Raw genomic sequence first — 57,671 nt, forward strand, 5'->3', positions numbered from 1 at the left:
TCCAGCACCACCTGGTTCGTCTCCGGGTCGAAGCCGTCCAGCGCGACGGTGGCCTGGTTGGCCGCGCCGCACGTGTAGCCATCCGCGTTGGAGCCCTGACAGCCGGACGCGCCCAGGTGGAAGTAGTACGTCGCGTTCTGCTGCGAGCGGATGTCCAGCTTCACGAACTTGTAGCCGCCCTGCCAGCTCCACCACATGTCACGCACGTCCAGGGGCGCGGGCTCCACCTCCACGTCCAGGTGGTTTCTGTCCGGGGGCAGGCCCACCTTGAACTCCAGGCCCGTGTAGTCGTCGTGCTCGGGCGCCGTGCCCGTCACCTCGCGGTGCGTCCCGGGGCTGCCCGTGCGGCAGGTGCCGGTGCCGTCCTCGAAGTCCAGGAGCGCGATGGCGTCACGCTGCCACTCGCCGTCCTGCGCGAGCTTCAGCGCGTGGCGCTCGCCGTTGGCGCGGAGGAGGGTGACGTCGCGCACGTACATGCGGAAGTCCAGCAGCTCGATGACGCCGCGCGACGTGCCGATGTCGGTGAAGCTGGTGGTGCACGACAGCGCCTCCTGCCGGACCTGCGGGCTGAAGCGCACGGTGTACGCCTTGGACTCGACGTCATCGTCTCCGCCGCAGCCCTGGGCGGCGAGCAGCAGGGCGGGCAGCAGGGCTCGCGACAGGGGCTTCCAGACGGCGTTCATCGAGATGACCTCCGGGACGGTGACTCAGCGATGAGGCATGGGTACCAGCAAGGGGACACCCGCCGGCTGTGGCATGTTGTCGCGGCGGGAATGCCCGCCGTCGGGCGGAAGCCCCGGGGTCGCTAACGCCGCCGGAATCCGGACATATCGCCAGTCCCCCGCCAGACGTGCCCTCGGGTCCCCCCCGTCATCCCGGCGCACACGTCCGCCCGCCTGGTCAGGAACCAGGGGCAGTCGACTCACCGAGGAGGGGGACCCGGGCTTCGGAGACTTCGGGGGAAGTCCCTCGCGAAGACCTGGGCGTGCTGAATGGGGGAAGGCTCGACTCGCGCGTCTGGGACGGACGCTCGGGGTGCTGCTTCATCGGGAAGGGGGAGGACACCCGGGGTTGGGCCTCACGCTTCCGCGCGGCGCGGGGAGCCGCGAGTCATGGGCGGGTCGCCAGGAAGCTCACTGGCAGGTGCCGCAGTCCGCCTTGCAGCTGTCCGGCGTCACGCCCGTGCCGCACTTCTCGGAGACCTGGCAGACGCCGTCGCCGCAGCGGTAGATGTCCTGGGGACGGATGCGGGTGACGAGCGGCTTGTACTCGACGCCGTTGTACGTGCAGCGCGAGTAGTGCGTGCGCGTCGCGTCCAGCTGACAGTGGTCCAGGCAGGAGCCCACGTGCTGGATGGTGGGCGCGCACGCCGCGTCGCCGCTCCACGACGACAGGCCGCAGGTGCGCACCGTGCTCTGGTCATAGGCCAGGTAGTTGGCGTCGTTCGCCGCGAAGAGGCCCCCGCCGTTGAACAGGTTGCCAAAGAAGCACGCCTCCTTCTGGCTGTACGTCTGGACCTCCTCCGTCGTGGTGGGGATGCTCACGTTCGTCGCGCCGCGCCCCTGCACGGAGATGTTCACGTGCACACCGAACTTGTTCGCGTGCGCCGCCAGGCACGCGGACACCACCTGCTGCTCCGCCACCGACGCGGGCTGGTTCGTGGTGGACCAGGTCGGCGCCAGCCCCAGTGAGCCGGGCCACGAGTACGTCGTTCCGTTATGGGTGTACGTCAGGGTCTGGGAGGACGACAGAGCGCAGCGGGCCACGTAGCGCATCAGCTGGTCGCCCGCCGCCGGGTTCGAGCTGAACCATGTATTGAACAACCCGTTCGTCGACAGCCCGTTGGTGGAGAGCCCGTTCGTCGACAAGCCATTGGTGGACAGGCCGTTCGTCGACAGCCCGTTGGTGGAGAGCCCGTTCGTCGACAAGCCGTTCGTCGACACCAGGCCGGCTTCGTGGGTATCCACCGACTCGCTCGGGTCGACCGGGCTCACGCCCTCCGGGCCACAGCCGACGGCGCCGGCGAGGAGCGCGGGCAGGGCCCACGCGCGGACGAGACGGGACGAGAAACCACGAGACTGGGAACGGATGAAGGACAAGCGCATGGGACAGGCTCCGCGTTGGGGGTCACCGCGGCACCTCCGCGGCTGAGACAACGGGTAGTCCCTGTCGCCGGAGGTGACAGGTGTCCTCACGTCCAATTCCTGGGAGGAAGTCCTTCGCCAGACAGCGTCAGCGTGAGACGGCTGACGCTTGCGCCGTGTATCGCCTCACGGTGGACGGTGATTCACGGGCCGTGACACACCGCGAGCCGTGCGTGAAACATCTACCGGCTCGCGCGTCGCGCGTCGCGCGGGAGCGTCACGGTGAAGGTGGTGCCGTCCAGCTCGGAGGAGCGCACGTCCACGCTGCCGCCATGCGCGTGGACGATTTCCCGGACGATGAAGAGGCCCAGGCCCAGCCCGCCGCGGCGCCGGCCCTTCTCTCGCGCGGCGCCCGCCTGACGGAACGGGTCGAACAGCGTCGCCAGCTGCGGCGCGGGGATGGGCGCCCCGGGGTTGTGGACCTCCACCACCTGCCGGGTCTCCAAATCCAGACATCGCAGCAGCACGGGGGCATCCTGGGCGCCGTGCTCCAGGGCATTACCCACCAGGTTGCTGAGCACCTGCGCCAGCCGGTCCGCGTCCCAGAGCCCGTCGGAGCGGCCGTCCACGTCGAAGGCGATGTAGCGGTCCGGATGCACCGCCGACAGCTCCTCCACCACCTGTCGACACACGTTGGACAGGTTGGCCGGCGCCACCTGCAAGGGGATGCCGCCGGACAGCCGCGCGCGCGTCAAATCGAGGATGTCCGAAATCATGGTGCCCATGCGCTCGGCGCTCGCCTCGATGCGCTGGGCCATCTGCTGTTGGGTGGAGCTCAGGGGCGCGCGCCGGCGCAGGGCGCGCGCGGACAGCGTTATCGCGTTGAGGGGGTTGCGCAAGTCGTGGCCGAGGATACCGATGAAGCGCTCGCGGAACTCCGCCTCCTCCGCCAGCCGCTCCAGCGTGCGCTTGCGCTCGGTGATGTCCATCATGGAGCCAATCATCCGCACCGGCCGCCCGGCCGCGTCGCGCGACAGCACGCCCCGGTCCAGGACGTGGACCCAGCCGCCGTCGTCCTTGCGGAAGCGGTACTCCGCCTGCCACGCGTCCTCGTCGGACGCGATGAAGTCGTGCAGGCCCCGGGACACCGACTCCCGCTCGTCGGGGTGCAGCCGCTGGGTCCACCACGCGAAGTCGTGGTCCGCCGCCTCCGGGCCGTAGCCGAACAGCTCCTCCTGGCCTCCGTCCCAGCGCACCCGGCCCGTCTCCAAATCACAATCCCACAACACGTCATGGGTGGCGCGCGCCGCCAGCCGGTAGCGCTCCTCCGCCTCACGCAGCACCGCCTCCGCCGCCTCGCGCTCGGTGCAGTCCGCCACCACCCCCACCATGCGGTGGGGCCGCTCCTCCTCGTGGAAGCTCTGGCCCACCGCCTCGTACCAGTGCGTGGAGCCGTCCTGGTGACGGCAGCGGAACTTGAGCGAGTACGCGCCGTCCATCGCCAGCGCCTGCTCGATGCCCCGCGCCACCCGGGGCCGGTCCTCCACCACGACGCAGGACAGGAAGGACGGCAGCGAGCCGCCCAGCGCGCCCGGCGACTGGCCGAAGAAGCCCGCCGCGTCCTGGGACCAGGTCACCGCGCGCCGCGCCTCGGTCCACTCCCACGCCACCATGCGCGCCTTGGACAAGGCCTGTCGCAGCAGTTCCTCGCGAGCCAGCGCGTCGCGCGCGGCCTCCAGCGCCGCCTCCGCCCGACGCCGCGCCTCGCGCTCGCGCTCCAGCGCGCCCTCCACCACCGCCGGGCCCCCCCCCTCCGGCTCCAGCAGCCACAGCACCAGCCCTTCCGCCTCCCTCACGCCCACCACCTGGAAGCGCCCGTGGAGCCCGTCGCGCGTCAGCCGCAGCGTCGCGGCCAGGGGCACACCGGACGACGCCGTGCGCACGCACGCCTCCAGGTCCACGCCGCCCAGCCCCTGCTGGGCCCAGCGCGAGACACACGAGGGCACGCCCCAGTCGCGCACCAGGTGCTCCGCGGCCGCGTTGAGCGACGCGCACTCGAAGTCGAGCACCTCTCCCGAGCTCCCCCGCACGGCCTCCAGGCGGATGCACGGTGCGGGACTTGCGGCATGGAGCGACCGTGCCAGGGCAGGCCCCGGCAGCGACGACAGGCTCACCATCGACTTCCCCCCGGCGAGCAGCACCCCTGGAGCCCACGTGCGGGGACCGGGGCGCGCACCGCGCGTTGGCAGAGAGTGCCATGTCCGAGGTGTCGCGAACTTGTCCTCGGGTACAGCCCTTCCCGCAGTGCTCACCCGTAAGCATTGCGCTGGCGAGAGACACTCCGCCCCGCGGCCCCGAACCCACCCGGGGCGCCGCGGCCCCCTACCGACCCGCGCCCCGAAGCAAAATGCACCCAGGGCGACACCCGCCACTGCCCCCCAGGGCAGGAAGGCGCCGCACCCACAGGGGCCAGGGCGCGACTCACCCGGTCAGCCGGGGCAGGCGGACCGTGAAGGTCGTCCCGTCGGACTGGGAGGACACCACGTCCACGCTGCCCCCATGCCCCCGGACGATGTCCCGGACGATGTAGAGCCCCAGGCCGATGCTGCGGCTGGACTGGCCCTCCTTGAGCGAGCCGCGCGTCATCGGCTCGAACAGCCGCGACAACAGCTCGTGCGGAATCGGGTCCCCGCCGTTGTAGACGCTGATGAGCGCGTGGCCCCCTTCCGCGAACGTGCGCAGCCGCACGGGCGCGCCCTGCGGGCTGTAGGCCAGCGCGTTGGAGAGCAGGTTCGTCAGCACCTGGGCGATGCGGTCCGGGTCCCACTCCCCGCGCACGTCCGACGCCACCTCCACGTCGACATGCCGCCCGGGGTGGGCCACCTGCACCTCGTCCAGCACCTGCGTCACCACGTCCTTCAGGTCCGTGGGCTGGCGGTGCAGGGCGATGCCGCCGCCCAGCCGCGCCTTGGTGAAGTCGAGCAGGTCGCGAATCATCCGCGCCGCGCGCTCGGAGGCCTGGCCGATGCGCTGCACCGTGCGCTTCTGGCTGTCGGACAGCTCGTTCTTCTTCTCCAGCAGCCCCACCGACATGGAGATGGCGGCCAGGGGGTTGCGCAAATCGTGGCTGACGATTCCCACCAGCTGCTGCTCGAACTCCGAGCGCCGCCGCAGCTCCTCGTGCACGCGGCGCTCCTCGGTGACGAGGCGCACCTGCTCCAGCGCCTGCGCGCACGCGTGCGCCAGCGCGGAGAAGAACGCCCGGTCCATCTCCGTGAACAGCCGCGCCCGCGCGAACGACAGGCCGATGACGCCCAGCGCCCGCCCCTTCACCAGCAGCGGCAGCGCGATGGCGGACTCGTGGATGCCGTGCGCGTTGAGGTGCGGGTAGCGCTCGGTCCACTCCTCCAGCGAGCCCAGCCAGATGGGCTTCTGCTCGCGCACCGCCTCCGTCAGGGGCACGCGCTGGGACAGGGGGATGCGCCGCCAGCGCGACAGCACCTGCTCCGGGTAGCCCACCGCGTCCACGATTTCGAGCGCCTCGCCGTCATCGCTCAAGAGATTGACCGCGCCCGCCTTGGCGCCCGCGGCCACCAGCCCCTGCTCGAACAGGGCCCGGCACACCTCCGCCACGGTGCTCGCCTCCGACAGCCGCGCGGTGAAGTCGCGCAGCCGGTCGATGTGCCCCGCGGCCCGGTGCGCCAGCTCCCGCGACTCCGCTTCCTTCTGACGCAAGAGCTCCGCCTGCGCCCGCACCTGGTGCTGCGCGCGGAACAGCTCCACGAAGACGGACACCTTGGAGCGCAGCACCTCCGGCGGGAAGGGCTTCTGCAGGAAGTCCACCGCGCCGGTGGAGTAGCCGGTGACGAGCTCCGTGTCGTCGCGGCCGTACGCGGTGAGGAAGATGATGGGCACGTTGCGCGTGCGCTCGCGCTGCTTGATGAGCGACGCGGTCTCGAAGCCGTTCATCCCCGTCATCCGCACGTCCAGCAGGATGACCGCGTAGTCCTCGCGCAACAGGAAGCGCAGCGCCTGCTCCCCCGAGCTCGCCTTCGTCAGGCGCACGCCGAGCGGCTCGAGGATGGCCTCCAGCGAGACCAGGTTGGCGGGGTTGTCGTCCACCACCAGCACGCCGGGCGCCTCGGCGCCCTGCAGCAGGGTGTTGTCGGAAGCACTGTCCTGCGGCGCGGGGAGGCTGGCCAGCCCCATCACGCCGCGCGGAGACGTCTCCCGCCGCGGCGGCCGTTCCGACATCGTCGTCGCAATCCCTTCGTGGAACATGGCGTCTTCACCTGATGTCGGGCGGTCCACCGTCGAGCCTGGGAGTGTCCATCCGTCCTGGGGGCAGGTCGGCTCCCTTCAACACGCTCCAGGCCCGAATCAAACCGTGCCCTCCCCCTCCTGGGGCAAGCCGCTCGCGGGGAGGGCCGGCAAGCGTGCGCTATCCATCAATCGTGGGGTTCAGTATCGCCCCTTCATCCCCAGGATGGGCAGGACGATGGGCAGCCCCACGGCTTTCTTGGACAGCGGCCGGCCGCCGCCCCCGTCGTACTCGAAGCTCACCGTCTCCTGACTGATGGTGACATTGAGCATGTCCAGGTAGGCCTCCAGGCTGAACGTCTCGTAGACCCAGGCCTTCGACAGGCGCATGTCGAAGCGGAAGAACGGCGGCAGCCGGTCCACCGCGTCCCGGTCCGCCTTCACCCACGACGGCCGGCCCGTGGCGTCGCGTCCCGGACGGTGCGTCTGGGTGCCCAGCGTCCCGTACTCGGGGCGGCCGGTGTTGAAGTGCAGCACCCCGCCCAGCGTGACGCTGTTGGAGAACTTGTAGCTGAGCACCAGGTTGAGCACGTGCGTCTGGTCGAACGCGAAGGGCAAATCCCCCGTCGCCTCGCCCATGACGTTGCCCTCGAAGTCGTACCGGTAGAAGCGCGTGCGGCGCAGGCTGCGCTGCAGCGTGTACGACAGCCAGCCGAACCAGTTGTCCCCCAGCGGGTGGCGGATGAGCAGCTCCAGGCCGTAGGCCACGCCGCTGCTCTGGAAGTCCGGGAAGTCGATGTCGCCCCGGTCGGGGATGCCGGGCTCCGGGTCCGGCAGCGGCGTCTCCTCGTCCGTCAGGCCCTCGTCGGAGAAGGGCGTCAGCTCAATCGTGCGCACCAGCGGGTTGACGTACGCGTCCACGCCCAGCTCCAGGCCCTTGAGCGCCTTCCACTCGGCGCCCAGCGACAGCTGCACGCCGCGCTGCAGGCCCAACAGCAGGCTGCCCACGTCCACCACGGGCAGGCTGATGAGGGACGTGGGCGGCTGGTGGAACAGGCCCGCGGAGCCCTTGAGCACCAGCGCGTCGTTGAACTGGTGGCGCACGGTGAGCCGGGGCTCCAGCACCGCGTGGTCGATGCCGGGCGACAGGTGGTAGCTGTCCACGCGCAGGCCCGGCACGAAGGACCACCGGGGCGAGGGCTGGTACACCAGCTCCGCCCACGCGCCCATGAACGTGGCCAGCGCCACGGGGGCCAGCTGCTCGGTCTGCTCGTCGGGCGTCAGCTCGTAGAAGTCGACGATGGCGCGCTTGTGGTCCACGTCCCCGCCCAGCCGCAGCGTCACGGCGGGGTCCAACGGCACGGTGTAGCCCGCGCGCGCGGCCCACGTGCCCTGGTCGATGTGGATGGCGGTGGCGTCGCTCGGCGGGTCGCTGCTGACGATGGCGAAGCGGTCCAGGCCCCACGTCACGCCCAGCTCCAGCTCTCCGCCCCCCAGCGGGTGGCGGTGGCGCAGGTCCATGCGGTGGAAGACGATGGACTGCATCGCCGTGTCGCCGAACTCATCCTGGGCCTCGGTGCCGAAGGTGTCCGACGAGCCGAACGCGAACAGCCGCAGCTTGCCCCGGCCCACGTCCTGCTCCACGCGCAGCTGGTAGTCCCAGAAGTCGAGCACCACCTTCTCGTTGAGCCGCCCCGGCGCGGGCGGGTCCTGCAGCTTGTTGGCCGCCAGCGCGATGAGCCACGGCGTATAGGAGTAGCGGCCCGCCACGCTGACGTTGGTGCCGGTGGACGGGAACGGCGTCTCCAGGAAGAAGCCCGCGTTGATGAGGTCCGCGTACGCGCTGCCGTGGACGCGGTCATCGCGCGGACGGCTCAGCCGGCCCTCGATGGCGCCGCCCAGCAGCCGCCCGTAGCGCGGCGGCGGCGAGCCCGGGAAGAAGTCGATGGTGTCGATGAAGTCCGGGTGGATGACGGCGGGGCCGAGGAACAGGTGGAACAGGATGGGGACGCGGATGCCGTCCAGGAAGTAGCCCGTGGCCGCGGGCTGGCTGCCGCGCACCACCGGGTAGGCCACGCCGGACAGCATGCTGCCCACGCCCGGCAGCAGCATGACGACGCGGAACGGGTCGCCCATGGTGCCGGGCACCTCGCGCAGCTCCGCGTCGTGCAGCGTCACGCGGCTGACCTCGGTGCGCTCGCGGTCCGCGCGCACCACCGTCTCGTACGGGTTGATGACCAGCGGCTCCAGCCCGTACACCACCTCCAGCGCCTCCTGCGCCTTGAGCACCTCGCGGAAGGTCCCCGCCTTGTGGCCTGGCGCGGACACGCGCACGCGGTGCTCCCCCGCGGGCCAGCGCGCCTGGAAGAACCCTTGCGCGTCCGTCTGCACCGGCGCGTCGGGGGCGGCCTCGGACACCAGCGTGGCGCCGACGACGGGGCGCCGGTTGCCCTTGGTGCGCACGCGCCCGCTCAGCGTGACGGGGGCCTGGGCCACGGCGTCGGGCGCGAGCACGGGCGCCTCGAAGCGGTACTCGAAGCCCAGCCGCACCGCCACCGGCTGGCCGTCCACGGTGGCGGGCGTGAAGCGCAGGCCGGGCGCGGCGTGCAGCGCGGCCCGGTCCAACAGCGGGTGGATGCCCTGGACCAGGGTGGCGGACTCCACCTCGCCGGACGCGTCGATGAGCAGCTCCAGCCGGACGACACCCGAGACGCGCTCGGCGGCGAGCTGGGGCGGATACGGCGCGGGGGCATCCTGGGCGAGCGTGGGCGGCAGGAAGACGGACCCCGCGTCGGAGGGCCCCGTGTCCACCGTCCAGCCCGCGTCCGTGCGCGAGAGGTCCACCTCGGCGGCCACGGGGGGCACGCCCGCGTCGGGGGTGGACGGGGCCTGGGCGCTCGCGCGGCCCACCGGCGCGCACAGCGCCAGCAGCCACACCGCCATGAGCACGCGCGGCCAGCGTCCTCGCCGCCGCCTTCCCCGAATCGAATCCGTCACGTCGCTTCTCGTGGGCCCCTCGAGACTCCATGAGGCCAGGGACCCGGCGGGGTGACAAGCGCCCAGGCCGCCGAGGCGTCACCCGGAGAGCACGGGCAATCGTCGCGCGCGCCCCGCGTCCGGTGCCGGACGGAGGGGACGTGGCACGTCCTGGGGTGAACAACGGGCCTGTCCTGGAGGGAGGGAGGACACCAGAGGGAGGGCTCACCAACTTCCCCGCACTCCGGAGCCCCGCGTCATGCGTTTTCGTCTGTCCCTGTCCTGGTGCCGGCGGGCCGTCATCGCCCCGTCGTCGTCCCCGTCTCCCCTCGTGTCCTCGGCCTCTCCGGTGGGCCGGGGCGTCGTCCTCGCCCGAGCGCGCGCCGCGCGGAGGCTCGCGAGATGATCGCCCCGCCTTCCCTCCGCATCCTGCGAGGTCGCCTGCTCCAGCTGCTGCTGGGCGTGTTGCTGGTGCTGGTGGCGCTGAGCTTCATGCCCGCCGCCTCGGCCGAGTCCACCGCGCGGGGCGCGCTCACCGCGGAGCAGACACGGGCTCCCCGTGAGACGCCCACGCACCCGGGGGAGTCCGTGCGCCCCGGAGCACCGCTCCCCGAGCGCTGCCCGGCCGACACGCTCTGCCTGCCGAGCCGCTGACGCTCAGCGCTGCGGCAGGATGGCGGCGGCCACCTGGTTGACGAGCTTGAGCTGTCCGCGGGACATGCGCCGCAGCGTGCGCAAGAGGCGCCGCATCTCCGGCAGGTGGTCCTTGTCCCGCGAGTCCTCCTCCCACAGCGCCGCCCCCACCGAGGCCGCCGTCACGAGCCCCAGCCCCACGTCCGCCGACAGCCGCAGCGCCAGGCAGAGCCGGAACAGCGTGGGCACGCTGGGCATCATCTTCCCGCGCTCCATCCGCCCGTAGACCTCCGCGGCGATGCCGATGCGCTCGGCCACGTCCGCCTGGGTCAGCCCCGCGCGCATCCGCGCCGAGCGGGCCTCCTCGCCCACGCTCACCGCCAGCCGCCGCTCCAGCTGCTGACGCGACTGACGGGCACGGTCGCTCGGTCGGCCCTTGCTGGACGCGCGGGACGACTTGCGAGGGGTGGAGGAACCTGCAGGGTGGGTCTTCACCGCGTCAACCTTGTGAGTTCGGACCGAGGCCCCGGCCTGCACCGCCTCAGGCCTCCCTCGGACGTGTGTCCGGACCGGCTTATAACCCACCACGTCATCAGGCGAAATACCGATACGCCGGGTAGTCCTCGGACCCGGGTCCAGCCCTCCCGCCACCCCTCCCACCCCGGCCTCGCGCGTCCACCGCCCTCCCCCCGCCGCCCCTCGGTGGGCCTCGCTCCATCCGACCTGGGACGTCCAGCGTCCACCGCTGGACTTCCCTGGCCATCCGGGACCGCCCTCCCAGGTCCTGGACATCCCTCGGAGCCCACCTCACACCTCCCATTCGCAAAACTGAAAATCAAGACTTCGGCCCCAAACTGTTCAAGGTCGGAAACAGGAACCACCCCGGGCAGGGGCTCCACCGTCAGCGGACGGATGGCGCGCGAAAGGAACGGGCGCTGGGAGCCGGCCGCGGTGGACGGGGCACGCACTACCCATGGGGTGACTTCCAGCCGGAGGACGAACATACTTTTCACGGTGCGCCCACGGGCCCATCGCCGTCGCAAGGAGAGCCGACCATGTCGCCCCCGTCGTCCGACGCCTCCATGCCTCCGGAAGTCCTGCTGCGCTCCGGCCGCGCGTCGTATGAGTTCGTGAGGTCCTTGGGGGCCGCGCACCATGGGGAGCTGCTGCTCGCCCGTCGTCGCTACGAGGCGGACTTCTGCGGCTACGCGGTCATCAAGCGCCCGCTGGGCGAGGACGCCGCGGCCATCCACCGGCTGCTGGAGGAGGGCCGGCTCACCGCGCTGCTGCACCACCCCAACGTCGTCTCCGTGCACCACCTCAAGGGCCCGGACGACACGCCGGTGCTCGTCTTCGAGCACACGCCCGGCCACCGGCTGGACGCGCTGCTGGAGGCGTCTTCCCGCTCGCACCTGCCCTTCTCGGAGGGCTTCGCGCTCTACGTCGCCGCCGAGATCGCCGAGGCGCTCCACCACGCCCACACCCTCACCGACGAGCACGGCCACCCGCTGCGCGTGGTCCACCGCGACGTGGCACCCCACAACATCCTCGTCACCGAGCACGGCGCGGTGAAGCTGCTCGACTTCGGCGCCGCCACCTGCGTGTTCTCCGGGGACGCCGCGCGCGCCGCGCCCCCCGTGAGCCTGGCCTACGCCGCGCCCGAGCACGTCGCGCGCCAGCCGCTGGACGGCCGCGCGGACCTGTTCGGCCTGGGGCTGGTGCTGCTGCAACTGCTCACCGGCCGCCACCTCTTCGAGGGCGCGGACCGCTTCGAGGCCGAGCGCCGCCACCGCCACGAGCGCGCGCTCACCCAGCCGCCGTCCGACGCCGGCGAGGCGCTGGAGGACGCCATGAAGAACGCGGTGGGCCTGGCCGCCGCCCGGGAGCTGCGCCGCCGCATCCGTGCCTACGGCCATGATGATTTGGAGGACGCGCTGCGCTCGGTGCCGGCGGCCTTCCAGCCGCTGCTGAGGGGCACGCTGGCGCCGGCGCGCGAGGAGCGCTTCTCCACGGGCGCGGAGCTGGCGCGGGCCCTGCGGCTGTACGCGCGCCGCGCGGGGCTGGTCTTCGGCCGGGCGGAGGCGCTCGCGGAGGTGACGGGCCTGCGCTACGCGGCGCTGCGCGTGCAGGCGGGCGAGTCCCCGGAGGAGGTGCTGGAGGACAGGCTGCTGCCGGAGGAGGACCCCGCGAGCTGAGCTTCGCTCACCTCCGAATCGCCCGATGTTCACGGGTGGACACCCGGGACGTCCACGCGAGGACGTCTCGACGCGCCGCGGCTGGCGGATGTCGGACGCCGGTACGAGGCTGAGTCTCCATGTGCACGCCCAGCCTCGTCCTCCTGGTGGAAGACCACGTCGACAGTCGGGAGCTCCTGGAGGAGTTCCTGACCCTGGAGGGCTTCGCCGTGGAGACGGCCGGCAACGGCCAGTCCGCGCTGGAGCGCCTGTCCCGGCTGCCCTGTCCGGACGCGGTGCTGCTGGACCTGATGATGCCGGTGATGAGCGGCTGGGAGCTGATGCGCCACGTGCGCGAGGATGACCGGCTCAAGCAGCTGCCCGTCGTCGTCGTCTCCGGCGCGGGCAACCACCAGGCCCTGCCCGAGGGCATCCAGGGCACCGTGCCCAAGCCGGTGGACCTCTCCGAGCTGCGCGCCACGCTGGCCCGCGTGGTGAGCACGCAGGGCTGAAGGAGGCCCCCGCCCTGCCTCAGGCCGGCGGCGCGCGCGGCAGCGTCACCCGGAACACCGTGCCAGTCTCTTGCGTGGACGTCACCTCGATGTGGCCCCCGTGGCCCTTCACCACCTGCTCGACGATGTAGAGCCCCAGGCCCAGGCCCCCGCTGTTGCCGCCTCCCTGGTGGCTGTGGCCCGCGCGGCGGAACGGGTCGAACAGGTGGGGCAGCGCGTCCGGGGAGATGGGCTCGCCCGGGTTGTGCACCTCCAGCACCACCGTGTCGCCCTGGTCCGTCAGCGTGAGGGTGACGGGCACATCCGCCGCGCTGTACTGGAGCGCGTTGCCGCCCAGGTTGCTCACCACCTGCAGCAGCCGGTCCGCGTCCCACTGCCCCTCGTAGCGCCCGCTGCCGCCCGCCACGCGCAGGGTGCGCTCCGGCCACGCGGCCTCCAGCTCCTCCACGCCCTGGCGCACCACGGCGCGCAAATCCCCCGCGGTGCGATGCACGGGGATGCCGCCACCCAGCCGGCCGCGCGTGAAGTCCAGGAGCTCCGAAATCATCCGCGTCATCCGCGCGCTGGAGCGGGCGATGCGCGTGACGAGCCGGCGCTCGCGCTCGGGCAGGGCCTCGCTGTGCAAGAGCTGCGTGGTGGACAGGTGGATGGCGTTGAGGGGGTTGCGCAGGTCGTGGCTGACGATGGCGATGAGCCGCTCGCCGAAGCGCGCCGCCTGCAGCGCGGCCTCCTGGGCGCGCCGGCGCTCGGTGACGTCCGTCAGCGTGGCCACGCCCGCGATGATGTCCCCGTCCCTGTCGCGGATGGGCGCGCTGGAGACGAGCACCGTCATCGAGCGGCCATCCTCGTGCCGCAGCATCCCCTCCTCGCCCTGCACCACCTCGCCCGTGCGCAGGCTGCGCGACAGGGGCCACTGCTCCGGCGCGTACGGGCGCCCGTCCAGGTGGCAGGCGCCGTAGTCCCCCGCGAAGGCGTCCACGCTGGACATGGGCTGGAACGGGCGGCCGGTGAGCGTGGAGACCTGCCGGTTGGCGAGCGCCAGCCGGCCGCTGGCCGCGTCCGCGATGACCACGCCCGCGGGGAGCTGCTCGAGCACCGCCGCCAGCCGCGCGCGCTCCGACTCGATGGTGGACAAGAGCCGCTGCCGGTCCGTCTCCACCGCGCGCCGCTGGGTGATGTCCATCACCGTGGCCACGCGCTGGGACACCTTGCCCGTCTCGTCGCGGAAGGCCGTCACGTGGGTGAAGGCGGGGAAGCGGCTGCCGTCCTTGCGCAGGTGCAGGGACTCGTACTCGTGCGAGGGCTTGGAGCGCGCCGCCGCCGCGTGACGCGGGAGCATGCCGCGCGCCTCCGGGGCGATGACCGTCTCCAACGGCTTGCCCACCAGCTCCTCGGGCGTGGCCCCGTGCATGCGCGCGAAGGCGGGGTTCACGTCCAGCAGCACGTCGTGCTCGCCGGCCACCACCACCACGCCCACGCCCAGGCGGAAGAAGACCTCCTCCCAGCGCTTGAGGCCCGCCTCGCTCTCGCGAAGCCGCCCCAGCGACACCTCCGCCTCCTCGTGGGCCTCGCGCTCGCGGGCGTGCGCCTGCGCCTGCGCGAGCAGCGCGGTGGCCCGGTTCGCCATCGCGCGGAACAACAACAAGTCCTCCTCGGACAGCTCGCTGGTGGCGCGGCTGCCCATCAGCGCCACGCCGATGAGCGCGTCGTCGAGCACCAGCGGCACGCCGTACAGCGCGCGCACGTCGGAGGTGCGCACCACGTCCGAGCGGGCGCGCACGTCACGGCTCGCGTCGTGCACCAGCAGGGGCTTGCGGGTGGCGGCGATGGTGCCGGCGAAGCCCTGGCCCACCGGGACGCGGCCCCCCACGTCCACGCCCTCACCCACGGCGCTCTCCACGCGCAGCAGGTCATCGCCCTCGCGCAGCAGCACCACGGCCACGTCCACCGCGACCACCGTCTCGCGCAGCACCTGGAGCAGCCGGGGCAGGAAGCCCGCCACGTCGGGGCTGCCCAGCGCCGCCGCGCTGATGCGGTCCAGCGCCTGGAGCGTGCGCTCGCGCGCGCGGGTGTAGCGGCTGACGGACGCGGCCACCGCCTCGTCCATGGCCTCGTGGAAGATGCGCTCCTCCTCCGGCCGCGGCGTGGCGCTCCCGCGCGAGGACCACAGGCGCAGCACACACGAGCGCAACAGCCGGTACTCCACCACCACCTGACGCAGGTCGAAGCCCTCGCCCAGCCGCTCCAGGGCGTGGTGGTCGCTGATGGCGCCCAGCCCCGAGGCCAGCTCCGGGCGGGGCTCGCGCATCATCAACGCGATGGTCTCCAGCAACCGGGGCAGGCCGTTGCGCAGCGCGGGGCCCGCCAGCGCCTGGGCGGCGGGGATGGAGCGCACCTCCACCTCCCAGGCCGACATGATGGCGTCGCGGTTCTTCAGCAGGAAGTCAGCCAGGGGGATGGGCAAGGGCGTGTCGGGGTGGGGTTCCGGGCACAGGGGGTGCCCCGGGTCTAGGTCACTCACAGAGCCCGGACAACCGCCGAGATGGCTTGCGCCATCCAGCCCACACTTCACGCCCTGTCTCTCACCCCCACGGGGAGGTGGGCGCGGTGACCTCCGTCAGCCGCAGCAGGCGGTGCTCCTGCTCCAGCAGGTAATGGACCCGGAAGCCCGAACCCAGGACCACCAGGCCCGCCTGTCCCGGAGACAGGGGACCTTCCAGCGGGAGCCCCGCGGCCAGCGCGGCCAGCTCCCCCTGGAGCTGCTGCCGGACCGGCGCGGAACACTCGCAGAGCGTACACAAGGCCTCGGGCATGAGCTGGAGTCGCAGTGCCATGGTCCATGTCAGGTTGACCACCTCGGCCCCCTGGAACAAGACGTGCCTGGGGTCCAAGGCACTCGTTCGTTTCCAACTTCCGCGAATCTGGATTCCCCGCGAGCCGCCGCGCGTCAGGTGCCAGGCTGTCCTCCAGCCAACGACGGGCTTCGGCGGCCGCGAGCGCGAAAAGGTGGCGCGCGCTAATGAGAACGGGTCTCCTCCCCCCCGTCCCTCATGTCTCACTCCGTACGCCATCTCCTCCTCGTCGAGGATGACCCTTCCTGGCGGAAGCGGCTGGCCGACGCCGCCCACGCGGAGGGCGTCGCCGTGACCCACGCCTCGGACGGGGTGGAGGCCCTGGACTGGCTGCGCACCCACCCGCGCGCCGGGCACCCCGACCTCATCCTGTTGGACCTGATGCTGCCCCGCATGGATGGCTGGGAGCTGTACGGGCAGCTGCGCATGGATGCGCGGTTGCGGCACCTGAACGTGCTGATGTTCTCCGAGGCGCTGCACGGCCAGGAGGTGCCGCTGGGCGGCGTGGTGGGCTACCTGCACAAGCCTCCCACGCCCGAGTCGATGATGGGCGCGGTGCGCTCGCGCCTGCGCTTCGCGGCGGCGCTCCCCTCGCGCGAGCCGGCCGGCGCGTACTCGCTGGAGCTGCGCGAGGACGTGTCCCTGCCGCTGCGCCTGTTGCCCGCGCCGGTGGGACACTCGGTCCGCATGCACCTCTTGCGCGCCGCGGAGCTGGTGGGCTCCGAGCTGCCCATGGCGTCCACGTGGCTGATGGCGCTGCCGGGCACACCTCCCGCGCTGCTCGTCTCCGTCGAGGGCGTGCGCGTGGTGCTGGACGTGGACGACGAGGCCCGCGTGCTGCGCGCCACCTCCGTCGATGTGCCGCCGGACCTGCTCACCCGCTCCTGAGCGTCCCTGTCGTCACGCGGCGACGACGTGGCGCACGGCGCCGTGCTCCAGGTCCAGGCACAGCACGCGGCCGTGCACGTCGTACACGAGCAGCGTCGAGCCTCCCAGCCGCACGCGCGGCGGCGTGTCTCCCTCGAAGGTGAGGGTGAGCCGGGCGCGCAGGACACCCCGGGCGTCGAGCAGTCGCGCGTCCCAGCCCTCCACGCAGCGCACCACCTCCGCGCGCCACGTCGAGGTGAGGACCTGGTGCACGGGCTCACCGAGCCCGGCCTCGGAGACCCACGGCGTGGCTTGTCGGGGGATGTTGGGCGGCAGCCACAGCCAGTCGACGCGGCGGAACAGCGGCCCTTCGTCGACCATGAGCACGGCCGCGCGGGCCTCGCCGTCCGGGGTGAGGGCGCAGGAGCGCAGCCCCAGCACCTCCTCCGCCGGTCCCGACACCAGCGGCCCACGCGCGCGCAGCGTGGGGCCGTTGCGCAGCTCGTACGTCCAGCGCTCCAGGTGGCTGGTGGCGAAGCTCAGCCACGCGTCGTCCGCGGCCAGGGAGCGCACGGTGCCGGGCACCTCCGCCACGCGCCACAGGGCCCGCGCGTCGGGGGCCCGGGCGTCCAGCATCATCACCGTGTGGCCGGACACGACGAACCAGCTCCCGCCGTCGTAGGTGGGCGCCCAGCTCTCCATGGCGAGGTCGCACCAGTGCGTGGCCGTGCGCGCCATCACGTCGACGCGGGACACGCGGTACAGCTCGCCCCGGGGCGCCAGGGCCAGCACGCGGTCCGCGTGAAGCGAGGCCACCAGCGAGAAGGCGGGGACATCCAGGTGCGCGAGCCTGCGGCCCTCGGCGTTGAGCAGCACCGCGCCCGCCTCCCCCAGCGCGAGCAGCACGCGGCCGCCAGCCAGGGCCACGGCGTCGTGGACGAAGTGGGTCCCCGCGTCGGCGAGCGAGGCGGACGCGACGACGGGAGGCTGCTTCGGGTCCGAGCCCCAGGCCGGGAGGCGCTGCGCGGGCAGCGTGGGCAGGTCCGCGCGCAGGGCGCCGTCGAGCAGCTCCTTGAGCAGTCGCTCGAGGAGGTCGACGGTGACGTGCGCGCGGCCCGCGGCGCGGTCCTTCAGCAGGGCGCGCACCGTGGGCTGGAGCAGCGTCGCGCGCATGGCGGAGACGGACTCCTGTGACAGGGCCTCGGCGAAGGCGAGCCGCTCCAGGCCGCCCTGGGGCGTCTCGTCATCCAGCAGGGCCGACACGCGAGCGCGCGTGGAGGACAGGCCATCCGGGAACGCGCAGGCCCAGCGGGCCAGCAGCCGCGAACCGGTGGGGCCCCCCACTTCGACGCCGCGCTCCAGCCACCCGCGCGCCAGCTCCCGCTTCTCCACCACGGGCCAGATGACCTGCACGGCCTGCGACCAGTTGCCCGCGTCGGCGTGGTCCTGGGCCCAGAGGAGCCTGAGCGCGCGGGCCTCCTCGGGGTGCGTGCGCTCCAGCCGGAGCACCGCGTCCGCGAAACAGCCACTGCGCCGGGCGATGGCCACCGCGCGTTGGGGGTCCTTCGCGAGGAACCACTGGCGCACGACGAGCCCGGGGCCCAGGGCGCGGCCCTCGGCGAGCTCCGCCGCGAGCTGGAAACGGCCGTGCTTCTCCAGGAAGGCGACGGCCTCCAGGTGCGCGCCGAGCAGCTCGGAGAGCACGAACACGGCCTCGTCGATGCGGCCCTCGCGCTCGAAGCGTTGGAAGGCCGCGCGGTAGCGTTGGCGCAGCGCCTCGTAGAGGTCCTCGCCGCCCGCGAAGGTGGTGGCGGGCCCCCGAGGCCCCAGCTGCAGCGTGAGCTTCTCGCGAGGCCCCGGCAGTCCGAGCGCCTCGCGGGTGTTCGCATCGGGGGCGCCTCCGCCCAGCGGCACGGCGTGGCGCAGGGCTTCTCTCAGGTCCCCGTCCTCGAACATCTCGAAGAGGCGGCGCAGGTACTCCGCCTTGCGACGCAGGAGCAGTTGGCTCAGCGGAGACTGGTGGATGAGCCATTGGGACAGGCGCGAGAACACACCCGGGCTCGGAGGAGCGGGACGCGGCCCCGGAGCCTGGGCGCGAGCGCCCGAAGGTTGCGCGTCCTCCACGGTGGAGAACAGGGACGACAACCATCGACCCAACCAGGACGGCTTTCCCGAGGTGAGCGCGCCGTCGCTCGTGGTGCCACCGCTCCCGAGCCATGCCGCGAACCGACCGAGCCAGCTTCCAGTGCTCCCACCAGAGGCCCGGGTCAGCGCCGCCGGCTCACGTGCCTGCGCGCCGTCAGCACCTCCGCCGAACGCGGCGCGAAGCCGACTCCACCACCCCGCCGAACCTTCACGCCTGGCGGCGGACGAGCTCGACCTCGAACCTGGACGAGCGCCCTCTCCTCGCCCGAAGGCCGCGCGCAGTCGCGACAACACCCCAGGACGCGTTCCTGAACCATCGCTCCCGCGCCGCGACAACCCACCAGGCCGCGCCTCATCCCCCGGTCCGAGGGCCGCGCGCAACCGCGACAGCAAGCCACCACGCGCCATCGCACCACCCCGTCCGAACGCCGCGCGCAGTCGCTCCCTCCACCCCACGGGCTTCACCGTGGCGGGCGCCTCCGCCACGCGCCCCTGCATGCGCGCCAGCACCTCCTTCGCCTCCGTCGACAGCTCGGGGACCGCGGAGCCGAAGAAGGCCCGGGTGAGCGGCGCCTTCGGCTCCACCACGGACACCACGGGGGCCGGTGGCGCACCCAGTCCCCGCGTGGGCACCGCCGTCCACGCCGACACGTCCAGCCACGAGGCCACATCCACCGGCAGCGCGCCCGTCACCGGATGCACACAGGCCCGGCCTCCTCGCACGAGCACGAGCGAACCCGGCCGCGCCTCCACCCGCTCCCACTCCGCGGACGACAGCGGCGCCGAGACGAGCACCCCTCGCTCCAGCGTGAGCGCGAGGCCCGGACTCGTCCCCGCGTCACAGCGACGCGCGACAGGCAGCCGCAGCAGGTACCCGTTGGCGACCCACAGCACGGAGGCCCCCGGCGCCCACAGCGACATCACCCGCCGACGCGCCTCGTCCTCCGAGAGCAGCACCGGGTCGAACCAGAACGCCACGGCGCTCACCGTGCCCCGATGCAGGTGCTGACGTGGCGAGGGAGAAGGACGCATCACATCCCTCCCGTCGTCGCGCGGTAGAGCACCCGCCCCATCGTCAGGTCCATCACCACCAGCTCTCCACTTCGCGTCAGCCACGCGAGCAGCGGCGCGGAGTGGCTGACCTCGGCGTGTGTCACCACATCCGACGCCTTCCTCAACACGGTCTCGCGCTTCTCCGTCAGCCACAGGAGCGTGCGCTGGTCCGCGGCCAGGACGAACAGTCCCACCTGGTGCTCCGCGACGTGACAGCCGCCCACGCCCACGACCCGCGCCCCTTCCGGCACGGTGATGTCCACCTGGTGGTCCGCGAGGAACATGCGCCACACATTCGATGCGTGTCGCGCCGCGAGCAGCCCCATGCCCTGGACCACCGGGACATCACTCGCCCAACCGAAACAGGCCTCGCCCTGCTTCACGTTCAGCACCACGTCCTCGGCGTCCCAGGTGCCCATGACGTGCAGCGACGTCCGGGGCGGAGGCGCGGGCGCATCCTCCTGCGGCGCGAGCACGAACACCGGCTTGCCGGCGTCCCCCGTCTGCCAGGGCTCACGCCTCAGTCGCTCCAGCCGCGAGCTGACGGGCACCTTCGCGCCGCCACGGATGTAGACGAGCTTGTTGCCCACCTCCACCATCGCCGTCACCGGGTAGTCGAGCGCCACCATCTCGATGCGCTGCTCGGCCTCGACGCGATACACGAGGAAGAGCCCGCCGGTGCGCGTCAGCAGCAGCACCATCTCGTGACGGCCCCGGTCCCTCCAGGAGAACAGGCGCCCCGGTCCCGGGGTCGCGGAGGGGAACGTGGGCGCATAGCCGGACGACCAGCCGCCGATGATTTCGGCCGACCCCACGCCCCGGTGGATGCGCGGCTGGGAGAGCGTGCCGTGGAGCACGTAGCGGTCCTCGCGCTCCATCAACGTGAGCAGCCCGCCATTCGGACGCCAGCCCGCGGCCAGCACCGTCTGGTTCGGCTTCACCTTGATGCGCCGGGGCTTGGGGAGGGTGGCCGTCGGCGAGGCGGGGATGGCCATCGCGGACACACTGCCATCCGCGTGGAACGTCACCAGCCGGCGGCCCTCCGCGGAGAAGTGGAACGACGTGGGCCGGTCCTCGGACAGGCGCACCACGGGCTTCGCGACGCGCGCCTGGAACGGGTCTCTCAGGAGCCGGACGCAGTCGTCCGCGGGCGGCAACTCCAACACCACCGAGCGCGCCTCACGCGACGCGGGGCGCACGTCCACCTGGAGCTTGCGCTCGCCAGGCTCCATCACCTCGCCCACCTCCACGCGAGACAACCCGCGTGCGCTCGGAAGCCGCGCCAGCCGGGCATCGCCCACGAGCCACGCATCTTCCGGAGTGGCCTCCAGCGCGAGCGCCTCACGCCACGCGGCGAGCTGCTCCTCCGTTGGCGGCGCGAGGTCCCTCGCGCCGAGCCAGGACAACACCAGCGACGACGTCACCTCGGAGTACGGGCGCTGCTTCGGAGGAGGCGCCTGGAGCACGCCCCACGTGAACGCCGCCCCCGCGGCCTCGGCGCGGCGGGCCATGACGATGAGCAGCGCCAGGTGCGCGATGCGCGGGTTGCCGAGCTGGTCCGGCCCCGCGTCCAGCAGCACCACCGTGCGACGCGCGCCCTGCGGCTGTCGGAACGAGGGCTTCAGGTACGACAGCTCTCCGAAGGCGGCGCGACGCACCAGCTCCTCGGGAGCCTCCAGCGCCCAGAGCCACTCACTGACGAGCAGTCGGTCGAACGAGCCGCGCCGGGACAGCCCGTCATATCCCTCGGGCTCACCGCCCTCCATGTTGGAGCGCGAGCGCATCCCACCCACGGCCGCCGCCAGTCGCGCGACATACGCGCCCACGTGGAGCGACAGGGGCTCGGGGAACAGCGACAGGGACTCGGCCCAGGGACTCAGGGAGGGAGGCAGCGCGCTCATGAAGCCCCGCCCTCCTCGTCCGCGAGCCACGCGGCGAGCGTGGCGCGGTGCACCGGCCGGGCCGACGCGACGGACAGCAACCACGGCCCCGAGGGCAACACGGCCCACGGCGTGCCACCGACCTCCACGCGCGAGAGCAGCGCCCGCTCCAGCACGGACACCAGCACCTCGGGAGCCAGCGCGCACGGCAGCAGCAGCGACGGCGCGGAGACGTCTCGCCCCAGGTACGTGACGCCATCCACCCACGGCAGGGACTCGGAGGCGCCCAGCAGCACGAGCACACCCCGTCCCGCGACACCACTCCACGTGGACAGCCGAGCGTCATCCGCCAGGAGCACGCGCCGGGCGAGCGCACGGGCCACGTCCCCCACGCCCACCACGGCCAGCGGCTCCAGCGGCTGCGCGCGCGGGCCCCACCGCACCGGCAGGGCACCCTGTGTCTCACTGCTCATGCCCGTGCTCCACCCTGCGCGCCGTCCGACGAGCAACGCCGAGCGCAAGCGTGCCGCACCCGCGAAGCGCCCCACGACTCACCACGCATGTCCGTGTTCCACCGCGCGCCGCCCGACGAGCAAGGCCGAGCTTGAGCCTGCCGCACCCGCGAAGCGCCCCACGACGCACCAAGCATATCCGTGCACCACCGCGCGCCGCCCGACGAGCAACGCCAAGCGCAAGCGTGCCGCACCCGCGAAGCGCCCCACGACTCACCACGCATGTCCGTGCACCACCGCGCGCCGCCCGACGAGCAACGCCAAGCGCAAGCGTGCCGCACCCGCGAAGCGCCCCACGACTCACCACGCATGTCCGTGCACCACCGCGCGCCATCCGACGAGCAGACTGTCGCACCCACGAAGTGCCCTGTCTCCCACCGCGCCTGCCGGTGTTCCACCACACGCCTCGCACCGGGCACTCCGAGCCGAAAGCCTGCCGCATCAGCGCGGCATCGTGCGCCCCACGGCGCCTGTCCGCGCTCCGCCGCACACCCGCTCATCGTCCGCTCCCGGCGAGCACCCGCGTCACGCCGCGCCTGTCCATGCTTCGACACACACGCCTCCCCACAGCCTGTCCTCGCCAGGGTCCGAGCACCGGGGCCAGAAGACCCCTCGGTGCGCCTCAGACCCCTTGCACCCGGGCCACCGTCTCGGAAGTCGCCGCCCCATTCACGGCGAGCGCCTCGGTGAGCCCCGCGCGCAGCACCTTCAGGTCATCGCTCAGCGACTCCGGAGCGAAGCTCGCGTCCATCTCCCGCGCCACGCCCTCCAGCTTCAGCCGCCAGACCGCGAGCGCCTCCGCCGAGTCCGACGCGGGCCGCTCCGCGAGCAGCGCCTGTCCCGCCTGCGCGAGCCGCTGCGCGCGCGCCCGGGGACCAGCACTCGCCTCCAGCGCCGCCGCCGCGAGCGCCGGGTTCTCCGACGAGGCCAGCACCTCTCGCAGCACATCGCGCGCGAGCGCCTGTCCCTCCTTCGTCGGCACCACGTACACCAGCGGCCACAAATCCGAGGCCGTGGGCACCAATCGCCCCGCGAGCACCCCAGCGGCCGCCACCAGCCGCTGCGCCTTCACCGCGCGCCGGTCCGACAACCCCAGCCCCGCCGCGCGCAGCGAGCGCAGCGCATGCGCCAGCTGCGGCCGGACGGCCGCGAGGTCCGCCTCCCGCGCCGCTCGCGAGAGCACATCGAGCGTCTCCAACGACACCCACCGCCCGCCCTCCGCGTCCCACGGCATCGCGCCGCCGGTGAGCAGGTCCTCCAGTCGCGGGTCCGGCACCGGCTCGACGAAGATGCGCGCCAGGAACCGGTCCGCGAACGCCGCGAGCGACTCGTCCTCCGGCAGCGCGTTCGCCGCGCCCACGCAGACGCGCAGCGGGCACTTCATCCGCGTGTGCCCCCGCCGGAACGTCCGCTCGTTGAGCAACCCCAACAGCGTGTTCAGGATGGCGGTGGAGCCGAGGAAGACCTCGTCGAGGAACGCGACGTCCGCCTCCGGCAGCATGCCCGTGGTCTGCGTCTCCACCAGCCCCTCGCGCAGCTTGCGCAGGTCCACCGGACCGAACAGCTCCGACGGCTCGGTGAAGCGGCCCAGCAGGTACTCGAAGTAGGAGCCGCCCAGCGCGCGAGCGGTGCGACGGACGGCCTCGCTCTTGGCGGTGCCGGGCGGCCCGATGACGAGCAGGTGCTCACCGGCGACGGCGGACAGCGCGATGAGCTCCACCATGGCCTCGCGCTCGACCAGCCCCCGACCCGCGTCGGAGAGGGCATCGCGGACGGCGCTGGCCGCGGCTTCGAAGGTGACGGACATGCACGAAAGCCTAACCGCCGGACTTGGCCGGCGCGAAGAGTCCCCGGACACCCTCCAGTCGACACACGCCTGCCTCGCGGTGCCGGGATTCCAGCGCGAGAGGAATGGCCAGGTCGCCCACCCAGGCCGACCGGGGGCGCCTTCGTGACGGGACGCCACCGGCCTTCATGACACGACACACCTCTTCATGCCCCGGCGTCAGGTCGGACATAGACTGCGTTCCATGAAAAAGATGTCGAAGTGGGTGGCGCTGGTGGGCGTGCTCGGTGTGGGCACGCAAGCGGTGGCGGATGGCTGGCATGGCTACGCGTCGCTGGGAGCGGGCATCACCCTGGACCACCTGAGCGACCTGCGCGCGAAGGGCCCCGCGCTGCACGGCTACCTGGGCGTGGAGTCGCCGCCGGGGCTGTCCATCGGCCTGCTCGCGGAGGTCTCCGAGACGTGGGGCAACGAGCTGCGGGACGCGGCCCGGCAGGACCGCCTGGAGCGGACGCAACTGGATTACAAGGCGGTGGGAATCGAGGCGCGGCTGCGCTTCTTCCGGGACAAGCCCATCAACCCGTGGGTGGGCGCCAGGCTGTCGAAGAGCTGGGGCAGCACCTTCGCGCCGGACGAGTTCGGCACCTTCCTGCGCAAGAACGTGGACACCACGAGCATGGCCTTCCGCGTGGGCGTGGATGGCTGGTTCAGCTCGCGCTGGGGCATCTCCGCCGCCACCGCGTTCCAGTTCTGCGACGTGAAGCTCACGCGCGAGTCGGTGAACGAGTGCGCCAAGCTCCTCCAGTCCGTGATTGTCGGTCCGGTGGTCCGCTTCTGAGCCTCACCTTCCATCGTGCGCACCCTCGGCCGGACGGTGTAGACCTCCACGTGTGAGCGAGAGCTGGGAGCAGCGCAGACGACGCGAGGCGCGGGAGATGGACGCCGCCATCCGGAGCACCTTCGCGCGCAGACAGTCCAACGCGGAGCTGCGCGCACAGCTGGAGGCGCTCGCGCAGCGGCCCTGGTTCCGGGAGTTCTCCTGGCTGTGGGGCCCGTCGCTGCACGTGCGGGACCGCGTGCTGTTCCGTCCGCTCATCCTGTCGTGGCTGAGGGTGGGCAACCTCACCGCGACCGGGAAGTGGGTGGACCCCTGGCAGGGCGAGAACGCCGCCGCGCTGGAGACGTGGCTCGCGGACGCGGACCGCCACGACGACGTGGAGGTCTTCCGTCGGCTGTACGAGTGGCGGCAGCAGGGCCTGGGCCTGAAGAAGGCCGAGGCCCGCTGGCGCGAGGACCTCACCCAGCGCTTCCGTGATGCCAGGACGCGGGCGGCCCGGCAGCTGGTGCTGACCAAGCTGGACGTGGAGACGGGGCGCCTCGACGAGGCGACGGCGCTCGCGCTGGATGACGTGGACGCGGAGCTGGCGCGGCCCTTCATCCGTCAACGCCTGCCCTTCGCGTGGGGTCCCGGGGTTCCCCAGGAGAAGCAGCACGCGATGTGGACCACGCTGCGGGAGCGGCTGCTCGCGCGCGGCGACACCGAGCTCGCCTGGGCCCTCTATCGCCGGCTCGTCACCGAGGACGCGTGGCGCGCGGACGTGTTCGCGCTCACGCAGTCGGTGAAGGACTCCCAGGCGCTGGTGCGCGCGCTGGAGGAGCACCACCCGGACGTCGCGCCGACGGGAGCGGCGGAGGTCTTCGTGGAGCTGGCGGAGAAGCGCGGGCGCGACGTGGTGCCCTACCTGCTCGCGCACCTGTCCACGGTCTTCCCGCGTTGGGCCGGCCTTCGCGCCAGAGCCAAGAACGCCAAGGGCCTGCCGGACCTGCTGGAGCTGTGCCGGGTGCGCGGCTGGGAGGACGTGTGGGGCGCGGCGCTGCGCACGTCGGCGACGGCGGAGACCTTCGACCAGGAGGTGCTCAAGCTGGTGCACGACGCGAAGGCGGACCCCACGGTGACGCGCGGGCGGCTGCTCCAGGTCGCGGGCACGGGCGGCGAGTGGAACCGGCCCGGCCTCGGCGTCACCCGCGTGCTGCCGCTGACGGACCCCACGGCGGTCATGCTGTACGCGCGCTTCCCGGAGCTGCTCCGCGGACCGTTCCGCATGCACGTGTCCTCCGGCTGGCGCTCGTCGTACCCGGAGCTGGTGGGGCGCGCGCTGGAGCGCCGGGACGAGGAGCTGCTGGACTTCCTCGCCAGCCGCGCGGCGACGCAGGCCCAGCCCACGCACGCGGGCAACAAGCGTCAGCGCGAGTGGGTTCGGGTCCTGGACGCGCTCGCCACGCACTACGAGGAGCTGCCGAAGGAGGACGGCGTCTTCGCGCGCCGCGCCGCCAACGTGCTCGGGGCGATACCGGCGTACGCCATCTGGGCGGACAAGACGCTCCTGTCGCAGAACCGGCTCGCGCGGCTGTTGCTCATGCGCTCGGATGACCTCTACCTCGCGGACCCGCGCGCGGTGAGGGACCTGCTGGAGTCGCCGCAGATTCACGTGCAGGCGCTCGCGTTCCGGCTGCTCGGTCGCGACGCCCCGCGCGCGCGTGAGCTCGCCGCGAGCAACACGGACGTGCTCCAGGCCGCGCTCCTGCGGCCCCTGCACCGTCGCACGCGGCTGATGGCCTTCGGCGCGCTGACCAACGCGGCGCTGCATGACGTGGACACGGCGCGAAGGCTGCGCGCCCGGATGCGCGACGCCTTCGCGCTGCCCGACCAGCGCTATCCCAAGGAGGAGCTGGTGGAGCTGCTGGCGAAGGTGCTCCGGCGCTGGCCCGAGCTGCGCGGCCCCGCCGAGACACCCCGCGTCTTCTCAGCGCCCACGAAGGAGACCTCGCCGTGACGACCTTTGGCCTGTCGTATGCGACGCCCTCCGTCTTCGAGTCCACGCGCGAGCGCTCACTGTTGGGCCTGTCAGTGGACCAGCACCGGCCGGTGCGCTTCCACGCGAGGGTGGCGAAGGACGTGCTGCCCTTGCGACTGGCGCTGCAGGCGCTGGGGCAGCTCATCTGGCACTCGGACGAGTGGACCTCGACGTGGTGGGGAGTGCTGGACCCCATCATCACCGTGCACCCGGACCGGGTCTTCTTCGAGGCGTTCAGCCAGGACCAGAGCGCGTACGGGATGGTCATCGTGGACCGCGAGTGCTTCGAGCCCGAGGGCGAGGTGGCCTGCGGCACGACGAACGTGGACTTCACCGCGTGGCTGTGGTCCGCGCTGGGGGAGCTGCGCACCAGCCGGGACACGCACCTGCGCGTGGGCGCCGAGGGCTTCGAGGTGCGCACGGAGCGCGCGGGCGGACGCTTCGAGCAGAAGGTGGAGGTGCCGGACGACTGGGTGCGAGGCTTCCTCCAGCTCCAGGGCGGCATGGCGATGCCGGGCACGAAGCTGACGGTGCGTCCGGTGGACCTGCTCGCCGCGGTGCGCTTCCTCACGTTCACCAAGGCGCGGGTGTCACCGAGAGCGCTGCGGTACGAGTTCACGCCGGACCAGGACGCGAGGCTGGTGCTGGAGCCCTGGGAGCAGGTGGTGCCGCTGCGAGGCGCGGTGCATGGCCACACGGAGCCGCGCACGGTGCGCACGTGGGGACGGCGTCGGCTGCGCTTGCTCGAGCCGCTGCTGCCGTACGCGGACTCGGTGGACGTGTACCTGAAGGGCCGCGCGCTGCCGCACTTCTACAGCGTGCACCTGGGGCCGCGCGTGCGCTTCGTGCTGGGGCTGTCCGGGTGGACGGCGAACCGGTGGACGGGCACGGCGGGGATGGACCTGCTCCTGGAGCCCGAGCGGGACGAGGCGCTGGCGGCACGCGTGCTCGGGCTCTTGCGCGAGCGCTTCCACGCGTCCACGGACGAGGTCGTTCAGGCCCTGGGCGCGGACAAGGCGCGAGTGGCGACAGCGCTGGCGGCGCAGTGCGCGGCGGGACGGGTGATGTTCGACGTCGAGGCGCGGCGCTGGCGTCACCGTGAGCTGTTCGCGACGCCGGTGGACCTGGGACGGATGTATCCGCCGGACCCGAGGCGCGAGGAGGCGGAGCGGTTGACGGCGGTGGGCCAGGTGGTCGTGACCAGCGAGGACGTGCGCGAGACGCGCAAGGTGCGCAAGCTGCCGACGCCCGAGGGCCACGTGCTGCGCGAGGTCGTGCATCGCGACTGGGTGGTGCACGGGAGCGTGGGTCCGCAGACCGCCGTGGAGCTGGTGCTGAACGACGAGGACCGGCTGCTGTTCGGCACGTGCAGGTGCGAGTTCTTCCGCGAGAACCTGATGAACCACGGGCCGTGCGCGCACCTGCTCGCGCTGCTGCGGGTGGCGAAGGCACGGCGCAAGGAGCGGGCGAGCTCGGCGGCGCCCTCGGAGGCCGCGCTGGAGGCGCTCCGACAGGCGGAGAGGCCCGAGGCCCGGAGCGACCAGGACGGCGAGGGCGAGACGCTTGACGAGGACGGCGGCGATGACGATAACCGGTGACGCTCACGGGAAGGGCTGGGGCTCACAGATGAGCCGTCGGTGCCGCGGTGTTTCGCCGCGGCGGTGTTTTGTCCCCACTTCTTCTCCAGGGTCCCTGCGTACGGAACGCAGGGAGCCCCGGGTCCAGCGCCTCGCAGGTCGTCCCCTGGCCCCTCCCGGAGCACCATGAGCTGGTTCGACTCGACGCTGGGTTGGTTCAAGGGGCTCTTCACCCCGAAGCCGGTGACGCGGGATGTCTCGCGGCTCGACGCCTCCACGCGCGACGCGAGCGGACGCGCGGCGGACGTGGTGCGGGAGACGGTGGCCACCTCGGGCCCGCTGAAGCCCGGACACCGGCGCGAAATCATCCGGGACGCGCGACTCCTGCCCAAGGGCAGGCGCGTCTACACCCCGGGCCGCAAGCCCCTGATGACCCGGGGTGAGGCGCGGCGCTTCTTCTCCACGACGTTCCGCACGCGCAACCGCGACGTGCGCGACCTGCTGACGGACGAGGCACAGCTGACGCGCTACGGGCTGCCGGTGTGGCGGACGGAGGAGGACGTGGCGGCGGCGCTGGAGCTCACCGTGGGCCAGCTCCGGCACTACGCGACACACCGGGTCCGGGAGCGGGTGGCGCACTACGTGACGTTCTCGGTGCCGAAGCGCTCGGGGGGCACGCGGCTGCTGCATGCGCCCAAGCGCAAGCTCAAGGCGGTGCAGCGTCGGCTCCTGACGTTGCTGGTGGCGAAGCTGCCTTGCAGCGAGCACGCGCACGGCTTCGTGTCGGGGCGCTCCATCAAGACGGGCGCGGCGCCGCACGTGGGGCGTCGGGTGGTGTTGAAGCTGGACGTGAAGGACTTCTTCCCGTCGGTCACGGTGGGGCGGGTGCGCGGGCTGCTGCTCGCGTTGGGGTATGGCTATCCGGTGGCGGCGACGCTGGCGGTGTTGATGACGGAGGCGGAGCGGCAGCCGGTGGAGGTGGAGGGGACGGTGTTCCACGTGCCGGTGGGGCCGCGCTCGTGCGTGCAGGGCGCGCCGACGAGCCCCGGGCTGTGCAACGCGGTGGTGATGCGCTTGGACCGGCGGCTCGCGGGGCTGGCGCGGAGGTATGGGGCGACGTACACGCGCTACGCGGATGACCTGACGTTCTCCGGGGATGACGTGGGGGCGATGGAGAAGGTGCGAGCGCTCGCCGCGAGGTACGTGAGGGACGAGGGCTTCGAGGTGAACGCCGCGAAGACGCGGGTGCAGCGTCGGGGTGGACGACAGCGCGTCACGGGCGTGACGGTGAACGCGGGGCTCGGGCTGTCTCGCGAGGAGCGGCGCAAGCTGCGGGCGATGATCCACCAGGAGGACGGCGGGGACGCGAAGCAGCGCGCGCGCATCGACGGGATGCTGGCGTACGTGAAGATGTTGAATCCGGAGCACGCGGCTCGTCTCGCGAGGCGACGCAAGCCGCGAGGGTGAGTGGCCCGCTGTCGAAAAGGCTGCGGGGGAGCGCGAGGAATGCACCGGTTCTCCACACCTGCCCTGCGGGCGCGTGGTGAGGGAGTTGAAGGGCCTCTACATCGGCGCTCCTCACCCTCACAGGAGTCGCCCCATGGCCAACGCCGCCCGCTTCGCCTTCACGCAGCCGAGCTCCCCCGGTGTCGAGTTCGTCATCGAGCTGACGGACGAGAACACGATTGCCCACGCCCGGAGGATTCTCTCCGGCGAGGAGAAGAACCGAATCCACGTGCATGGGCGCATCATGAAGCGGACCCAGCCGTACAACCCGAGGTTCTCGTTCCACCTGGACCCGTCGACCATCAATTTCTTCGAGGTGGCCATCGAGGTCTGCGACGCGAACATGACGTACGTGGAGGACCACCTGGACGAGGCGGGGGGCGCGTTCCTGCCGGGTGGCCATTGGTGCCCGTGGGACTCGCGGCTCGCGCGCGAGGTGAAGTGACCGGGGAATCACCTGAGCCGGGGGCCCGGGGCGACGTTACAGTGGAGGACATGAGCGACCTTCCTCCAGCGCCCGCGCCCCTGGCTCCTCGCTTCATGTATCTGCATGGCTTCGCGTCCGGCCCGAACTCGACGAAGGGTCTGGCGTTGAGCCGCCACTTCGAGGCCAGGGGTCTCCACATCGAGCGGTTGAACCTGCGGGTGCCCTCGTTCGAGGAGCTGAAGCTGAGCGCCATCACGGACACGGTGAGAGCGGCGCTGGGTGGCAAGCAGGACCGGGTGGTGTTGTTGGGTTCGAGCCTGGGAGGGCTGACGGCGGCGAGAGTCGCGGCGGAGGACGCGCGGGTGTGTGGCCTGGTGTTGATGGCGCCGGCGTTCCACATCGTGACGCAGCTGCGAAAGCGGATGGGCGAGGCGCTCTGGGAGCACTGGCGGACGTCGGGCTGGATTCCGACGGAGGACTTCGTGGAGAAGCGCACGTCGAAAGTCCACTGGGGTTTCGTCGAGGACGCGCTGGCGTTGGACGAGCGCCTGGGGAACTGGCCCGACGTGAGGGTGCCCACGCTGCTCATCCACGGGCGAGCGGACGACACGTGTGACATCGCCAACTCGCGCCAGTGGGCCCAGGGCCGTCGCAACGTGAAGCTGGTGGAGGTGGACGACGGCCACGAGCTGACCGCGTCCCTGCCCTTCATCCTCGAGCAGACGGAGGCGTTCCTGCGGCCCTGGGGCGGTTCAGCGTGAGGTCACTTCCAGGAAGGTGAGGCCATCGAGTCCCAGCGCTTCGACGGCGTCCTTGAAGCGCTCGGTGACGATGAGCAGCGCGGAGAAGTTCGTCAGGCGGAACAGGTCCAGGTCGGTGGGCAGTGAGGCCGCGTCGAGGATGGGCTTGTCGGGACGACGGAGCGCGAGCCGACCGCAGGTCGAGCAAGGCGCGAGTGTGTTCCGAGGGAAGCAAGCGGGATGCAGGGAGCCGCGAGAGAGGACCTCGAGTTCCACCAGGTCCGTCACGGGCTTCTGCCGAGCCGTCAGCGCGGTGGGGTGACCGACGAGTCCTGTCAGTCCCTGTTCCTGGAGTGATTCCAGGTCCCCGAGGTTCACGACGAGCGAAGCGATGAACCAGGAGAATGAGGGGAACTTCCCGAGCGCCTTGCCGGTGAGGGGGCCGAGCTCCGCCCCCGGGGGAAGTGGGGAACCGGGAGGGAGCAGCGGGCGGACGAGCTCACGCAGTCGCGCGAGTTCCTGGAAGGATTCGGGTCTGTTCTCGAACAAGCGCTGTTCCGCGAAGGAGGACAGGTCGACACTGGGGTAGGAGCAACCGAGGTCACTCCAGCTCGCGCGACAGCCGGGACAGTCCTTCACTCCGGGCAGGAACCACCGATGCTCGGCATTGAAGCTCCCGCCGTATCCGGCCACGGTCTCCGTGTCTTCACCGATGCAGAAGAACCGCCCCATGTGACCTCCCTTCATCCAGCTTCAGCGCGGTCCTGTGACACGCTCGAATGTCACGCCAAGATTCCCGACTTCCTCCAGTGCGTTCTTGATCTCCTCGGAGACGATGAGCGCGGAGGAGTACCCCTGTATCCGAAAGACACGGGCTCCCGCTGTCTTGGACGGGTCGATGCGCAGCCCGTGAATAGCGCGGTACGTCCCCACCCTTTCGGGCGCGACACCCTCTGGAGGGTAGCGCTGCACTTCCAAGGAGTTCTCCTCATCGACGCAATTGAAGCACCGGGTTGCATTGATGATGTAGAGCGCCGTCTTCGCGCCCTCGACCTCGAGGAGGAAGGCCTGGACGTCGTCTGGGGCCAGCGTGAGAAAGACCCTCGCGACTCGCTCATCCGAGATAGGAGTGCGTCCCGAGTTCGCCACGGAGAAGGACCGCTGCGGTCCATCACGAAACAGCCTGCACTTCAGCGGTCCCGGATCCGGCAGGTGTCTTCCGTCTCCGAACATCCAGGGGTCTTCCAGTTCCCCACCAGCAGCCAGCACAGGCAGTTCCAAGACCCACTGAGGGAGATCCGCAATCCCCAGGTCGTAGAAGTTCTCACCGGACATCCACCACCCTCACTGGAACAATCGAGCGCCGAAGCCCACGACCTGGAGTCGAGAAGTCGGCTGACATCCTCGCACAACCCCACGCGGTCTCCCGAACGAGCCTCAGCGAAGGGGGAGTTCGCGGAAGGTGAGGCCATCGAGCCCGAGTTGTTCGACTACCTCCTTGAAGCGCGAGGTGCCAATGACCATCGTGGCGAAGTTGCCCACGCGGAACAGGTCGATGTTCGTGGGAAGAAAAGCCGCCTCCAGGATGGGCTCATCAGGTCGCCGCAGTCCCAGCCGACCACAGGTCGGGCAGGGAGGCGGATGACTCGGAGGAAAGCAATCCGTGTGCAATCGTCCCAGTGGCGGAGCATGCAGCTCGACCAGAGCTGGTGGATGTTTCTGTCTGAACCTCAGCTCGGCAGGGAAGCCCTGAAGACCTCTGAGACCTTCCGCATGGAGCATCTCCAGTGCCTGCTGGTGGACCAGCAGCACCTCGACGACCCAGGCAAACGCCGGGAGCTTTCCGAATCCCGTTCCCTCCAGCGGTCCGAAGCCTGTTCCGGGAGGCAGTGCGGCACCTGAAGGGATGAAGGGGCGAACCAGCGCACGCAAGCGGTCGAGCGCGGGAAGAGGCTCAGGCCTCGCCCTCTCGAGTTCACGGCGCTCTGGCAGCAGGGACAGGTCCACGCCAGGGAAGAAATGTCCGGAGCCACTCCATGTGGCATCACAGGTCGGACACCGAAGCAACCCGGGGAGCTTCCACTGACGCCCGCCATGAACCTCACCGCCATGCCGACGCACGGCCGCAGTGTCCTCGTCCACCCAGAAGAATCGCGCCATCCGCTCTCCGGCATTGGACCTTAGATCATCTGGTTGAGGCATGCGCCTCAGGCTCTCTGCCGTGACGGAGAGCGACCCCATCTGCAGGGCATTCTAACCAGCGTGCTGGTTTCAATCCACGCTCCTCGCGGTCACGAGGAGCGACGTCAACGGCAGCAAGACACAGGACATCTGGTGCACGTTTCAACCCACGCTCCTCGCGGTCACGAGGAGAGACGAAACGCGGAACCATCGACATGCCGCACGAGCTGCGTTTCAACCCACGCTCCTCGCGGTCACGAGGAGCGACCACCGCCGTCCCGACGCGCGTCTTGATGCCGTTGTTTCAACCCACGCTCCTCGCGGTCACGAGGAGAGACTGCCTCCAGCAACCGCAGCACCTCCGAGGCCGCGTTTCAACCCACGCTCCTCGCGGTCACGAGGAGCGACGCGCAGACGCGTATGGACCGCGCGAACGCCTACCGGTTTCAACCCACGCTCCTCGCGGTCACGAGGAGCGACTTTGGTGGTGGGCGTGTGGCCGCAGCCGATGAGAGCGTTTCAACCCACGCTCCTCGCGATCACGAGGAGCGACTCTTCCGTCTTCACCCAGCACGCCTGCAACATGCGAACGTTTCAACCCACGCTCCTCGCGGTCACGAGGAGCGACAGCACGGGGCGGGCATCTGGAGACACCCATGTCGCTGTTTCAACCCATGCTCCTCGCGGTCACGAGGAGCGACCCGCGCGCTGGCGCCGGCCGCACGGGTGGCGCTCGGTTTCAACCCACGCTCCTCGCGGTCACGAGGAGCGACGCGGGCCCTCCGGACGGGGGAGGGCGTCATGATGCTTCAACCCACGCTCCTCGCGGTCACGAGGAGCGACCTGTGGACGCTGGCTGACCGGGACGGACTCCTCGTTTCAACCCACGCTCCTCGCGGTCACGAGGAGCGGACCGGCACCCCCGGACTCGCGGGGTGGCCTTGCGCTCGTTTCAACCCACGCTCCTCGCGGTCACGAGGAGCGACGAGAAGCAGGTGGAGCAGCAGCGCGAGCACTACGAGTTTCAACCCACGCTCCTCGCGGTCACGAGGAGCGACCGTGAGCTGTTCATCACCCTGATTGCCAACTACCCGTTTCAACCCACGCTCCTCGCGGTCACGAGGAGCGACGAGGTACGCGTCGTAGCGCGAGCGCGCGGGGCCGTTTCAACCCACGCTCCTCGCGGTCACGAGGAGCGACAACGTCACGGTGGCCGCGCCGGTGGCCAAGACGTGGTTTCAACCCACGCTCCTCGCGGTCACGAGGAGCGACGAGTAAGCCTATGTCCCCCTCCCCGAAGTCCAAGTTTCAACCCACGCTCCTCGAGGTCACGAGGAGCGACAGGAGCAGCGCCGCGCCGAACAGGAGCGGGAGCGGTTTCAACCCACACTCCTCGCGGTCACGAGGAGCGACAACCACAACCAGCTCGTGGCGTGGATTGAGGAGTTTCAACCCACGCTCCTCGCGGTCACGAGGAGCGACTTCGTCGCGCAGGTGTCGAGCATGGCCGCCGATAGTTTCAACCCACGCTCCTCGCGGTCACGAGGAGCGACCACGTACGAGACGGGCACCTGCGCCATCTTCGCACGGTTTCAACCCACGCTCCTCGCGGTCACGAGGAGCGACTGCGGGGGCCGCCCATGAGGTGCCCCGACTCGCTGGTTTCAACCCACGCTCCTCGCGGTCACGAGGAGCGACTGCTGTTCCGCGCCCTCGACCGCCCCGAGCACGTGTTTCAACCCACGCTCCTCGCGGTCACGAGGAGCGACGGACAGCGCCCGGATACGAGCATTGACCGCTGAGTTTCAACCCACGCTCCTCGCGGTCACGAGGAGCGACGCGGGGCGCCAAGGACGTGGGCACCGCGAACCAGTTTCAACCCACGCTCCTCGCGGTCACGAGGAGCGACACCCTGGTGCATGGGGAGGTGGTAGCGGAGACGGAGTTTCAACCCACGCTCCTCGCGGTCACGAGGAGCGACCTCCGGCGCGGTCGAGGCGCGCCAAGTGGTCAAGTTTCAACCCACGCTCCTCGCGGTCACGAGGAGCGACTTCGCACCTTCGCGCGTGGACCGCTTCCCCGCCGAGTGGTTTCAACCCACGCTCCTCGCGGTCACGAGGAGCGACCGAGGACTCCGTATTTTTGGCAGAGGAGGCTCGCGTTTCAACCCACGCTCCTCGCGGTCACGAGGAGCGACCGTAATTGATCCTGGGGGCCGGCCCGGACAGTGTTTCAACCCACGCTCCTCGCGGTCACGAGGAGCGACCACCTGAGCGCAGCTTGTGCAACGCGGGCCCGGGGTTTCAACCCACGCTCCTCGCGGTCACGAGGAGCGACCGCGCCGAGACACTCGACGCGGAGGACGGTACGTTTCAACCCACGCTCCTCGCGGTCACGAGGAGCGACATCCTCCTCGAGCAGCAGGACGCGAACGGGGTGTTTCAACCCACGCTCCTCGCGGTCACGAGGAGCGACGAGGTGCCGCTCGCCGAGTTCCCCAACAGACAGACGTTTCAACCCACGCTCCTCGCGGTCACGAGGAGCGACGGAGCGCTCGCGACATGGACAGAGTGTCGAGCCAGTTTCAACCCACGCTCCTCGCGGTCACGAGGAGCGACGCCGACACCTGGGCGTGGCGGCCGTGACCAGTGGTTTCAACCCACGCTCCTCGCGGTCACGAGGAGCGACGGCCCCGGGCGCATGCTGCGAATCTCCTCCTGGTTTCAACCCACGCTCCTCGCGGTCACGAGGAGCGACCGAAGTTGTCGCCGGCCGTCGGCTTGGTGAAGGGTTTCAACCCACGCTCCTCGCGGTCACGAGGAGCGACCCAGCAGCCGCGCCAGCCGCCAATCCGAGAGGGTTGTTTCAACCCACGCTCCTCGCGGTCACGAGGAGCGACAGGCGTCCGCCCGCCTCGGCCGGTGCGAACAACATGTTTCAACCCACGCTCCTCGCGGTCACGAGGAGCGACCGAAGGACCTCGCGGCGCACAAGGCCGCGCGCGCGTTTCAACCCACGCTCCTCGCGGTCACGAGGAGCGACTTCTCGACAACGCCGTATCGGCCGGTGACACGTGTTTCAACCCACGCTCCTCGCGGTCACGAGGAGCGACGCTGTACGAGAAACTGACGCGCCTCCCGCCTGAGTTTCAACCCACGCTCCTCGCGGTCACGAGGAGCGACTTCCGATGCTGACCGACGATGAGCTTGAGGCCCTGTTTCAACCCACGCTCCTCGCGGTCACGAGGAGCGACCCTGCTGGTTGAGGCTGCCGTAGACGCCGCCGATGTTTCAACCCACGCTCCTCGCGGTCACGAGGAGCGACCTTCAACTTCGCCTGAGTTCTACCTCTGCTGGTGTTTCAACCCACGCTCCTCGCGGTCACGAGGAGCGACCCCCAAGCTGGCGGCGAAGCAGGAGGCGCAGCTGTTTTAACCCACGCTCCTCGCGGTCACGAGGAGCGACGATGGCGGCGGACTACCCCGACCGAGCGGCATGGTTTCAACCCACGCTCCTCGCGGTCACGAGGAGCGACTTCCTGGGCGCATGCGGTCACCGGAGGGACTCGAGTTTCAACCCACGCTCCTCGCGGTCACGAGGAGCGACAGGGCGCGGCGCATGCTGAGCGTGTCGAGCCAGTTTCAACCCACGCTCCTCGCGGTCACGAGGAGCGACCAGCCACCGTCAGCCACGGAGTCACACATGCAAGAGTTTCAACCCACGCTCCTCGCGGTCACGAGGAGCGACCACATGACGTCGCTGTGTCGCGCTGCCGGTTGGTTTCAACCCACGCTCCTCGCGGTCACGAGGAGCGACGACTTCAATCGCTGACGCGCGCGCCCGCGCCGCAGAGTTTCAACCCACGCTCCTCGCGGTCACGAGGAGCGACTTCCGGTACCACCGGCGCCACAGCGGGTGCGCGAGGTTTCAACCCACGCTCCTCGCGGTCACGAGGAGCGACCGCCGAAGCCGCGCTGGGTGAGCCCTTCACGACGTTTCAACCCACGCTCCTCGCGGTCACGAGGAGCGACCGCCGAAGCCGCGCTGGGTGAGCCCTTCACGACGTTTCAACCCACGCTCCTCGCGGTCACGAGGAGCGACGCGCCCAGCAGTCCCCTCTCCACCGGCAGGGACGTGTTTCAACCCACGCTCCTCGCGGTCACGAGGAGCGACTGCGCACCACCCCCTCACTGACGAGCTTCCAGGTGTTTCAACCCACGCTCCTCGCGGTCACGAGGAGCGACCTTGCTCGCCCATCATGGCGACGGTGGTGATGTCGTTTCAACCCACGCTCCTCGCGGTCACGAGGAGCGACTTGTTACTGAGGAAGCGCGCCGGGCGGCGGCTCCGGTTTCAACCCACGCTCCTCGCGGTCACGAGGAGCGACCCGCGTCCCCAACGACGACCCACCACCTGTCGCAGTTTCAACCCACGCTCCTCGCGGTCACGAGGAGCGACTCCACTCCCAGTGCGTCAGCACACGCCAGCCGGTTTCAACCCACGCTCCTCGCGGTCACGAGGAGCGACTTGAGCCACGCCCATGCCACGAGGCCCGAGCAATCGTTTCAACCCACGCTCCTCGCGGTCACGAGGAGCGACGCGTGCATGGAGACCTGGTGCGAAGGCACCCGCGTTTCAACCCACGCTCCTCGCGGTCACGAGGAGCGACAGAGTCCGCGGATGCGGAAGCCACGCGACCCCAGTTTCAACCCACGCTCCTCGCGGTCACGAGGAGCGACGGTGGTGAAGGTCTACGGCGGGCTCCTCACCGAGTTTCAACCCACGCTCCTCGCGGTCACGAGGAGCGACAACAAGGCGCTGATGGGCCTCGCCCTCGCGCACACGTTTCAACCCACGCTCCTCGCGGTCACGAGGAGCGACAACACCACGTTTCATCGCTGGTGCGGCGAAGGGGAGTTTCAACCCACGCTCCTCGCGGTCACGAGGAGCGACGTGAGCGCTCCGGGTCACTCGGCGGAGCCCAGAAGTTTCAACCCACGCTCCTCGCGGTCACGAGGAGCGACACGTTGAGGTCCGTGCTGCTGCCCCGGCGCCAGTTTCAACCCACGCTCCTCGCGGTCACGAGGAGCGACACCACACCGGGTTATGGGCGCCCCACGGCGGCAGGTTTCAACCCACGCTCCTCGCGGTCACGAGGAGCGACCCCGACGCACATCAGGGTGTCGTTGTCTCCGCGTTTCAACCCACGCTCCTCGCGGTCACGAGGAGCGACACGGACACCAGCGCGTCACCGGCGGGGAGGACGAGTTTCAACCCACGCTCCTCGCGGTCACGAGGAGCGACCGCTACACGCGCAAGGACCTGCGGTTGACGTGGTTTCAACCCACGCTCCTCGCGGTCACGAGGAGCGACTATGCGAGGACGAGCCCGGCACCGTCGCCGACGTTTCAACCCACGCTCCTCGCGGTCACGAGGAGCGACCTGAGCTCTCGCCGCTCCGGAGTCCACCCTGCCTCGTTTCAACCCACGCTCCTCGCGGTCACGAGGAGCGACGATGTCGCCGCGCAGGTCACCGAGGCGGTGTCGTTTCAACCCACGCTCCTCGCGGTCACGAGGAGCGACTGCAACAGCTTCTTGACGGGGGCCACGACCTCCGTTTCAACCCACGCTCCTCGCGGTCACGAGGAGCGACCGCGCCACACGTGCGCCCACTGCACTCCGTACGCGCGTTTCAACCCACGCTCCTCGCGGTCACGAGGAGCGACAGCCCGGGCGTGCGCAAGGGGGCGTTGGCTTGGCAGTTTCAACCCACGCTCCTCGCGGTCACGAGGAGCGACCGTTGGTCAGCTTGACGGGGGCGAGGGAGCGACCGGTTTCAACCCACGCTCCTCGCGGTCACGAGGAGCGACCATTTAGGGCGCAGCGCTCAATGTGGATTTGGCGGTTTCAACCCACGCTCCTCGCGGTCACGAGGAGCGACCCGGGCTGAGAAAAATGCACTGGAGGCCAAAGGGTTTCAACCCACGCTCCTCGCGGTCACGAGGAGCGACTCGCCCCTTCTCGGTGGGCATGGCCGTCAAGGTGTTTCAACCCACGCTCCTCGCGGTCACGAGGAGCGACCTTCGTGGACAGCGAGCGCACGCTGGCCAACCTCAAGTTTCAACCCACGCTCCTCGCGGTCACGAGGAGCGACCTCAGCGTGCTCGGAGAGCGCCCAGACCCCATCGTTTCAACCCACGCTCCTCGCGGTCACGAGGAGCGACGGGGCAGCAGCTTGGACACGTCACTTCCTCCCGAGGAGTTTCAACCCACGCTCCTCGCGGTCACGAGGAGCGACCTGGGACCCGGGTCGCCCGACGGCGGGACCCTGAGGTTTCAACCCACGCTCCTCGCGGTCACGAGGAGCGACCTGTAAGCCGGAGCGCATAGTGAAGGTCGAGACGTTTCAACCCACGCTCCTCGCGGTCACGAGGAGCGACTGTTCCCGGACAGGGCGAGGGTGTCCCCCGCGTTGTTTCAACCCACGCTCCTCGCGGTCACGAGGAGCGACAGGTGGGGGCTCTCGTTCGGACTCAAGTACAGCTTGTTTCAACCCACGCTCCTCGCGGTCACGAGGAGCGACTGGGCCCCCCGGACGAAGTCGCCGTCTGGCTGGTGTTTCAACCCACGCTCCTCGCGGTCACGAGGAGCGACCCGGCCCGAGGGAACCGAGGAGAGCTATGTTCTCGTGTTTCAACCCACGCTCCTCGCGGTCACGAGGAGCGACGAGGTCCGCCTTGCTGTAGCGCTGGGAGAATTCCTGTTTCAACCCACGCTCCTCGCGGTCACGAGGAGCGACTTGTCCAAGTCGTACGGCCCGGCGCCGTACTTGGCGACGTTTCAACCCACGCTCCTCGCGGTCACGAGGAGCGACCCTGCCCGTCCAAACTACCACAATCACTCGGGAATCCGGCCGGTCCGCGCGAACTTGGGTCCACAGGCCCGTCCATCCAGTCCGCGTGCCTCGTCACCTCCGCGTAACTCCCTACGACTATTGGAGATTTCAAAGAGCGCGAACCTCCGACGAAGCACGCACCGAGACAGGTTCGCGCGCCCCAGTCAGGGCAGGCAAGCCGCTCACAGGATGAGCGGCCCCTCGACATCCAATGGAACCCGCGTGCCATGGTGCTCCGTCTTCCGAGCGACATCCTCGCTCAAGAAGTAGAACCGCAGACTGTCGCTCTCCGCATCCATCTCCGAGAGCAGCCGTGCGCGCAGCACGACCCAGTCCTTCGGCTCCAGCACGCACTCGAACACCGAGTACTGCACCCGGACCCCATGGTCCTTGCACATCCGCGCAATCCGCCGGAGCCGCTTGGGTCCCGTCGGGTCACTCACCTGAACGTCGTAACAGACGAGCACGGTGACCTTCCGCATCAGCGCACCGCGAACGGAGGATATCCGTCCAGCTCGCCTCGGAGGGTCCTCGCCAGCAACAGCGCCTGCAGGTGCGGCACCAGCCCCCAGCTCGTCTGCTGCCCCAGGAAGACATGCTGCACTTCCACCTGCTTCGCCGCTTGGTACGCCACGAGGAACGCCTTGCGCGCCTCGTCCCGCAGCATCACCGCACCCGCGGCCTCCTCCTTGAAGTCCTCCGGCTTGAGCTGCCCCCGGTTCACCAGCGAGAACACCAGCCGGTCCACCACGGGCGCACGCAGCTCCTCCATCAAGTCCAACGCCAGCGACAGCCGCCCCGGCCGGTCCTCATGAAGAAACCCCACCGCCGGGTCCAACCCCACTCCCGCCAGCGCCCCCGCGCAGTCCTGCGCCAGCAGCGCATAACCAAACGACAGCAGCGCATTCAGCGGGTCCCTCGGAGGCCGCCGGTTGCGCCCATCGAACCCGAACCGTCGCGCCCCACCCTTGAGCAGGCTCGGGAACACCTCGAAGTAGTCCCGGGCCGCGATGCCCTCCAGCCCGCGCACCTGCGCCAGTTCCTCCGCTCGCCCCACCGCACGCAAGTGCTCGGCGAGCTTCCGCGCCGCCTCCTCCAACGGCTGCGCCTGCTCCGCCGCCGCGTCCCGCTTCGCATGCAGGAGAAACTGCCGCGCGTTGCTCACCTTCCCCACCACCATCGCCCGAGCGATGGCCAACGTCCTCCCCCCATCATCCGCCGCGCGATACTGCTCGCGGCGCAGCAGCACATTTCCCCCCGGAAGCCCCTCGACGCGCGCCAGGAAGCGCCCCGTCATCCCGAAGAAGGACACGTGGATGCCCGCCTCGACACAGCTCTCCAACAGCTCCGGCGTCATCCAGGCCCGAGTCAGGCACACCACCGAGCGCAGGTGTCGCAGCGGCACCTCCGCCTTCTTCACGTCCTGGACCGTCACCACCACCCGCTCCCCTTCCTTGTTCAGGCGGGTGCCCTCCACGGTGATGAACAGCGTATTGAGCGCGGTGGTCACGACACCTCCTTTGGGTCCACCAGTTCCACCATCCGCCGCAGATGCTCGGAGGCACGCCGCTGTCCCGCCGTGACGTGCGGCAGGCACAGCGGCTCCAGCGAGCACGACTCACACTTCGGAGCCCTCGCCACCACGGGCACGCTCCCCCGCGCCAGCAGCTCATGCATCCGAGCCACCGCCTCCTCCGTCCGGGCCCGCAGCCGCGCATCCAGCACAATCACCTGCCGCCGATGCTGCGCGCCATGGAACAGCGCGCCCTCGGGAACAGGGACACCGTGCATCTCCTCCAGGCACAGCGCCTGGGCACAGAGCTGCACACAGTCCGCCTCGAGTGACTTGCGCTTCGCCCGCTTCACCTCCACGGGATACGGCCGCCACCCGGTGGGGCTCGAGGCATCCGGGTGGTACTCCACCAGGTCCGCGCGCCCCACCAATCGCAGCCGCTCACACCCCAGCCGCACCGCGCGCTCCACGCGCCGCCCGGGCCGAGCATCATGCCCGGGCTGGTCCACCCGCTCATGGAGCAGCCGCCCCGTCGCGGTGCGCACATCCTCCCGCCAGAGCTGCTCCACGTGGATGAGCGCCGCCTGCCGCTCACAGAACAACAGGTGCTGCAAGGCGGACAGCGCCACCCACGTCTCGCGAGCGGAGGTCATCCCGCCAGTTCCATCACCTCGATGCCCTGCGGCAGCTTCGCGGTGTCCACCTTCACCGTGTAGTCCTTGAACGAGCGCGCGGGCTTCTCCCCGTTCACGGGCGTCACCTGCACCCGGTCGAACAGCGCGTGCGCGGGCGCATTGCCCAACTCCGAGCCGTGCTTGAACACGATGACCTTGCGCATGGACATCAGGCCGCGCGCCGCGCTGCGGTCCAGCTCGAACATGTTCAGGAAGGCCTTGAACAGCAGGTCCAGGTCGCCCGAGCTGAAGCCCGTCTGCTTCGCCAGGTGCGGCGAGACGAAGCCATGCGCGCGGTAAAGCCCGTACGGCACCGTGTTCTTCCGCCCCATGGTGCGGTTGTCGCCGCCCTGCTTCTCCGCCTCCGCCTCGGTGGCCACGGCCATGCGGGTGATGGAGTGCTCCAGCGAGACGATGGGCGTCACGGAGCGGGCGAACGTGAGCTGCACCGGCCCGCGGACCTGTCCCGCGTTGGCGCCCGTGGACATGACGGCGCCGAACGTCCGCACGTCGAAGAACGTCTTGCACATCCACGCACGGCCCTGGTCCACCTCGGAGCCCTGGGCCTCGCCCTTGGTGTTGCGCTTCTTGCCATCCTTGTCGCTCTTGGGCTTCTCGTTCAGGTCGACGCCCAGGTCCTTGTAGGCCTGGGCGATGGTGGAGTTCAGGACGGCCTTCTCCTTCACGAAGATGTCGAACCCGGGCTTCTTCTCCTGAGTGAGCAGGATGAAGTTGCGCACCTTGCGCTTGAGGCTGACATCCGTGACCAGGCCGTCTCCCGTCTCCGGGTCGATGCGCGGCAGGTTCCCCGCGTCGGGGTCTCCGTTGGGGTTGCCATCCTGGACGTCGAACAGCAGGACGAAGTCGTGGCGGTTCTTGAGCTCGGACATGGCGTTCTCTCTCTCGTATGGGAATCGTGGAAGCGGTGGTCAGTCGTCAGACTTGGAGGAAGCGTCCTTCGCGGCCTTGCCTTCGGCCTGCGGGCGCTTCGTGAAGAAATCCTCGCGCTGGTGGTAGTAGCCCACCGCGAAGAGCCCCTGGTTCTCGAGCGAGAGCACGGGCGGGAAGGGACTCTCCGAGGGCAGCAGCGCCATCACCTCGCCCTTCTTCTTCTCCAACCAGCCGCCAGCCTCCGCCTTCGAGGCGTGGTGCACGGAGAGCTGGAGCAACCGGGGGAAGACGGTGACGGGGTTGCGCGAGGCCGCACCGAAATATCGATCACGAATGCTGGCGTTGATGTCGCCCAGCGCCGCGCCCTGCAGGCGCTCCAGCACGGCGAAGAGCCGACCGAGGACATACGACTGGGACGTGTTGCTCTTGTCCAATGACACGGAGACCTCCAGGGAAGTGGGTCCACTGCGGGGAAGCCGGATGAGGGTGGCCTTGATGAGCGCGACGCGGAGGCGGAGCTGCTCGCGCTCGAGCTTGTCGTCCGAGGGGGGAAGCCGCAGACGGTCCAACGCCGCTGAGAGCAGCTGTCGCGGGAAGGGATGTCCCCTCAACGCCGCGCCCAGCATCCGCGTCGCGACGTCGGGACTCAGCCCGCGTCCAGACGGGGCCTCGACGGCCTTGAGCAGGCGCCAGATGGGCGTGGGCTTGTCCTGTGCCACCGCGCCCAGCCGCAGATCCGCGAAGTACCGGCGAAGGCTCTCCTTCACCTCACCGACGCTGGTCTGGAACCAGTCGCGCACGGCGACACGGCCGGAGTTGCCAGCGAGGGTGACGGCATAGAAGCGCCTCGTATCCAGCGCTCCAGACTCCAGCCCGATGAGCGGCGCCTCCAGCAAGCGCCGCAGGTCTTCCTCCGTGGGGTCGAGCAGGGCCAGCAGCTGGCTCTCCTGCTCGGCGGTGCTGTTGGTCCAGAACACCAACACCGAGCCATCCCCCAGCTGGATGCCTTGTCGGAACCGGCGGGTCTCCGACTTGCGGAGCAGGTCGTTGAGCGCGAGCACGTACCCGAGCGCGGCCTGCTGCGAGACGGGTGCGTTGTCTCCCTGCTCCATCCCATGCGACTCGAAGGCGTCCGCGTTGAACGACACCAGGGCCGCCCCCGCGCCCTGGGCCTCCGGGATGTTCTTCAACTTCGGATGGGTCCGCGCCACCACGCCCACGGTCCCGGTCACCAGACACAGACCGACCTTGCCCTGGGCGGCGGCGTGCGCGCTCCGCTTCTCCCACCATGCACGGACCTCGGGGAGCTGATGCACGGGGTCGAGCGAATCGCCCACGACGAAGGCGAACAACTCCGAGCCCGTCCACTCATCCGCCGCGCGCTCCTCGACGACCTTCGCGCGCGCCGCGTCGTCCTCGAGGAACTTCTCCACGGCGCGCAGCTCGGGCACCTTCGTGTCCGCCGCCGCCTCCTTCACCAGCTTCACGAAGGCAGCCAGCCGTGGCGCCCCCTTGTCGGCCTTGCCCTCCCGGGCCTCGGGGTCATGGCCCAGGACGTACTTGGTGTTGTCCGCCAGGAAGCCCGCGGCGATGTTCACGGCGCGCGTTGGCAGTCTCGGAATCGACAGGGGCTTGCCCCGTCCCTTCTCGTCCTGCGTGGGCTCCAGTCCCAGCAGCTTCCCCTTCGCGCTCAGGCGGATGAGGAAGTCCACGGGCTTCGTCTCGTAGAGCGGGTCGTCCACCAACCCGCGCTCGCGCGCGAAGTCGTTGAGCGCCGTGAGCATCATGGCTGGCCTCCGTTCTGCTTGAGCACTTCGTCCCGGCCCGGCACGTGGAGCACGCCCCGGTCCAGGGACGCCTCGAAGAACAGCGGGCGCGTCGCTTCACCGAACTCGAAGTCGTAGAACACGAGCCCCAGAGGCCTGCGCTCGACCTCCAGGTCCACGGGCCGGACGTCCTCCACCATCGGCTCCACGCGCGCGGCGAACTCGCGGCAGCCCAGGTACGGCGCGTGGAAGAACTGTCCCTTCTCCAGCCGCCGCTCGAACATCTCCTCGAACTTGCGGACGTTGTCCTCGGGGCCCGCCTTGCCCGCCACGAGCGAGAACGACGCGGTGATGGCGTAGTCCACGTCCCGCAGCGCCACCGTGTTGCGCTGCGCTCGGTCCTCGTCCGCCGCGTAGTCGAGCTTCCCCACCACCGCGCGGCTGTTCACCTCGTTGCGGCGGAAGCTCGTCCACCGCACGGGCGCGAGGACGGCGATCTCGTGGACCTGCCAGCGGATGGCTGGCTTCCAGAGAATGGCCTCCAAGACGCCCCTCGCCGCCGAGGGTGTCATCACCTCGTAGCTCACCCGCTCGGCCTTCATCTCCGGGCGGGTGAAGCAGGCCACGGGCCCTCGGGCCCGCACGCGAAACCGCTTGCTCGTCTTCATCCACACACCTCCTGAAGTTCGTCAGCCGGGAATGAGGAAGGCCGGGTCGAGCACGCCCACCCGGTCGCGCAGCAGCCCGAAGGTCTCGTCGTAGGCGGACCGATGCTCGGGCCCGAGGAACACCACCGTCTCCGCCGCGACGCCCGCCAGCTCCCGCTCCACCCAGACCTCGCGGAGCTTGCGCGGCACCGTCACCGTGAAGCGCTGCAAGGCCCGCAGCCGCTCACGCGAGGGCCCCAGCCGCCGCACCTCGTCGAGCACCGCCTCACAGCCCTCGAAGGGCACCACCACGGGCGCGCTCCACTCGTCCTCCACGAGCTGGAACTTCGCGGAGACCTCCTCGTACTTGAGCGCCGCCCGAGCCTCTTGAATGCCCTTCCCATCCCGAGCCGCGTTCGCGTAGAGCCGCTCGAAGTACCGCCGGAAGCTGTCGGGTGAGAACAGGTCCAGCGCGGGGTCCTGCGCCAGCAGCGTCCGGGTCACCGCCAGCGCCGCCTGCGGCACACCAGGGGGCGGCTGCGTCTTCGCCTCGTACACACGGAGCTCGCCGAGCGTCTCCAGCCGACCCTCGCGATTGCAGCGCCCCGCCGCCTGAGCCAGCGAGTCCAGCCCCGCCAGGCTCCGGTAGACGACGGCGAAGTCCAGGTCCACGCCGGCCTCGACCAACTGCGTCGCCACCAGTCGCACCGGTTCCCCGCGCCGCTTCCGCTTCTGGATGTCCGCCAGCACCCTGGAGCGATGCTCCGGGCACATCAGCGCGGACAGGTGCAGCGTCGTCCCCTCACCGACACGCGCGTCCACCAACGCGCACAGCTCGCGCGCGTCATCCCGACGGTGGACCACCGCGAGCACATCGCGCTCGCCGGCCACGGCCTCGGCCAGCGCTTCATAGGACATGGGCTCGCGGCTCGTGGGCCAGCGCACCGTCACGCGGCGCAGACGCTCGAAGGCGTTCAGCTCCGGCGGCACCAGCTCCTGGACCGAGGGAAAGCCCTCGGGAAACCCAGGACGCATGCCCAGCGCGGGCTGGGTCGCGGTGCAGATGACCACCGAGCAGCCGTAGTCCTCCACCAGCGTCTTCAACCCGTCCAGGATGGTGGTCAGCAGCGCGGGAGGCAGCGTCTGCGCCTCGTCCAATACGATGACGCTCCCGGCGATGTTGTGCAGCTTGCGGCACGCCGAGGTCCGACAGGCGAACAGGCTCTCCAACAGCTGCACCGTGGTGGTGACGATGACCGGCGCGTCCCAGTTCTCGCTGGCCACGCGGTTGAGCGCCGTCTCCCGCTTGGGGTCCACGGACGAGTGGTGCTCGATGACGGCGCTCCCCAGCTCGCCAAAGGCCTCCCGATACACCCCCGAGCTCTGCTCGATGATGGACGTGTACGGGATGGCGACGATGACCCGCCGAAGCCCTCGTGACCGAGCATGCTCCAGCGCGAACGCCATGGAGGTCAGCGTCTTGCCGCCGCCCGTGGGCACGGTGAGGCTGAAGACTCCCGGCGGACCCGGCGCGCGCGCGAGCACCGCCGAGAGCACCTCGCGTCGGACCCGGTTCACCGGCGTGTCCGGCGCACCGCTCTGCTTCTGGTCCATGAAGGCCCGCAGCGCTCGCGCGAGCTGCTCCAACGTCGCGCCGACGCGCCGCGCTTCGACCCGGGACGTGTCGTAGAAGGCCTCCGTGTCCAGGAAGTCCGCGTCGCACAGGGACGAGAACAGCATCCGCGTCCAGAACTCGAGCCGGTGCTTGGAGAGCTTCTCGAGCCAGCTGAAGTCCAGCCCTGGCGTCAGCGCGCGCAGGTCTTCCGGAACGCCCGCCGTCAGCGCTTCCTCCAGGAGCTTCAGCTTCTCGGGGTCTCCTACGCGACTCCGGAACTTCTCCGCGTCCCGCAGTCCGCCGTGGTGTCCCGCGATGGCCATCGCCAGGGGCCCCAGCCGCCGCTCCATGCGCAAGGCCCACAGCGCGCCCGCCGTCGCATGGTCCTTGTCCGAGGAGTTCCCCACCTCCAGGTGGGCCTCGAAGCCGTTCTCCTTGCGGATGCGCGACTGGAAATGAGGCCGGTACTTGCCCAGGTCATGCCAGCGTCCCGCCAGCTCACAGAACACGCGCATGTCCTCGCGCGCCGCGAACAGCGCGGCCAGGCGCCCCACCTCCATCAAGTGCTCGCGGAGCAGATGCGGACGACCCTCCGCCGTGACGTGAGCCAGCGGCTCCGCCGTCACCCCGCGCGAAGACACATCACCAGACATCATCCCCCCACCACCTGCCATCGCAGGTCCAATCCCTTGTCACTGTCCATAGCCATGACACAAACCCACGCGCGTTTCCATCGCACGCCGGGAGCTATGACAGCTTCATGAAGGGTCGTCCCTACCTCCCCGGGGGTATGGACCGTCCCGCGATAAAGACAGTCACCGCCCCAGACGTCCCCTGAGTCAACCGCGCCCGGGAGCCGGGGTTCACCTCGACACACCCAGGGGCATCTGGTACGCGCCGTCCAGTGCACCGCGAGCCCGCGCATCGTCAGCCCTGGTGGCCCCTGCTGCTCGTCGCGGCCGGCGCGTGGCTCCTGCGCATCGCGGGCTTCTTCCACCGGGGCGGCGCGCTCGGCCACCCCGTCGACTACGACGAGGGTGTCTACTTCAGCGCCGCCGCGCTCCTCTCCCAGGGCCTGTTGCCCTATCGCGACTACTTCTTCGTCCACCCGCCCGGCATCACCGTGCTGCTCTCCCCCGTGGCCGCGCTCTCACACGGCCTCGGCCCCGCCCTCGCCTTCTCCGTCGTCCGCTGGCTCATGCCGCTCGCGGGCGCACTCAGCACCCTGCTCAGCGGCCGCATCGCCCAGCAGCGCTGGGGCACTCGCGCGGGCCTCGTCGCCGCGCTCGCCTACGCCGTCTACCCCGAGGCCGTGTCCACCGAGCGTGGCCCCTTCCTCGAACCCCTGCTCAACCTCACCTGTCTCACCCTCGCGTGGGTCTGGCTCCGCCCCTCCACCACGCAAAGACAGACACAGCGAAGAGACCTCCTCGCCGGAGCCCTGCTCGCCACCGCCTGCGCCATCAAGCTGACCGCGGGCGCCTGGGTCCTCGCCGTCGCCTGGGCTCGCGGCATGTCACGCGAAGGCTCGCGCGTCGCGCGGGTCATCCTCATTGCCGCGGGCGTGGGCCTGTTGTGGCTCGGCCCCTTCTTCCTCCTCGCCCCGGACGCGATGCTCCAGGGCCTGCTGCGCTTCCAGCTCCTGCGCCCTCCCGACGGAGACTCGAGCCTCACCAGCCGCCTGCTCTCCATCCTCGTCGACGGACGCCTGGGCCTCACCCTCGTCACCGTCATCGGCGTCACCGTGGCCCTCGCACGCACGCGTCAGCAGGACGCCGTCACCGAGCGCCTCTTCAGCGCCGCGTGGCTCCTCACCGTCGCCACCTTCCTCGCCTCCAAGAGCTACTGGTCCCAGTACAACGCGCACCTCGCCCCCACCACCGCCGTCCTCACGGGCCTTGGCGCGGACTTCATCGTTCGCCAACTCCACGGCGCGCGCACCCAGCGAATCGCCCTCGCCGTCACCGCCCTCCTCATCCTCACCACCCTCCCCGGCGTCCTCCGCGCCGCGAAACAGAAGGACCGCTTCCTCCTCCCGCTCGGTGAGACGCTCAGGTCCACCGTCCCCACGGATGCAGCGCTCTGCGCCTTCGAGCCCGCGTGGGCCATCGCCGCCGACAGACTCCCCGGCCTGCCCCTCGGCAATCCCGCGTTCGTCGACCCGTACGGCCTCATGTTGAACGACGCGCTCTTGGCGCCCACGCGCTTCCCCAACGCGGAGGCCGCCTTCCAGGACGCGCACTCGCAACGCACCGCGCTCCAGCTGCTCCCACGTTGCGACGTCCTGCTCCTCCTCGGCCGTGGCGAGTGGCAGCTCTCCGACACCAGCGAGCAATGGGTCCGCGAGCACTTCACCCGCGACGCGGAGCTCTGGCGTCGCAATCCCTGACATCCCCCGCCCACCCGGCGGAGCCGTCCACCCAGGGCCTCGCCCGCTTGCCCAGACATCCTGCGCGCGCGTGACGATATTCGCCCATGCCGCGACCCGTCATGAACGCGGCCTCGATTCTTCGCAGCGAATCCCGACGCGCGAGGAGGTAGACCCATGTCGCAGATTGAACTCGTTGGCGAGCCCCTGCTTCACCTCGAAAGCTCCCGCCTGCTGGCCGAAGCCCGGCGAGTCGTCCCCGAGGCCTTCGACGCCCAAGGCCGTCTGCTCTCCCCCATCGCGGGCTCCTGGGTCCACCCGCCCGCGTGGTTCGACGCGCGCTCGCCCATCGACGGCCAGGTGCTCGCGTCACTGCCGCTGCTCTCTCAAGCCCAGGCCGTCCAGGCCGTGGAGAAGGCCGCCGGCGAGTTCCTCCCCTGGTCCGCCCGCTCGCTCAACGCGCGCATGCACGCCGTCCTCGACGCGCTGGACTCGCTCGAGGACCACCGGGACCTGCTCGTCCGCGTCCTCGCCTGGGACATCGGCAAGACACTGCCCACGGCCAGCAACGACGTGGACCGCTGCCTCACCGGCCTCGAGTGGTACCTGGAGAACATCGGCCCGATGCTCGAGTCCCGCGCGCCGCTCGGCCTCGTGTCGAACATCGCCTCCTGGAACTATCCCTTCTCCGTCCTGCTGCTCAACGTGCTCGTGCAGACGCTCGCGGGGAACTCGGTCATCGCGAAGATTCCCACGCAAGGGGGCGGCGTCTCGCTCACCCTCGCCTTCGCGCTGATGCGCCGCGCGGGCCTGCCCGTGTCGCTCGCGGGCGGTCGCGGCAAGGACCTCTCCGAGGCCCTCGTGGGCCACCCGCTCATCGCCGGGGTCGCCTTCATCGGCGGCCGCGCCAACGGCGCCGAGGTCCACCGCCGCCTGCGCGACACGAACAAGCGCTACGCCCTGGAGATGGAGGGCGTGAACGCCTACGCCATCACCCGGTTCACCGACTGGGACGGCCTCTCCCGCCAGATTCGCGCGGGCTTCGACTTCGGCAAGCAGCGCTGCACCGCCTACACCCGCTGGGTCGTCGAGAAGTCCCTCGTCCCCCGGTTCGTACGCGCCTACGTGGACGCCGCGTCCTCGCTGCGCGTGGGCCACCCACTGCTCGGCGGCGACGTGGACTTCGGCCCGCTCATCTCCGCCAGCAAGGTGGCGGAGCTGCGCGCGCTCATCGACGACGCCCGCGAGCGCGGCGCCGCGGTGCTGCACGAGGGCACGCTCGCCGATGACGCCTTCACCCCGGGCCAGTCGCGCGGGAGCTACATCGCCCCCACCCTGCTCTTCGGCGTGCCTCGCGACAGCGAGCTCTACCTGCGCGAGCCCTTCGGCCCCGTCGACGTCCTCATGTCCGTGGACTCCGAGGAGGAGCTCATCCGCGAAGCCAATGTCTCCCAAGGCGCGCTCGTCGCCTCCGTGGCCACCGATGACCCACAGCTCGCCGAGCGCCTCGCCTCCCAGCTGCAGGCCTTCAAGGTCGGCATCAACAGGCTGCGCTCGCGCGGAGACCGCGAGGAGCCCTTCGGCGGCAAGGGCGGCTCCTGGGCCGGCGCCTTCGTCGGTGGCACCCACCTGGTGCACGCCTTCACCGAAGGCCCCCATGCCCTCGAGGGGAACTGGCCGGACTGAACTCCCCGGGGGCATCCTTCCAGCACCCGACACCCGCCGCGGCGAAAGCGAGGTCCGTCAGGACCACACGCACCTGACGTTGCCCGTCCTTGACGCGGCGCGGTTAAGCTCGCGCCCCATGAACCGCGAATACCACCGCTGGCATAGCGCGCGCCTGCATCGGGACATGGAGCTCCTGCTCTACGGCCACTCGGGAGAACCCGTGCTGCTGCTGCCCACCAGTCGCGGCCGCTTCTTCCAGGCCGAGGACTTCGGCCTCATCGGCGCCATCGCCGACCGCGTCCAGTCCGGCCGCTACGTCATCGTGTGCCCGGACTCCGTGGACGAAGAGTCCTGGTTCAACACGTCCGTGCACCCGCATGACCGCATCGCCCGGCACCAGGAGTGGGAGCAATACCTGCTCAACGAGGTGGTGCCGCTGCTGATGAGCCGCAGCACCGGCGGGCGCCTCACCCTGGCCGGGTGCAGCTTCGGCGGCTTCCACACGTACAACGTGGGCCTGCGCCACCCGCACGTCTTCCGCCGGCTCATCTCCATGGGCGGCAAGTTCGAGACGGACGAGTTCCTCGACGGCCACCAGGACAACGACGTCTACTTCCACTCCGCCACGCAGTGGCTGCCCAACGTCCACGACAACAGCCAGCTCGCCGCGCTCCAGCGCGTGGAGATGGTGCTGGCGGTGGGCGAGCACGACTTCTGCCGCCCCTCCAACGAGCACCTCTCCAGCCTGTTGTGGAAGAAGGACATCGGCAACCAGCTCGCCATCTGGCAGGGCGGCAACCACGACTGGCCCGTCTGGCGGGAGATGATTCAGCAGTACCTGCCCTGGTAGCCGGCGAGGACGCCGCGCCCGCTCACGACTCGAGCGGGCGCAGCGTGCCGGCGCTGATGCGGTTGAAGCGCCAGAGCAGCGACAGCGCCACCGCGATGAGCCCCGCGCACAGGCCCCACCAGATGCCCACCACGCCCAGCCCCAGCTTGAAGCCCAGCAGCAGCGTGAGCGGCAGGCCGATGGCGTAGTGCCCCACCATGTTCGCCAGGAACGTGAAGCGCGTGTCGCCCGCGCCGCGCAGCACGCCCGCGCCCACGCCCTGCACCCCGTCGAACACCTGGAAGATGGCGCTCACCATCAGCAGGGGCACCACCAGCGGGAGCACGTCCTCGGGGGCGCCCGCCAGCCGGGCCAGGGCCCCGGGGAAGAGCGCGAACGCCAGCGCCCCCAACGCCATGAAGCCCGCGCCGCCCGCGAAGGCGATGAAGCCGCTGAGCCGCGCCCGGGGCGTGTCGTGCGCGCCCACCGCCCAGCCCACCCGCACGCTCCCCGCGTTGCCGATGCCCATGGCCACCGTGAAGGTGACGCTCGAGTACGCGATGGCGATTTGATGCGCCCCCACGCTCGCGGCTCCCAGCCCCGCCGACAGCACGCCCGCCAGCGCGAAGACGCCAATCTCCGCGGCGATGTGCAGGCCAATGGGCACACCCACCCGGATCGCCTGGGCCAGGTCGCTCCACACGGGCCGACGCACGGGCCGCTCGCCCTCCGGCGCGGGCAGCTTCGCGATGGCCAGCACCACCACGCCCAGCTGCAACATCGTGCACAGCGTCGAGGCCAGCGCCGACCCGGCCACGCCCATCGCCGGCACGGCCCGCAGGGGGCCGAGGTACCCGGGCAGGTTCGCGCCGCCGAACACCAGCAGGATGTCCGCGCCCAGGTTCAGCACGTTCGCCAGCACCGTCGCCACCACCAGCGGCCGCGTGTACGCGGTGGACTGGAGATAGGAGCGCATCGTCAGGAAGGCCAGCATCAGCGGCAGGCTCGGCCCGCGCCACAGCAGGTAGTCCCAGGCCCCCGCGATTTCCGTCTCGCCGATGCCCGCGAGCGGCAGGAGCAGGGGCGACAACATCAGCAGGCAGAACAGCAGCAGCCCGGCGAACAGCGACATCCAGCCGCCTTGCCACAGCAGCCCCCGCGCCCTCGCCATGGCGCGCCCGCCCACCGCCTGGGACAGGAGCGGGTCGAACCCCATCATCAGCCCCATGCCGAAGCCGCTGACAGCGAAGAACAGGCCGTTGCCCAGCCCCACGGAAGCCAGCGCCGACGTGCCCGCCCGCCCCACCACCAGCGTGTCCACCAGCCCCATGAGCGACTGGCCGCCCTGGGCAATCGCGATGGGGATGGCCAGGCGAGAGAGCGCGCGCAGCTCCGCCAGGATGGCGGCGCGACGGGAGCCGGGCCGGGGCGACGACGAGGAGGGTGCGACGGCGGTGGACATGGCGGCCTCGGCCTATAGCGCCTTCCGCCATGGAATGCGCCAGCCGAGAGCGACGCCCCCGCGCTCCCTCTCCTGACCCCTGGGGTGCCCACGAAACGAAGGGGCCCCGGGACCCACATCGTGTCCCGAGGCCCCGAGCCGTCACACCGGTGCCTCAGGGCACCGGCGCGTCGAAGTACGTGGTGGCCAGGGGCGTCTGGAGGGCCCCCACGTTGGCCACGCGGATGCCCGCGTCGGTGATGGCGTACACGAAGTCATCCGCCATCACACTGCGGCGCACCTCCGGCGCCCAGTACCAGCTCCAGTGCGGGTGCTCGAAGCGCTGGAACATGTCCCGCGCCGACACCGCGCCCACCGGCGTGAAGCCCGTGGCCATGTCCACGCGGAACACGCGCAGCTCGCTGGTGAAGCCGGACCAGTAGTCGGGGCGGCTGTAGTCCCAGTCCACGAAGGGCACCGCCACCAGGCCCTTGGCCGCGAAGTAGTTGAACGCCTTGTGGTCGTGCAGGGCCTCGCTGTTGGAGCCGCTCGTCCCCATCCGGTGGGTGAAGGCCTCGCGGGGGTTGGCCAGGTCCGTCACGTCGAACAGCGACAGCTTCAGCGCGCGGTTGCGCCAGCCGCCGTCCTCGTCGCGGTCCTCGCCGAAGGTGAGCAGGTGCGTGTCGCCCAGCGGGTGGATGTACGTGGAGAAGCCCGGAATCTTCAGCTCGCCCACCTTGCGCGGGTGCGCCGGGTCGCTCAGGTCGAAGGTGAAGAGCGGGTCCGTCTGGCGGAAGGTCACGATGTAGCCCTTCTTGCCCACGAAGCGCGCGCTGAAGATGCGCTCGGTCGGCGCCAGGTCCTCGCTGCGCCCCAGCTCCTCCAGCCGCCCGTTCTTCGGGGCGAACGTCACCAGCCGGCTCACGGTGTCCGGGCCGTTGGTGGTGGGCGTCGACACGCCGTCACCATTGCCCGCCGTGCGCCACGTCGTCACCGTGGTGGCCACGCGCAGCACGCCCTCGTGCTCGTCCATGGCGAACTGGTTGACCAGCACTCCGGCCACCGAGCCGCTGCCCACGTACGTGGCGCGCGCCGGCTCACGGATGTCGAACTTGTGGATGTACGAGTGGTCGGACTGCTCCGCCACCTGCTGCCACCACCAGTGGTTGGCGGACAGGTACAGGGACTCGGTGGACGCGTACACCACGCCCGGCGCGGACACCACGCTGGTGCGGCCCAGCGGCGCGGCGCCTTCCACCGTGTCCAGGTCCAGCGACAGCACCGTCACGAAGCCCAGGCCCGTGGGCGCGTTGGCGTGGAAGAAGTCCGAGCAGGAGAAGGGCAGCGCGGTGGTGGTGCCGTCCGCCGCCACCCGGCGACCGGGCTCCACCCAGTCCGCCAGCGTCTGGTCGCGGATGAGCTTCTCGTTCTTGACGATGAGCGCGTCGAGCGCCGCGTTCATCTTGTCGCGGTTCTCCAGCTCACGGGAGTACTCGGGGTAGAAGCGCACGTCCGAGGGCCAGCGGAACTCGTCCGTCATCACCAGCCGCACGGCGCTGTCCACGCGGCGCGCGGTGAGGTAGCCGCCCGGCAGGAACACCTGCTGCTTCACCTGGGGCGACGCCAGGTCCGACACGTCCACCACCGTCACCTTCAGCGTGCCGCCCTGCATGTAGCCGCAGCGCAGACCCGCGCAGTCGGGCAGGGGCGCGCCCATCATCGGAGAATCCCCCCACACCGAGGGGCGACCGGGACGCTCCTCGTACACCTGCGACGCGATGACCAGCCGCTGGCGCTCCTTGTCGTAGAGCATCTCGCGCGGCTGACCTTCGATGGCCAGCGACGACACGCGCGTGAGCTGGTCCGCGGGCCAGGAGCGATTCACATACAGCTTGGACCCGGACAGCACGAAGATGTGGTTGCCGTCGTTCTGCACGAAGTCCGCCTCGTGCACGCCGGCCACCTGGTTGTTGGTGCCCGTGTAGTCGTCGGGGCCGCGCGGCGCGCCAGCGCCACCGTTGTCCTCGGAGGGCATGGGCGCGCCCGTGGGAGGCGCCGCGCCGTCGCCGAACCACCACTGCAGACCGCGGGGCCGCATCGACTCCACCGACGCGCGCATCCGCTTCGTCGCCGTGTCCTCGATGTGCCGCTCCAGCGCCTCGCAGCCCTCGAAGGCATCCAGCCGCGCCTCCTGCGCCACCGGCTCGTTCTCCACCTGCGGATACGTCTTGTCGTCGTCACAACCCACCGCAGCCACCGCCACCAGCCCCACCCATCCGTAGCGCTTCCATCGCCGCATGAGATTCCTCCCGGTTCGTGTCTGTTGGCCCCATCCGCGGCGCGAGCTGGAATCCCCCGGCCCGCCATGCCCGGATGACGGCACGGCCCGGGCGCGCTCTTGCCACCCCCATGCCAGCAACCACGCTGACTCGGGACACCGGGATTTCCAGGGGCTTGCGGGCGCCAGGGCCTCTCAGAAACCTGAGGCGCGCGGATTCCCCGTGGGGGGAAATCCGTGAGTCCGCGGCACGAAGCGGACGAACTGCTGCGTCAGCGCCGGGTCCATGCGCTCCAGGCGCAGGCCCATGCCCGCCGGTGCACGGAAGGCGCCAGGGGCGCGCGGCGGGTTGGCCCAGACGACGGTGGCCTCGGCCGAGCACGGTGAGCGCTGTCCGGCGAGCGACACCTTCAACGACAACCGGGTGCCCTCGCGCGCCGGGGTGAGCGTGCGCACGAAGAGGGCCTCGGGGCTGGCGTCGTGGCTGAAGCCCGTCAGCGCGGCGCCCCCGGCCAGCGGGGCGAACTCCACCACGGTGAAGAAGGGCACGCGCTCGGCGGCCCGCAGGGGGACGCGGTCGGGCGTCAGCCGCGACAGCACGCGCCCGAGCAGCTCATCGGCGCCCAGGTGGCGCTTCTCCAGCAGCGGCGCGCCCGACAAGGCCTGCGCACGGGCGAGCACCTCACCGGACTCCTCCGCGCGCGACAGGAGCACCAGCGGCTTCTTCGGGTTCGCGTCGCGCAGCCGCGCGGCCAGGGCCAGCGTCTCGCGCGGGGCCCGCGACACGTCGACGAGGAAGCCGTCGAGCTGCGCGCCGTGCTCCGCCGCGAGCGCCTCCGCGTCCTGCGCGTCGCGCGCGTAGAGGACGTGCAGGCCCTCCTGCTCCAGCGAGCCGCCCAGGAACGTGTGCAGGAAGCGGCCGCCCTCGACGAGCAGCACGCGGCGGCCCTTGGGAGGCCCCTCCTTCGCGCGCTCACGGGCGTTGCGCACCGCCACCAGCTTGGCCTGCAGCGCCTCGAGCGCGACGGGCTTGGGCAGGAAGTCATCCGCGCCCGCGCGCCAGCAGTGCATCACCTCGTGCGGCTCGCCGGCGGAGGTGAACATGATGACGGGCACGTTGCGGCCCGCGGGGTGTGACTTCACCGCGCGGCACACCTCGTCGCCCTGCATGCGCTCCATGCGCAGGTCCATCAGGATGAGCATGGGCGCGCGGCGGGCCAGCTCCGCCAGACACGCCTCGCCCCCCTCCAGCGTCACCGGCTCGCAGCCCAGCCGGGCCAGGTGCAGCCGCACCACCTCGCGCGCGGTGCGCGAGTCGTCCACCACGAACACGGCTTCCCGCGTGGTGGAGCCGGGCGCGTTCATCAGGCCCGCGGCTCCTGCTTGCCGCCGGACAACAGCTGCGTGAGCTGCCGGGCGATGGCGGCGCACTTCGCCGCATCCTTGCTGTCCAGCGCGGTGCGCCCGCCGTCGAGCAGCTTCTGGACCGTGCCCACCGCGGCCTCGGCCTCCGGGCTGGGGTTCTCCTGCGCGCTCTTCTGGAGCATCCGCGCCAGCTTCTCGCCGCGCTCCAGCAGCTTGCGGAACAGCTCCTCGGCGCGCTTCGCGTCCACCACGCCCTGCGACTTCGCGTAGTTCGCCTGCTCCGCGCCCAGCTTCTCCGCCTCGCCGTGCGGCAGGCCCGCGCGCGCCTCCAGGCGCACCGTCTCCATGTTGCCGGTCGTCAGGTCCGTGGCCTTCACGGACAGGATGGCCTCACCGGACAGCTCGAAGACGACCTCCAGCGGCACGTCTCCGCGCGCGGCCACGTGCAGGTTCTTGAGCACCACCTCGCCCAGCTTGTGGTTCTCGTCCTGGAACTCGCTCTCGCCCTGGTACACGGGGATGCGCGCCTCGTGCTGGCCGGAGGTGCCGGGGAAGAAGATGTCGCGCGCGACGACGGGCACGCCCGTGTTCTTCGCGATGAGCCGCTTCACGCGCCCGCCCAGCACGCCCACGCCCAGGCTCTGGCTGGCCACGTCCAGCAGCAGCGCCTGACCGGACTGGCGGAGCAGCTCGTCCGCCTGC

General features: G+C 70.6%; 39 protein-coding genes and 1 CRISPR repeat array (2 of these 40 cut by a window edge). Of the genes, 13 read left to right on the forward strand and 26 right to left on the reverse strand.

What is annotated here, in order from left to right:
- The 5 genes from AC6JA9_RS39730 to AC6JA9_RS39750 form a co-directional block, all read right to left on the reverse strand.
- Nucleotides 1-683, reverse strand: partial view of an MbnP family copper-binding protein gene (locus tag AC6JA9_RS39730; protein WP_223751929.1) — the 5' portion only. Its footprint begins 178 nt before the window's first position; 683 of the gene's 861 nt are visible here — the first part of the coding sequence; its start codon is at nucleotides 681-683; its stop codon lies beyond the left edge, outside the window.
- A 450-nt stretch (nucleotides 684-1,133) separates the two neighbouring features.
- The gene (locus tag AC6JA9_RS39735) at nucleotides 1,134-2,105 is read right to left on the reverse strand and encodes a hypothetical protein (RefSeq protein WP_223751930.1); all 972 of its coding nucleotides are present in this window, start codon (nucleotides 2,103-2,105) and stop codon (nucleotides 1,134-1,136) included.
- Between the two features lie 221 nt (nucleotides 2,106-2,326).
- Complete coding sequence (locus AC6JA9_RS39740; protein ID WP_497958693.1) at nucleotides 2,327-4,174, reverse strand: sensor histidine kinase; 1,848 nt, start codon at nucleotides 4,172-4,174, stop codon at nucleotides 2,327-2,329.
- Between the two features lie 391 nt (nucleotides 4,175-4,565).
- Nucleotides 4,566-6,365, reverse strand: coding sequence for a hybrid sensor histidine kinase/response regulator (locus tag AC6JA9_RS39745; RefSeq protein WP_223751932.1), 1,800 nt, complete (start codon nucleotides 6,363-6,365; stop codon nucleotides 4,566-4,568).
- Nucleotides 6,366-6,545: 180 nt separating this feature from the next.
- The gene (locus AC6JA9_RS39750; protein WP_497960824.1) at nucleotides 6,546-9,287 is read right to left on the reverse strand and encodes a TonB-dependent receptor domain-containing protein; all 2,742 of its coding nucleotides are present in this window, start codon (nucleotides 9,285-9,287) and stop codon (nucleotides 6,546-6,548) included.
- A 435-nt stretch (nucleotides 9,288-9,722) separates the two neighbouring features.
- Between AC6JA9_RS39750 and AC6JA9_RS39755 the strand changes: the two genes are divergently transcribed.
- Nucleotides 9,723-9,974 carry a hypothetical protein gene (locus tag AC6JA9_RS39755; protein WP_223751933.1) on the forward strand — a complete coding sequence of 84 codons (252 nt, stop codon included), beginning with the start codon at nucleotides 9,723-9,725 and terminating at the stop codon, nucleotides 9,972-9,974.
- Nucleotides 9,975-9,977: 3 nt separating this feature from the next.
- Here the strand turns inward: AC6JA9_RS39755 and AC6JA9_RS39760 are convergent, their stop codons facing one another.
- Nucleotides 9,978-10,448, reverse strand: a complete 471-nt coding sequence (locus AC6JA9_RS39760) for a helix-turn-helix domain-containing protein (protein ID WP_324289143.1) — start codon at nucleotides 10,446-10,448, stop codon at nucleotides 9,978-9,980.
- Between the two features lie 560 nt (nucleotides 10,449-11,008).
- Here AC6JA9_RS39760 and AC6JA9_RS39765 point away from each other — a divergent pair.
- On the forward strand, nucleotides 11,009-12,148 hold the full coding sequence (locus AC6JA9_RS39765) for a protein kinase domain-containing protein (protein WP_223751934.1): 1,140 nt from the start codon (nucleotides 11,009-11,011) through the stop codon (nucleotides 12,146-12,148).
- Between the two features lie 119 nt (nucleotides 12,149-12,267).
- Complete coding sequence (locus AC6JA9_RS39770) at nucleotides 12,268-12,639, forward strand: response regulator (protein ID WP_223751935.1); 372 nt, start codon at nucleotides 12,268-12,270, stop codon at nucleotides 12,637-12,639.
- A 19-nt stretch (nucleotides 12,640-12,658) separates the two neighbouring features.
- On the opposite strand, the gene AC6JA9_RS39775 is transcribed toward AC6JA9_RS39770, so the two are convergent.
- Both AC6JA9_RS39775 and AC6JA9_RS39780 read right to left on the reverse strand, forming a co-directional pair.
- The gene (locus tag AC6JA9_RS39775; protein ID WP_497960826.1) at nucleotides 12,659-15,055 is read right to left on the reverse strand and encodes a sensor histidine kinase; all 2,397 of its coding nucleotides are present in this window, start codon (nucleotides 15,053-15,055) and stop codon (nucleotides 12,659-12,661) included.
- A 166-nt stretch (nucleotides 15,056-15,221) separates the two neighbouring features.
- Nucleotides 15,222-15,473 carry a hypothetical protein gene (locus tag AC6JA9_RS39780; RefSeq protein ID WP_143097427.1) on the reverse strand — a complete coding sequence of 84 codons (252 nt, stop codon included), beginning with the start codon at nucleotides 15,471-15,473 and terminating at the stop codon, nucleotides 15,222-15,224.
- A 216-nt stretch (nucleotides 15,474-15,689) separates the two neighbouring features.
- Between AC6JA9_RS39780 and AC6JA9_RS39785 the strand changes: the two genes are divergently transcribed.
- Nucleotides 15,690-16,379 (forward strand): response regulator, encoded by a 690-nt coding sequence (locus AC6JA9_RS39785; protein WP_223751937.1) that lies wholly within the window; start codon nucleotides 15,690-15,692, stop codon nucleotides 16,377-16,379.
- A gap of 12 nt (nucleotides 16,380-16,391) precedes the next feature.
- Here the strand turns inward: AC6JA9_RS39785 and AC6JA9_RS39790 are convergent, their stop codons facing one another.
- From AC6JA9_RS39790 to AC6JA9_RS39805, 4 genes are all read right to left on the reverse strand, one after another.
- Entirely contained in the window at nucleotides 16,392-19,535 is a 3,144-nt protein-coding gene (locus tag AC6JA9_RS39790; RefSeq protein ID WP_497958694.1) for a bpX6 domain-containing protein, read from the reverse strand.
- Nucleotides 19,535-21,457, reverse strand: coding sequence for a hypothetical protein (locus AC6JA9_RS39795; RefSeq protein WP_473568104.1), 1,923 nt, complete (start codon nucleotides 21,455-21,457; stop codon nucleotides 19,535-19,537). Before AC6JA9_RS39795 ends, AC6JA9_RS39790 begins: the two co-directional genes overlap by 1 nt.
- Complete coding sequence (locus AC6JA9_RS39800; RefSeq protein ID WP_223751940.1) at nucleotides 21,454-21,909, reverse strand: bpX5 domain-containing protein; 456 nt, start codon at nucleotides 21,907-21,909, stop codon at nucleotides 21,454-21,456. Before AC6JA9_RS39800 ends, AC6JA9_RS39795 begins: the two co-directional genes overlap by 4 nt.
- A 661-nt stretch (nucleotides 21,910-22,570) precedes the next feature.
- Nucleotides 22,571-23,755: an AAA family ATPase gene (locus AC6JA9_RS39805; RefSeq protein WP_223783920.1), complete on the reverse strand. Its 1,185-nt coding sequence runs from the start codon at nucleotides 23,753-23,755 to the stop codon at nucleotides 22,571-22,573.
- 223 nt (nucleotides 23,756-23,978) lie between these two features.
- Between AC6JA9_RS39805 and AC6JA9_RS39810 the strand changes: the two genes are divergently transcribed.
- From AC6JA9_RS39810 to AC6JA9_RS39835, 6 genes are all read left to right on the forward strand, one after another.
- Nucleotides 23,979-24,572, forward strand: coding sequence for a hypothetical protein (locus AC6JA9_RS39810; protein WP_141323493.1), 594 nt, complete (start codon nucleotides 23,979-23,981; stop codon nucleotides 24,570-24,572).
- Between the two features lie 52 nt (nucleotides 24,573-24,624).
- On the forward strand, nucleotides 24,625-26,568 hold the full coding sequence (locus AC6JA9_RS39815; RefSeq protein WP_497958695.1) for a gliding motility protein: 1,944 nt from the start codon (nucleotides 24,625-24,627) through the stop codon (nucleotides 26,566-26,568).
- The gene (locus tag AC6JA9_RS39820) at nucleotides 26,565-28,187 is read left to right on the forward strand and encodes a hypothetical protein (RefSeq protein WP_497958696.1); all 1,623 of its coding nucleotides are present in this window, start codon (nucleotides 26,565-26,567) and stop codon (nucleotides 28,185-28,187) included. The genes AC6JA9_RS39815 and AC6JA9_RS39820 overlap by 4 nt, the downstream gene beginning before the upstream one ends.
- Before the next feature lie 165 nt (nucleotides 28,188-28,352).
- A complete protein-coding gene (locus AC6JA9_RS39825; RefSeq protein ID WP_497958697.1) occupies nucleotides 28,353-29,633 on the forward strand; it encodes a reverse transcriptase family protein in 1,281 nt (426 codons plus the stop codon).
- Nucleotides 29,634-29,766: 133 nt separating this feature from the next.
- Complete coding sequence (locus tag AC6JA9_RS39830; protein ID WP_223751138.1) at nucleotides 29,767-30,117, forward strand: BP74-related protein; 351 nt, start codon at nucleotides 29,767-29,769, stop codon at nucleotides 30,115-30,117.
- 50 nt (nucleotides 30,118-30,167) lie between these two features.
- A complete protein-coding gene (locus AC6JA9_RS39835) occupies nucleotides 30,168-30,860 on the forward strand; it encodes a YqiA/YcfP family alpha/beta fold hydrolase (protein ID WP_497958698.1) in 693 nt (230 codons plus the stop codon).
- Here AC6JA9_RS39835 and sitI6 (AC6JA9_RS39840) read toward each other — a convergent pair.
- The 10 genes from sitI6 (AC6JA9_RS39840) to cas3 all read right to left on the reverse strand — a co-directional run bounded on the left by sitI6 (AC6JA9_RS39840) (nucleotide 30,852) and on the right by cas3 (nucleotide 47,676).
- Nucleotides 30,852-31,571 carry a SitI6 family double-CXXCG motif immunity protein gene (gene sitI6, locus AC6JA9_RS39840; RefSeq protein WP_497958699.1) on the reverse strand — a complete coding sequence of 240 codons (720 nt, stop codon included), beginning with the start codon at nucleotides 31,569-31,571 and terminating at the stop codon, nucleotides 30,852-30,854. The genes AC6JA9_RS39835 and sitI6 (AC6JA9_RS39840) overlap by 9 nt on opposite strands.
- Nucleotides 31,572-31,592: 21 nt before the next feature.
- Nucleotides 31,593-32,174, reverse strand: coding sequence for an imm11 family protein (locus AC6JA9_RS39845; protein ID WP_497958700.1), 582 nt, complete (start codon nucleotides 32,172-32,174; stop codon nucleotides 31,593-31,595).
- Nucleotides 32,175-32,276: 102 nt separating this feature from the next.
- The gene (sitI6, locus tag AC6JA9_RS39850; RefSeq protein ID WP_497958701.1) at nucleotides 32,277-32,999 is read right to left on the reverse strand and encodes a SitI6 family double-CXXCG motif immunity protein; all 723 of its coding nucleotides are present in this window, start codon (nucleotides 32,997-32,999) and stop codon (nucleotides 32,277-32,279) included.
- 108 nt (nucleotides 33,000-33,107) lie between these two features.
- A CRISPR array of direct repeats spans nucleotides 33,108-39,893; the repeat unit is 37 nt; unit sequence GTTTCAACCCACGCTCCTCGCGGTCACGAGGAGCGAC.
- 203 nt (nucleotides 39,894-40,096) lie between these two features.
- Complete coding sequence (cas2, locus tag AC6JA9_RS39855; RefSeq protein ID WP_497958702.1) at nucleotides 40,097-40,396, reverse strand: CRISPR-associated endonuclease Cas2; 300 nt, start codon at nucleotides 40,394-40,396, stop codon at nucleotides 40,097-40,099.
- A complete protein-coding gene (gene cas1c, locus AC6JA9_RS39860; protein ID WP_267699020.1) occupies nucleotides 40,396-41,424 on the reverse strand; it encodes a type I-C CRISPR-associated endonuclease Cas1c in 1,029 nt (342 codons plus the stop codon). The genes cas2 and cas1c overlap by 1 nt, the downstream gene beginning before the upstream one ends.
- A complete protein-coding gene (gene cas4 / locus AC6JA9_RS39865) occupies nucleotides 41,421-42,080 on the reverse strand; it encodes a CRISPR-associated protein Cas4 (RefSeq protein WP_267699019.1) in 660 nt (219 codons plus the stop codon). The genes cas1c and cas4 overlap by 4 nt, the downstream gene beginning before the upstream one ends.
- Complete coding sequence (gene cas7c, locus AC6JA9_RS39870; protein WP_223751146.1) at nucleotides 42,077-42,991, reverse strand: type I-C CRISPR-associated protein Cas7/Csd2; 915 nt, start codon at nucleotides 42,989-42,991, stop codon at nucleotides 42,077-42,079. The genes cas4 and cas7c overlap by 4 nt, the downstream gene beginning before the upstream one ends.
- Nucleotides 42,992-43,030: 39 nt before the next feature.
- Nucleotides 43,031-44,779 (reverse strand): type I-C CRISPR-associated protein Cas8c/Csd1, encoded by a 1,749-nt coding sequence (cas8c, locus tag AC6JA9_RS39875; protein ID WP_497958703.1) that lies wholly within the window; start codon nucleotides 44,777-44,779, stop codon nucleotides 43,031-43,033.
- A complete protein-coding gene (gene cas5c, locus AC6JA9_RS39880) occupies nucleotides 44,776-45,426 on the reverse strand; it encodes a type I-C CRISPR-associated protein Cas5c (RefSeq protein ID WP_497958704.1) in 651 nt (216 codons plus the stop codon). Before cas5c ends, cas8c begins: the two co-directional genes overlap by 4 nt.
- A 21-nt stretch (nucleotides 45,427-45,447) precedes the next feature.
- Nucleotides 45,448-47,676 (reverse strand): CRISPR-associated helicase Cas3', encoded by a 2,229-nt coding sequence (cas3, locus tag AC6JA9_RS39885; RefSeq protein ID WP_497958705.1) that lies wholly within the window; start codon nucleotides 47,674-47,676, stop codon nucleotides 45,448-45,450.
- Nucleotides 47,677-47,924: 248 nt separating this feature from the next.
- On the opposite strand from cas3, the gene AC6JA9_RS39890 reads away from it, so the two are divergent.
- The 3 genes from AC6JA9_RS39890 to AC6JA9_RS39900 all read left to right on the forward strand — a co-directional run bounded on the left by AC6JA9_RS39890 (nucleotide 47,925) and on the right by AC6JA9_RS39900 (nucleotide 51,906).
- Nucleotides 47,925-49,409 (forward strand): glycosyltransferase family 39 protein, encoded by a 1,485-nt coding sequence (locus AC6JA9_RS39890; protein WP_497958706.1) that lies wholly within the window; start codon nucleotides 47,925-47,927, stop codon nucleotides 49,407-49,409.
- Nucleotides 49,410-49,565: 156 nt separating this feature from the next.
- A complete protein-coding gene (locus AC6JA9_RS39895) occupies nucleotides 49,566-51,074 on the forward strand; it encodes an aldehyde dehydrogenase family protein (protein WP_223783911.1) in 1,509 nt (502 codons plus the stop codon).
- A 118-nt stretch (nucleotides 51,075-51,192) separates the two neighbouring features.
- Nucleotides 51,193-51,906 (forward strand): esterase family protein, encoded by a 714-nt coding sequence (locus AC6JA9_RS39900; protein ID WP_223751152.1) that lies wholly within the window; start codon nucleotides 51,193-51,195, stop codon nucleotides 51,904-51,906.
- 22 nt (nucleotides 51,907-51,928) lie between these two features.
- Here AC6JA9_RS39900 and AC6JA9_RS39905 read toward each other — a convergent pair whose 3' ends face one another.
- From AC6JA9_RS39905 to AC6JA9_RS39920, 4 genes are all read right to left on the reverse strand, one after another.
- Complete coding sequence (locus AC6JA9_RS39905) at nucleotides 51,929-53,347, reverse strand: MATE family efflux transporter (RefSeq protein ID WP_483579049.1); 1,419 nt, start codon at nucleotides 53,345-53,347, stop codon at nucleotides 51,929-51,931.
- A gap of 154 nt (nucleotides 53,348-53,501) precedes the next feature.
- Nucleotides 53,502-55,625, reverse strand: a complete 2,124-nt coding sequence (locus AC6JA9_RS39910) for a beta-propeller domain-containing protein (protein ID WP_497958707.1) — start codon at nucleotides 55,623-55,625, stop codon at nucleotides 53,502-53,504.
- 174 nt (nucleotides 55,626-55,799) lie between these two features.
- Nucleotides 55,800-56,969: a TIGR02266 family protein gene (locus tag AC6JA9_RS39915; RefSeq protein ID WP_223751155.1), complete on the reverse strand. Its 1,170-nt coding sequence runs from the start codon at nucleotides 56,967-56,969 to the stop codon at nucleotides 55,800-55,802.
- Nucleotides 56,969-57,671: the 3' portion of an Hsp70 family protein gene (locus AC6JA9_RS39920; protein ID WP_046716815.1), read on the reverse strand. The gene runs 1,127 nt beyond the window's last position; 703 of the gene's 1,830 nt are visible here — the last part of the coding sequence; its start codon lies beyond the right edge, outside the window; its stop codon occupies nucleotides 56,969-56,971. The genes AC6JA9_RS39915 and AC6JA9_RS39920 overlap by 1 nt, the downstream gene beginning before the upstream one ends.

It is taken from the genome of Myxococcus sp. MH1 (assembly GCF_059738865.1).

Excerpts from the sequence above, each read along its gene's own strand:
- AC6JA9_RS39825 (WP_497958697.1), top strand. The coding sequence starts at position 28,353 with ATGAGCTGGTTCGACTCGACGCTGGGTTGGTTCAAGGGGCTCTTCACC.
- AC6JA9_RS39905 (WP_483579049.1), bottom strand. The coding sequence starts at position 53,347 with ATGTCCACCGCCGTCGCACCCTCCTCGTCGTCGCCCCGGCCCGGCTCC.
- AC6JA9_RS39790 (WP_497958694.1), bottom strand. The coding sequence starts at position 19,535 with ATGCGTCCTTCTCCCTCGCCACGTCAGCACCTGCATCGGGGCACGGTG.
- AC6JA9_RS39780 (WP_143097427.1), bottom strand. The coding sequence starts at position 15,473 with ATGGCACTGCGACTCCAGCTCATGCCCGAGGCCTTGTGTACGCTCTGC.
- AC6JA9_RS39755 (WP_223751933.1), top strand. The coding sequence starts at position 9,723 with ATGATCGCCCCGCCTTCCCTCCGCATCCTGCGAGGTCGCCTGCTCCAG.
- AC6JA9_RS39805 (WP_223783920.1), bottom strand. The coding sequence starts at position 23,755 with ATGTCCGTCACCTTCGAAGCCGCGGCCAGCGCCGTCCGCGATGCCCTC.
- AC6JA9_RS39785 (WP_223751937.1), top strand. The coding sequence starts at position 15,690 with ATGTCTCACTCCGTACGCCATCTCCTCCTCGTCGAGGATGACCCTTCC.
- AC6JA9_RS39770 (WP_223751935.1), top strand. The coding sequence starts at position 12,268 with ATGTGCACGCCCAGCCTCGTCCTCCTGGTGGAAGACCACGTCGACAGT.
- cas5c (WP_497958704.1), bottom strand. The coding sequence starts at position 45,426 with ATGAAGACGAGCAAGCGGTTTCGCGTGCGGGCCCGAGGGCCCGTGGCC.
- AC6JA9_RS39810 (WP_141323493.1), top strand. The coding sequence starts at position 23,979 with ATGAAAAAGATGTCGAAGTGGGTGGCGCTGGTGGGCGTGCTCGGTGTG.
- sitI6 (WP_497958699.1), bottom strand. The coding sequence starts at position 31,571 with ATGGGGCGGTTCTTCTGCATCGGTGAAGACACGGAGACCGTGGCCGGA.
- AC6JA9_RS39845 (WP_497958700.1), bottom strand. The coding sequence starts at position 32,174 with ATGTCCGGTGAGAACTTCTACGACCTGGGGATTGCGGATCTCCCTCAG.
- AC6JA9_RS39835 (WP_497958698.1), top strand. The coding sequence starts at position 30,168 with ATGAGCGACCTTCCTCCAGCGCCCGCGCCCCTGGCTCCTCGCTTCATG.
- AC6JA9_RS39800 (WP_223751940.1), bottom strand. The coding sequence starts at position 21,909 with ATGAGCAGTGAGACACAGGGTGCCCTGCCGGTGCGGTGGGGCCCGCGC.
- cas2 (WP_497958702.1), bottom strand. The coding sequence starts at position 40,396 with ATGCGGAAGGTCACCGTGCTCGTCTGTTACGACGTTCAGGTGAGTGAC.
- cas7c (WP_223751146.1), bottom strand. The coding sequence starts at position 42,991 with ATGTCCGAGCTCAAGAACCGCCACGACTTCGTCCTGCTGTTCGACGTC.
- AC6JA9_RS39750 (WP_497960824.1), bottom strand. The coding sequence starts at position 9,287 with ATGGCGGTGTGGCTGCTGGCGCTGTGCGCGCCGGTGGGCCGCGCGAGC.
- AC6JA9_RS39795 (WP_473568104.1), bottom strand. The coding sequence starts at position 21,457 with ATGAGCGCGCTGCCTCCCTCCCTGAGTCCCTGGGCCGAGTCCCTGTCG.
- cas8c (WP_497958703.1), bottom strand. The coding sequence starts at position 44,779 with ATGATGCTCACGGCGCTCAACGACTTCGCGCGCGAGCGCGGGTTGGTG.
- cas4 (WP_267699019.1), bottom strand. The coding sequence starts at position 42,080 with ATGACCTCCGCTCGCGAGACGTGGGTGGCGCTGTCCGCCTTGCAGCAC.
- cas3 (WP_497958705.1), bottom strand. The coding sequence starts at position 47,676 with ATGATGTCTGGTGATGTGTCTTCGCGCGGGGTGACGGCGGAGCCGCTG.
- AC6JA9_RS39895 (WP_223783911.1), top strand. The coding sequence starts at position 49,566 with ATGTCGCAGATTGAACTCGTTGGCGAGCCCCTGCTTCACCTCGAAAGC.
- AC6JA9_RS39735 (WP_223751930.1), bottom strand. The coding sequence starts at position 2,105 with ATGCGCTTGTCCTTCATCCGTTCCCAGTCTCGTGGTTTCTCGTCCCGT.
- AC6JA9_RS39765 (WP_223751934.1), top strand. The coding sequence starts at position 11,009 with ATGTCGCCCCCGTCGTCCGACGCCTCCATGCCTCCGGAAGTCCTGCTG.
- AC6JA9_RS39915 (WP_223751155.1), bottom strand. The coding sequence starts at position 56,969 with ATGAACGCGCCCGGCTCCACCACGCGGGAAGCCGTGTTCGTGGTGGAC.
- AC6JA9_RS39775 (WP_497960826.1), bottom strand. The coding sequence starts at position 15,055 with ATGTCGGCCTGGGAGGTGGAGGTGCGCTCCATCCCCGCCGCCCAGGCG.
- sitI6 (WP_497958701.1), bottom strand. The coding sequence starts at position 32,999 with ATGGCGCGATTCTTCTGGGTGGACGAGGACACTGCGGCCGTGCGTCGG.
- AC6JA9_RS39900 (WP_223751152.1), top strand. The coding sequence starts at position 51,193 with ATGAACCGCGAATACCACCGCTGGCATAGCGCGCGCCTGCATCGGGAC.
- AC6JA9_RS39830 (WP_223751138.1), top strand. The coding sequence starts at position 29,767 with ATGGCCAACGCCGCCCGCTTCGCCTTCACGCAGCCGAGCTCCCCCGGT.
- AC6JA9_RS39745 (WP_223751932.1), bottom strand. The coding sequence starts at position 6,365 with ATGTTCCACGAAGGGATTGCGACGACGATGTCGGAACGGCCGCCGCGG.
- AC6JA9_RS39910 (WP_497958707.1), bottom strand. The coding sequence starts at position 55,625 with ATGCGGCGATGGAAGCGCTACGGATGGGTGGGGCTGGTGGCGGTGGCT.